The organism is Streptomyces sp. NPDC002232 (assembly GCF_042890295.1).
GTDB lineage: Bacteria > Actinomycetota > Actinomycetes > Streptomycetales > Streptomycetaceae > Streptomyces.
Genome location: NZ_JBIARV010000003.1, coordinates 1 through 55539, shown reverse-complemented (window position 1 = coordinate 55539; position 55539 = coordinate 1). Strand labels below are relative to the sequence as shown.

Here is a 55539-nt window from a genome sequence, read left to right as displayed (position 1 = left end):
GGGTGGCCTGGGTCACAGCGTGGAGCGATGCCCCGGGAGGCACTGGCGGGCCCGCCGGGCGGAGAACCCCGGAGGCCCTGGCCCGGTGACGGGGCAGCAGCGCCGGGCGCCCCCGCCGGTGCGGCCGAACTGGCCGAAGCACGCCGGTGAACTCCCCTGACTGGTGAGTATCGTTCCGCTCGTCCGACAACCGCGACGGGGCGAAGAGGGGGAGCGGTGAGCGGCGTAGTCGTCCATCTGCCGCGGGGGAACGGTGGCGCCGGAGACGGCGAACCGAGCGGTGACGCGGTCACGTTGCGCCTGGGTCCGGGCGAGGTCGCCCGCTTCGGCCGGGGGTCGGCGACGACACCGGTCGAGCTCCGGCTCGCCGACGCCGCGATCTCCCGGCTCGCCGGGGAGATCCGCGCGACCGACGACCACTGGCAGCTGACGAACCACAGCAGCGCTCACACCTACCTGGTGGAGAACCCCGAGGGCGCGGGCGAGTACCTGAGGGTCCCGCCCCGGCGCGTCGGGGCGCCCGTCCCCTTCGAGTTCGCGCGCGTGGTGCTGCCGACGCGCGGCGACCTGACGGTCTCCTTCCAGGTGTTCGCGCCCGACCACGTCTATCTGGACCCGGACGCGAGGGGCGTCCCCTGGGGCAGCCGCACGGTCACCGCGTACTCCCTGGACGAGTCGGCGACGTACTTCCTGGTGCTCGTCGCGCTCTGCGAACCCCGGCTGCGCGACCAGTCCCGGGTGGCGGTCCCCACCACGCCCCAGATCGTCGAGCGGCTCCGGGGCCACCTCCCCGGCGGCGCGCCGACCGCACGGGCGATCAGCTCGCACATCGACTACCTCGCCGAGGAGAAGCTGCGCATCGGCGTCCTGGACGACCGGGAGCCCGGCAGGGGCGAGCGCCGCAACGGCAAGCGGGAGGAGATCGTCGGGCTCGCGCTGCGGTTCGGTCTGGTGCGGGAGGAGCACCTCGCGCTGCTGCCGCCCCTGGCGGGCGGCGGGCGGGAGCGGCAGGGGCCGCGATGACGGCGCCGCGCGAGGGCGCCGACACGACGGGACAGGAGCGCGGGGAGCTGATCCCGCCGGGCCGGCGGGTGGGCGACTGGGTGGTCACCGAGCTGATCGGGACGGGGGGCTGGTCCACGGTGTACGCGGCGCGTCCGGCCCGGGAGGCGCGGCGGGACCGCGTCGGCGGGGCGGCGGGGTCCGGTGGCGTCGCCCTGAAGGTCATGCCGACGGCCGGGCTCGCGCCGCGCCAGGCCCGCAGGATCGTGGAGTCGGCGCGGCGCGAGGTCGCGCTCGGGAGCGGGGCGGGGCATCCCCGGCTGATCGGCCTCCGGGAGTCCTTCGTCCTCGCCGCGCCGGACCTGCCCGCGGTGGACGGCGCGATCGTGCTGGTCATGGAGCGGGCGGCGGGCAGTCTGCGCGAGCTCCTGGACGCCGGGGTGCCGGAAGCCGACCGGGGCCGGCTGATCGCGGGGATCTGCGAGGGTCTTGCCCATCTGCACCGCTCGGGCTGGGTGCACGCGGACCTGAAGCCGGAGAACGTCCTGCTGGGCGCGGACGGTTCGGTGAAGCTCTCGGACTTCGGTCTGGCCACGGAGCTGACCGGGACGCACGGGTACGTGCCTCCGCTGGGCACCCTGGACTACCTTCCGCCCGAGCGCTGGCGGGCGCCGCTCGGGGAGCTCGGGGTGCAGGTCAGACCCAGTGCCGACATCTGGGCGCTGGGGGTGGTCATCCACGAGGTGTTCGCGGCCGGCGCGTCGCCGTTCCCCGGCGCCACGCCGGTGGCGCGGGGAGCGGCCGTGCAGCAGTACGGGGAAGGGCGTGCGCCGCTGCGCCTGGACCCCTCGGTGCCGCCGTTCTGGCGGGCGCTGGCGGCCGACTGTCTGGCCCCGAGCCACGCGGAGCGCGCCCCGCACACGGCCGAGAGCCTCCTCGCCCGCATCGCCGCCGGGGAGGGCCGGTCCGCGCGGGCCCGGCGGCCGGGGAGCCGGGCGCGGGCCGCCGTCCTCGCCGCACTGCTCTGCGGGACCGCCGGCGCCCTGGGTTCGGACACGGTCCGGGCGGGGGCCTCCGACCCGGCGGAGCGGGCCGCCGTCACGGTCTTCAACGCCGAGCGCGGCTGCCAGGACCGGGCGGACCGGGACCCGCAGTGCAGCCTGGGCCTGGCGATCGATCCGCTGCGGCCGTACGCGGTGGGCAACGTCGTCCCGACCCGGGTGTGGCACGGCGACAGCCTCACCGCCGACTGCCGGCTCCCGGACGGACAGCCCGTGATCGACGAGGAGGACCGGACGTCCACCCTCTGGTTCCGCGTCCGCCTCCCGCACGGCTCCCGATACCCCACGGCCTGGCTCCCCGCCGTCCGCACGAAGGACCGCCCCGCGCTCCCCCCGTGCCCGGACCTCCCGGCGCCCGGCTGACCGGGCCGCGCGGGAGGCGGCGTACGCCGGTCACGGGCGCCGTACGCCGGTCACGGTCCCGGACGCGCCGAGCCGACACGGCGGCCGGTCGGCCCCGGGGTGCTAGCCCACCGCCGGCCCCGCGTCGTTCAGCCAGCCCCATTCCGCCCAGCTGGTGAAGCCGGTCTGCCAGCGGTGGTAGACGCCGGCACGGCTGGTGCCGAAGACCTCGATGCGGCCGTCGGCGTTGTTGGCCGCGCCGATCTCGGTGCCGCCGCCGCCGAAGGTCTCCCACCCGGAGTAGGCGGCGTTCGGGCCGGTCTGCCAGGAGTGGCTCGCGGTGGTGGAGTTGATCGCGAAGACCTCCACCCGGCCGTCGACCGAGCGCGCGGTGGTCAGCTCGGCGTCGGTGATGCCGCCGGTGCCCGTCCACGCCGACCAGCTGGTCGGGCCGGTCTGCCAGCGGTGGAAGACCCCGCTCGCGTTGGAGGCGAAGACCTCCAGGCGGCCGTCCTGGTTGTGGCTGACGGCGACGTCGTGCCCGCCGCCGCCGAAGTCCTCCCAGGCGGACCAGCCCCCGCCGACCGCCGTCTGGTAGAGGTGTCCGAAGGTGGCGTCCGACAGGGCGAAGACCTCCAGGCGGCCGTCGGGCGCGGTCTCCAGGGCGAGCCGGGCGTCGGCGGGGCCGCGGCCGGTGCCCTCCCAGTTCGCCCAGCCGCCGCTGGGCGCCGTCTGCCAGCGGTGGAAGACGCCGCTCGGGTTGGAGGCGAACACCTCGATGCGGCCGTCGGCGTTGTTGCCCACGGCCAGCCGGTGGCCGCCGGTGCCGAAGTTCGCCCAGCCGGACCACCCCGCGCTCGGCCCGGTCTGCCACATGTGGTCGAAGGTGCCGGCCGACAGCGCGAACAGTTCGAGCCGGCCGTCGGCGTTGGACGCCACCGCCAGCTGCGCGTCGCGCGGGCCTCCCTCGAACCGCCAGGTGGACCAGGCGCCGTTCACCGCCGTCTGCCAGGCGTGGTAGACCCCGTCGGCTCCGGCGGCGAAGGCCTCCAGACGTCCGTCGGCGGACCGCCCGGACACCACGCGGCCCGAGCCGTACGGGTGCCGGGGGCCGGTGGTCATGCCGGACCAGAGCGCGTGGGCGATGAGGGTCGCGTCGCCCGCCTCCACTCCGTACAGGTAGCGCAGGTCCTCGCGGGGGCGCTGGACGTGCCAGGCCACCTCGCCGATCGCCTCGTCGTTCCAGGAGCCGCCCGGGTACTGCCGTTCGACCTCGTCGAAGAAGGCGTTGGTGGCGTGGACCGGGTCGAGGCGCTGCTCCCGGCTGCCCCACCAGTCCTGCTGCTGGAACAGTCCGAGGCTGGTGTAGTCGACGGCCTGGGCGTAGTTGTTCATGCTGCTCTCCACGATGATCGTGGCGAGCGCGATCGCGGCGGCCCTCGGGTTGAGCCCGCGGTCCTTGACCGCCTGGGTGACCATGCGCGCGCAGGACATCTTGTACGCGTCCAGATAGCCGGCCATCTTCGCGCCCAGCTGCGGGTTGAGCTGGTCGGCGAGGAGGGCGTCGGTGGCCGAGGGGCCGGCCGGGTCGCAGGGGACGGTCGGGATGGCGAACCCCTCCGGGCCCGCGAAGTACCGGGAGACCCCGGCCCGTTCCTTGCCGGGGACCGGTTCGGGGACGGGCCGGGCGACGGCGGCCGGGGCGAGGGTCCCGGCGGCCAGGGCGGCGGCACCGGTCACGACGGCCAGCCGGGTGAGCGCACGGCGTAACGAGCCTCTGGGCATGGTGTCCCTTTCTGTCACGGGTGAGAGGCGGACGCCGTGGTGACGGTAGGGGCGCGGGCGCCGGGGAGGGCATCCGGAACGATCCGGAGTGACATCGGGGCAGGACACGGGGACGGGTCGGGTCAGGGCGTGCCGGGCGTCCCCGTGGGGGCCCGGGGCGCGGGACAGGCGACCGTGCCGGGGCGGACGGAGAGCGAGAGCTTCGGGGTGGTGAGGAGGCCGGGGATCTGGAAGTCCTGTGCGGTGCCGGTGATCCGGTCGAACTTGGCGTAGCGCGCCTGGATGCCGAAGCGGTGCTGCGGGCTGTCGAGCGGGTTGACGACGTACGCGCCGGTGGCGTCCTTGACGGTCTTGACGTCGGCGCCGTTGACGTTGAGGTCGACGACGCCGTCCATGTCGAGGACGCCGGTGGCGGTGCGCAGGTCGAGGACGGTGTTCTTGGTCCTGATCTCCCAGGAGCCCGGGTCGTCGTCGCCGAGGGTGAGGAGCAGGGTGTACGTGGCTCCCGCGATCTGCTGCCGCCGGCTCAGGCAGAGGCCGTTGATGACGCCGTCCGCGAAGCCCATGCGGAGCACGCGCTCGCTGCCGGTGGAGCCGTCGGGCCGTACGACGCCCTGGTCGACGACGGCAGCGCCGTACTGCGTCCCGTACAGGCTGCTGGTGGTGAAGTCGACGGGCCGGTCCTGGACGCGGAGGCCGACGGCGAGCGCGCCGGTCGCCATGGCGGAGCCGAGACCGCCGGCGGCGAGGAGCGCGGGCAGCGCGACGGCGAGGGACCGGAGCCAGTGGGTGCGTCCTTCCTCACGGCCGTTCACGGGGTGGTCACCGTGATGGTCCCGGGGAGGTGGACGGGGTTGTCGGTGGAGTCGAGGGCCGCGTGGTCGTCGACGGTCCGGATCGCGTAGATGTCCCCGGTGAAGTCCTCGGCTCCGGCGGTGAGCGGGATGAGGGAGCCGAAGAAGTCGAGCAGCCCCTGCACGCCGCAGATCTTGACGAGGACGCGGACGCAGACGTTCGTGATGTTCCCCCACATCGTCGTCGTCTCGGCCTTCCCGGCGCTGTCGTAGCCGCCGAGCGAACCCTCGCCGGGGACGTCGATGGTGACGGTGTGTCCGGCCGCGCGCTGGACCACGTTCATGTGCGAGCGGATCTTGAGCTTGGTGAAGGTGTACTGGGTGGTGGTGCGCGTCGAGCCGTCGGAGAGCCGGATGGTGACGTTCTTGTCGACCGTCATGGAGACGGCGACCATGCTGCCGATGGTGACGTGCAGGGGGTCCGGGGAGGGCAGGAAGGGCACGCCCAGCGGCGCGACCGCGGCGGACTCGCCCGAGGCGCTGCTCGGCAGGCCCGACCAGACGGCGGTGCCGAGGGCGAGGACGAGCGCCGTGACCACGGCCAGGGCCCGCCGGCGGGCCGTCACCCCTCCACCGCCCGGCGGCGCGGCCGTTTGACGCCCCAGCCGACCATCATGGAGCCGCCGAGCACGCCGAGCGCCATGCCGAGCAGGAAGCCGCCCAGGTTGGAGACGACGAGCGAGACGACGGCGAGGACGGCGCCGATGAGCCCGAAGGTGTACCGCTGGGCGGGCAGCGCGAGCGGGATGAGGCCGCACAGGATCATCCCGCCGCCGACCAGGTAGCCGGCCACTCCCCCGAATCCGGTGCTCACGATCAGCTGGAGGGAGCTGAGGGAGAACTTGAGCACGGTCCAGCCTCCGGCGACCAGCCACACCGCGCCCCAGAACGGCCGGGTGCGGCGGAAGGCGCGGAACCAGGTGAGCGCGGCCCGCGCCCGGCTCAGCACGTGGTCGCCGTTCCCGCGACGACCTTGATCCTCAGGTCGGGCAGGACGAGCGCCCCGGCCATCTCGGCGTCGTACGCGGTGGCGTTCAGTCCGTGGAGCGTGATGGAGCTGCCGCCCTCGCCGCCCGCGGAGCCGAGTCCGAAGCCGCCGGGCAGGGCGCCGGTCAGCGGCTTCCCGGCGACGGTGACCTGGTCGGCGGACTGTCCGAGCACCGCGTTCTGGAGGGTCGTGGGCCCGTAGGACTGGAGCTCGGTGGCCTGGATGTAGAGGTTGGAGGCGTCGATGTCGGAGGTGAAGGCGGCGGGCGGGGCGGCGGTCACCTTCTGGCCGCCCGTCAGGAGCAGGGAGTACGGGACGCCGGCGATCGTCTGGTGGACGATCCCGCAGAGTCCGGCGAGCCCGGCGCTGGCGAAGCCGACGCGGGCCATCGCGGTGGTGGTGGTCGAGGTGCCGTCGGGGCGTCCGACGGCGGGGGTGTTGACGATGGCGCCGAAGCCGGTGCCCCGGACGCCGTTGGAGGTCAGGGTGAAGGGCTGGCCGGTGACGCTGAAGTTCGCGGCGAGCGCTCCCTGCGCGAGGGCGGTGCCGAGGACGCCGACGGCGAGGGCGGAGGGGACGAGGGCGAGGGCGCCGCGCCCCCATCGGGTGCCGCGACGGGTGCCGTCGGCGGCCTGGGCGAGCATGCGGGTGTTCCAGCCGGCGGCGGCGCGGCCGCCGGCCCGGAGGCCCGCGCGGGCTCCGGAGGTGAGGGCGTTCACGCGGATCCGCTCCCTTCGGGGGTCGGTGCCGTACGGGCGAGGGGGCGGCGGCGCGCGGGCTTCTCCGGCAGCCAGGCGAAGGCCATGGAGCCGCCGAGGACCGAGAGGAACATGCCGGCGAAGAGGCCGCCGAGGTTCGAGAGGGGGAAGGAGGCGACGCCCGCGATGACCGCGATGACGCCGGCCGTGTGGCGCTGCCCGGGCATCAGCAGGATGAGCAGCGCCATCGCCATCAGGAGGACGCCGCCCGCCATGCCCGCGATCCCTCCGACGCCGACCTGGAGGATCTTGCCGAGCGGTGCCATGGGCAGGAAGAAGATGACGAAGCCGCCGAGTCCGGTCCACAGGGCGGCCCAGAACGGCCGGGTGCGGCGCCAGCGGCGGAAGGCGCGGCGGGCGCGGCCCGGGGCGGGTCCTTCGGTCGGCCGGGGCGGCGGGTCGGTGGTCATGGGGGCCTCGCAGCGTGGGGTCGGGGTCGGAGGCCCGGGGCCCCGCGCCGTACGGCGGACACGGGGCCCCGGGGTGGCGCGGGGTGTCAGGCTCCGGGTGGTGCGGGGTCGGGGTCCGGGGTGGTGCGGGGTCGGCCCCGGGGTGGTGCGGGGTGTCAGCCTCCGCAGGTCTTGTCGCCGTGGGCGATCCCGATCGCGAGGTCCGGGAGGGTGAGGGCGCCGGCGATCGTGGCGCCGTTGGCGTCGGCGTGGAGGTTCTTGATGTCGGTCCGGCCGCCGGTGGCGTCGAGGCCGAACTGGCCCGGGGTGCCGTCGTCGATGCCGGTGCTCTTGATCCCGGCGCCGTCGGCGGCGGCGCCGATGACGTTCGGGGTGGTGCCGCTCGCGTTGAGGGTCGCCGTGGCGGCCTTGAGCGCCTGGGCGTCGAGCACGAGCTTGTTCGCCTGGAGTCCGGCACCGGCGACGAGCTGGTCGCTGGTGAGCGGGGTGGCGGCGGCGGGCGAGGAGATGTTGAGCGACCAGGTGCCGAGGCTGCCGATCACCGGGAGGTCGACGGACTGGACGGCGTGGACACAGATGCCGTCGAGGCCCGCCTTGGCGATGCCGACCTCGGCGGCGCCCTTGGCCCCGCCGGCGTCGATGGTGTGCATGACCGCGCCGATGCCCTGCGGTGCGGCGACGGTCTTGGAGCTGAGGGTGAAGGGGACGCTCGTGAGCGAGAGGTTCGCGGCGAGCGCCCCCTGGACCATGGCGGTGGCCATGGCGGCGATGGCGGCCGTCGCGGGTACGGCGAGGAACGCCGATCTCCGCCAGCGGGTGACGCCCCGGGTCTCGTGCTGCATCTGATCTCCAACCGTCGTGCCGCACTGGTCGAATGACATCTTGCGGCTGCCTGTTCGAGAATTGGACAGTCTCTAGAGAAGTGTCAACACTTCTGACAATCCTGAGCATTTTTCGGCTGGACTACGCTGGCCCGATGCCACGGTTCAGGGAGACGGTCCGGACACTGCTGCGCGAGCGCCTCCTCGACGCCGCGTACGAGGCGGTCGCGGACCGCGGCTTCGACAAGCTGCGCATGTCCCACCTGGCCGGCGCGGTCGGCGTCAGCCGGCAGACGCTGTACTCGGAGTTCCCCTCCAAGGAGGCCGTGGGCGAGGCCCTCTTCCAGCGCGAGCTGGAACGCTGCCTGGTCGGCATCCAGCAGGGCCTGGACGCCCACCGGGACGATCTGCGCGCGGCCGTCGAGGCCGCCGTCGGCTTCACCCTCACGCTGGCCGGCCGGAACCCGCTGATCAGGGCCATGCTGACCAGCACCGGCGAGGACGGACTCCTGCCGTACCTCACCACCCGGTCCGCGGCGGCCTTCGGCACGGCGACCGCGATGGCGGACGCGTACGCCACCGAGGCCTGGCCCGCCGTCGATCCGGTGGCCCGCGAGCTGGCCGTGGACGCGGCGGTCCGGCTGACCGCCAGTCACATCGTCCAGGCCGGCGCCTCCCCCGAGGAGTCGGCCCGGCGCATCGCGGACACCGTGATCCGGATCGCCCTGAGCACGGGCCGGGAGCGGATGCCCTAGGGGGTGCCGTCACGCTCCCCTCGTCGACAGGAGCACGGTCCCGGGTCAGGGGCCCGGCCCCGGGTACTCCTCCAGCACCGGCCGGTTGCCGATGCCGGGCGCCGCCGAGACGGGGAAGGCGAGGGCGCCCGCCCGGCCCTCGATCCGGTCGAGCCTGCCCCAGCCGTACGCCCGCGAGTCGTCCGACAGGTCGGGGTTGTCGCCCAGGTAGAAGAACGCGCCCTCGGGCACGGTCCGCAGCTCGGAGCGGGCCGACCGGGTGCCGTCCGCTCCGCAGCAGGCGCTCGTGCGGTGCGCCTGCGTCTCCCACTGGGTCGCCACCACCCGGCGCACGGGCCCCCGGCCCCCCTCCTGGAGGAGGACCTGGAAGGGCTCGTCCGGCGTGGACACGATCGCCACCCGGTCGCCGGGCAGGGCGATCACCCGCTTCACCAGGAGGGCGTCCCTCCCGGTGGCCCGCAGCAGCACCACGTCGAAGCGGCGCGCCCCGCCCGCCGAGCCCGGGGAGACCAGGATCCGGTCGCCCTGGTGCAGGGTCGGCGACATGCTGGTGCCGTCGACCCGGACGCCGAGGGCCGTGACGGCGACCCCGGCCAGGAGACAGAGCAGGACTCCGGCGGCGAGGACGGCGCCGGCCGCCCGGCGCGCGGTCACCGGCGCCCCGTGCGTTCCGGCGGCCGGGAGCCTCCGGAACGGTCGATTTCGGTCATGGCGGGACGGTAGGCCGGGGGGCGGACGGCGGCTGTGACCGTACCGCTCAGGGTTGTTGACCGCGCGTCTGATAAGACCGGGGGGTCTCGCCCGTCCAGCGCCGGAAGGCCCGGTGGAAGGCGCTCGGCTCGGAGAAGCCCAGCTGCCGGGAGAGCCGCTCGATGGACACCCGGCCGCCCCTCAGCTCGGCGATGGCGTGGTCGCGCCGCACCTGGTCGCGCACCCGCTGGTACGTCGCGCCCTCGGCGGCCAGTTGGCGCCGCAGGGTCTGCGGGCTGACGGACAGCAGGCCGGCGAGGTGCTCGGGCGTCGGCACCGGCCCGCCGGGCAGCGCCCGCCCGATCAGGTGCCGCACCCGGCCGGTCACCGTACTGCCGTAGTCGGCGCGGACCAGCACGTCGGCCGGGGCGCGCCGGAGGAAGGCCTTGAGCGCCGCCGCGTCCCGGAGGACCGGCTCGTCCAGGTCCGCCCGGTCGAAGACGGCGGCGGTCCGCTCCGCGCCGAAGACGCAGGGCACGCCGAAGAGCAGGGCGTACTCGCGGGCGTGCCGGGGCTCGGGGTGGACGAACTCGACCCGCCGCAGGCCGATCCGGCGCCGGACGAGCCAGCCGGCGAAGCGGTGCGCCACGAGCACGGTGGACTCGGCTCCGAAGTGGAGGGGGTCGTCGTACCCGGAGACGTCGAACTCCATCCGCGCCTCGTCGGGTCCGCAGATGCCGCCCGCGCCGGGTTCGAGGAGCCGGAAGCGAGGTCCCGCCGGGAAGAGGGCGTAGAAGGTCTGGGCGCGCCGGAGCGCCTCGCGGAGGTCGCGGCTGCCGTGGACCACGACGTGGGCCATCATCGCGAAGGTCCCGACCTTGCTGGGCGCGCCGCCGAAGCCGATGAGCTCGTCGTCGAGCGTGGCCCACAGCGTTCTGACGAGCTGTCCGAACTGGTTGGCGGGGACTCTGGCCGGGGGCGCGTCCAGGAGGGCGGAGGGCAGTCCGGCGCGGGCCAGGAGCGGCCCCGCGGCGAATCCGCGCCGCTCGGCGCCGAGCAGGACGGCCCGGAGGTGATGGGTGCTGACCGACGAGTTCACCGAAGCTAGACACTTTCCTTGAAGGATGTCCAGATCCAGACACTCTACTCAGAACTGTAAGGCGGCCGAAGTGCGCATCCTGTGAACGGGACACAGCTCACAGACGTACCGTCGGGGGCCGGCACACCCGTGTCCGGGCACAGCGAGGGAAGTGGGGCAGTACATGAGCGGAGTGGCACGCCGGACGGTGGTCGCGGCGGCGGGAGGCGCGGGCCTCGCGGCGGCGCTCGCCGCCTGCGGGAGCGGCGCGGACGGCAAGAACGCGGCCCCGGAGGCGGGCGTTCTCGCCCGGACCGGCGACATCCCGGTGGGCGGCGGGAAGATCCTCGCCGACCGGGGACTGGTGATCACTCAGCCCAAGGCCGGCGAGTTCAAGGCCTTCTCGTCGAAGTGCACCCATCAGGGCTGCGCCGTGAGCAGCATCGCGGACGGCGTCATCGTCTGCCCCTGCCACCAGAGCCAGTTCGACATCTCGGACGGCAGCGTGAAGTCCGGTCCGGCGCCCGCGCCGCTGCCGCCGGAGCCGATCCAGGTGGTCGGCGAGGAGATCAGCCCCGGCTGACGGCGGCGCCGGGGCCCCGGGGGGCCTTCCAGCACCCCAGCACCTCGTCCGTGGTGGTGATCGTGGCGACGAGCGCGAGGGTGTTCCGGATCATCGCGGGGGTGTAGTCGGCCGGCACCCCCGCGATGGCGTCCGAGGGCACCACGACCGTGTAGCCGAGGTTCACCGCGTCGAACACCGCGTTGGGCACGGCGACGTTGGCGGAGACCCCGGTGACGATCAGCGTGCGGCAGCCGAGGTTGCGCAGGAGCGCGTCGACGTCGGTGCCCGCGAGCGGCGAGAGCCCGTGCAGCCGCCGGACGATCAGGTCCTCGTCGGCCACCTCGATCGGTTCGGCGATCCGGACGGCCGCGCTGCCGCTGTGCTGCTGCACGGGCAGTCGGGCGGCGGCCGCGAAGAGCCGGGCGTTGCTGCTGGCGCCCCGGCCGTCGGGGCGCCGCTCGGCGACGGCGTGGATCACCTGGACGTCCGCCGCGTGCGCGGCGGCGACGAGCCGGGCGACGTTGCCGAGGGCGCCGGACGCCCGTGCGACGGCGGCCAGTTCGGGCAGGGCGCTGTCGGGGCCGACGACACCCCGCTGGCATTCGACGGTGAGCAGGACGACTCCGCCGTCCGGGCGGATCCGCTCCCCGAGCCGTTCTCTCGGACTCTGACCCATGGTCTCCCCTTGCACGCGCGCGGATGGCCCCCCATGCTTCCTGACGTCTCATCAGAAATCCAGAAGGGTGCGGACGATGACCGTCGCACAGCGCCGTGGACGCCGGATCATGATGACCCCGGCCGAGCTCGACTCCTACCTCGCCGAGCAGCGCACCTGCCGGGTCGCGACCGTCTCCGCCGACGGCCGGCCGCACGTGAGCGCGCTCTGGTTCGTCTGGGACGGCTCCTCGCTGTGGCTGTACTCGCTGACGCGCAGCCGCCGCTGGGCGGAGCTGCGGGCGGACCCGAGGATCGCGGTGGTGGTGGACGACGGGGAGGAGTACGGGGAGCTGCGCGGTGTGGAGCTGTCCGGGACGGCGGTCTTCGTGGGCGAGGCGCCGAGGACCGGGGAGCCGTGCCCCGAGCTCGACGTGCCGGAACAGCTCTTCACCGCGAAGAACTTCGGCCTGGACACCATGCCGCACGACGGCCGGCACGCCTGGCTCCGGCTGACTCCGGACGCCATCGCCTCCTGGGACTTCCGCAAGCTCGCGGACCTCTGACCCAGGAGCTAGGAGCTACGGGCCGAGTCAGCCGAGGTGACCTGGAGGGGCTCCATCACCCCGGCCCGCCCCCGCCGCCTCAGCTCCCCCGGGACTCCGCCGCCGTCCGCAGCGCCGCGACGACGGCCCGTACGGAGGGGCGGCGGCCCGCGTCGGCGCGCCAGGTGGCGTAGATGTGACGCCGGACCTTCTGCCGGACGGGGACGAACACGACCCCGTCCGGCAGAGGGCGCCCCAGCCTGGGCGTGACGCACACACCGAGTCCGGCCGCGACCAGGGCCAGTTGGGTGTGGTGCTCCCCCGCGAGGTGCCCGATGCGCGGCTCGATGCCCTGCGAGCGCAGCGTGAACATCAGCCAGTCGTGGCAGAACTCGCCCTCGGGCCAGGAGACCCACTCCTCGTCGGCGAAGTCCTCCAGGTCCGCCGCCTCCCGGCCGGCCAGCGGGTGCCCGGCGGGCAGGGCCACGTCGGCGGAGTCGTCGAGGAGGTGGGCGCGCTCCAGGCCGCCGGGGACGGGCGCCCGCTTGTTGCTCCAGTCCAGGACGATCGCGAGGTCGGCGTCCCCGCGCAGGACCGCCCGCACGCCCGACTCCGGCTCCAGCTCCGTCGTACGGACGCGGAGCTCGGGATGACCGGCGCGCAGGGCGGCGAGCGCGGCCGGGAAGAGTCCGCGCGCCGCCGTCGGGAAGCCGGCGAGCCGCACCTCGCCCACCACCCGGCCCTGCTGGGCCTCGATGTCGGCCTGGGCCATCTGGACCTGGGAGAGGATCCGGGCGGCGTGCTCGGCGAGCAGCATCCCGGCGTCGGTGAGCCGCACGCCCCGGCCGTTCTTGGCGACCAGCTGCTGCCCCACCTCGCGCTCCAGCTTGGACAGCTGCTGGGAGACGGCCGAGGTGGTGACGTGCAGGCCGTCGGCCGCGCCGCTGACCGAACCGTGCCGGGCGAGGGCATCGAGGGTGCGCAGACGCTCCAGGTTCAACATGTAAGCGATACTAAGGGGAGGGGTCGAGGAATTCTCGCTTGTTCTACGACATCGCTCGCCTCACTCTGAGTGCATGAGCCCCGCAGCACCCTCCTCCTCGTCCCCCGCCTCCGCCTCCCGCCTGCTCGACTGGCGCGTACGGTTCGGCGTCCTCGCCCTGATCTGGGGCTTCAGCTTCCTGTTCATCAAGGTCGGCACGGAGGGCTTCGCCCCCTTCCAGGTCACCTTCGGGCGGCTCCTGTTCGGTACGGCGGTGCTGGCCGTCGCGATCGTCGTGAAGCGCGACCGGCTGCCGCGCGGGGCCCGCGTCTGGGGCCACCTGACGGTCGCCGCCCTGCTGCTCAACGCGCTGCCGTTCTCCCTCTTCGCGTACGCGGAGCTGACCATCCCCTCCACTCTGGCGGGCATCTGCAACGCCACGACGCCGCTCTGGGGCATGCTGCTCTCGCTGGTGGCGCTCTCCGAGGACCGCCCGACCCGGGTGCGCGCGGCCGGTCTGGGCATCGGCTTCATCGGCGTACTCACCGTGCTCGGCGCCTGGCAGGGCTTCTCCGGCCTCGACGTGACGGGCACGGCCCTGGCGCTGCTGGCCTCCTTCAGCTACGCGGTCGGCTGGATCTACGTCCGTCGGACCCTCAGCGGAACCGGCGCCTCGAACCTCTCGCTGGCCGGCTCCCAGGTGGGGCTCGCGACGCTGCAACTGGCCGTGGTCACGCCCCTGTTCACCTCCGTGCCGGAGTCGGTCGAACTGGTCCCGCTGCTCGCCGTGGTCGCCCTCGGCGCACTCGGTACGGGGTACGCGATGCTGCTCCAGTACGGCGTCGTCGCGGAGGTCGGACCGACGACGGCCGCCATGGTCACGTACTTCATCCCGGTGATCGCCACGGCGGCGGGCGTCGCCCTGCTCGACGAGCGGCTCACCTGGAACACCCCGGTGGGCGCGCTCGTGGTCCTGGCGGGCGCGGCCCTCACCCAGACCCGCACGTCCCGCCGCACGACCCTCCCGGCGAAGCCCGCGCGGACCGCCGTCACGGAACCGGGGGCCGCCTCCGACGGCACGACCGCGCCCGCCGACGTCCCCGGAACCGACGGCACGACCGCACCCGCCCCCGTCCCCGTCCCCGTCCCCGGAATCGACGGCATGCCCGCACCCGTCCCCGCGCACGCCGCCGCCTCCCCGGCTCCGGCCGCCCGCGACTGAGGCGGCGGACGCGCGGGCAGCCGCCGGGCGGCACTCCCGCCCCACAACCCGGACGGGCCTACCCGTAGCTCCGTGCCGGCGCCGGCCCCGCCGCCCCGGCCACCGCGTCGGCCAGTGCCTCGACGTCCGCGGCGGCGAGGCCGGAGACGGTGATCCGGACGGCCGGCCCCGTGTCCGTCCGGAAGCGGGCGCCCGGCGCGACCGCCCAGCCGCCGGCGAGGAGCCGGGCCACGGCGCCGGTCTCGTCCGCCACCGGCACCCAGACGTTCATCCCGCTGCGCCCGTGGGCCTCGACGCCCCGCCGGGCCAGGGCCCGCACGAGCCCGTCGCGCCGCTTCCCGTACGCGCGCGCGACGGCACCCGGGTCCACCGCGCCGGTCGCCCAGAGGTGGGCGACGGCCTGCTGGAGCAGGCGGCTGACCCAGCCGGGGCCGAGCCGCTGCCGGCCGAGCACCCGGTCGACGGTCTCGGCGTCCCCGGTGAACGCGGCGATCCGCAGGTCCGGCCCGTACGCCTTGGCGACCGAACGGACGAGGACCCAGTGGTCGGTGAGGCCGGCGAGCGGATGGAGGGGCTGCGCGACAATGCCGTGCCCGTGGTCGTCCTCGACGAGCAGGACGCCGGGGTGCGCCGCGAGGACCCGGCGCAGCGCGCGGGCCCGTTCCTCGGTGACGCAGGCACCGGTCGGGTTCTGCGCCCGGTCGGTGACGATCACGGCGCGCGCGCCGTCCTGGCGGATCGCGCGCTCGACCGCCTCCGGCAGCGGCCCCTCGTCGTCGACGGCGACCGGCACCGGGCGCAGCCCCAGCGCGGGGACGAGGTCGAGGAGGCTGCCCCAGCCCGGGTCCTCGACGGCGACGGCGTCGCCGGGCCGGAGGCGGACGGCGAGCACCCGCTCGATGGCGTCGAGGGAGCCCGAGGCGGCGCCGACGGGCCCGGCGGGCACCCCGTCCGCGTCGAAGGCGGCGCGCGCGAGGCGGCCGAACTCCTCGTCGACGGGGGCCTCTCCGTACATGCCGGGCCGTTCGGCGTACCGCCGGGCGACCTCCGCGAAGGCCTCGCCGAGGGAGGGCAGCAGGGCGGGGTCGGGGTTGCCGTTGCTCACGTCGCGGACCCCGGCGGGAGCCTCCACCCGGATCGAGCCGCGCGCGGTCGTGGCGGGCCGCGGCCGCACGCGGCTGCCGCGCCGGCCGTCCGTCTCGATCACCCCGCGTTCGCGCAGGGTGCGGTAGGCGGCGGCGACGGTGTTGGGGTTAACCCCGAGGGTGCCCGCCAACTCCCTCATGGGCGGCAGCAGTTGTCCGGGCTGGAGCGCTCCGGCACCCACCCCTCGCTCGACGCTGGCGGCGATGTCCGATGCGCGACGGCCTTCGATCCGATACTCTCCTAGCACAAACATGATTATGCACTAGTGCAATGGAGTACGCAATGAGCGCCGCCGCCGACACGAGCACCGCGACCGAGACGTCCGCGCCGGGCGAGGCCTACACGCCGACCGACCGGACCGTGCCCACGCGCTCCCGGGAGCGTGCCTCGTACGACAGGGAGCTCGTCCACTCGATACTCGACGAGGCCTACGTCTGCCACCTCGGCTTCGTCCGCGACGGCGCGCCGGTCGTCCTCCCCACCCTCTTCGGCCGGGTCGGCGAGCGCCTCTACGTCCACGGCTCCACCGGCTCCCGGCCGCTGCGCGCGGCCGGCGACGGCGAGAAGGCCCCGGGCCTGCCGGTCTGCCTGACCGTGACGCACGTCGACGGCCTGGTGCTCGCCCGCTCCGCCTTCCACCACTCGCTCAACTACCGCTCGGTCGTGGTCCACGGCACCGCGCACCAGGTCACCGACCCCGAGGAGCTCCGGACGGCCCTGGACGCGCTCGTCGACCACGTCGTCCCCGGCCGCTCGGCCGACTCGCGCCCCGGGAACGCCAAGGAGCTCGCCGCCACCGCCGTGATCCGGCTCGACCTGGACGAGGTCTCGGCGAAGGTGCGCACCGGCGGGCCCAACGACGACGCCGAGGACCTCGCCCTCCCCCACTGGGCCGGTGTGGTCCCCGTACGGGTCGAGCACGGCACGCCGGTCCCGGCCGACGACCTCGACGCGTCGGTCGCCGTGCCCGGCTACCTCGCCTCGCTCTGATCCGGGAAGGGCGGACCGACCATGCTGATCCACCCCTGGGACGCGGCGCACGACGAGGGCGAGTGGCGCGACTGGCTCGCCCGGCACGACTTCGGCCAGCTCGCCGTCAACGGCACGGACGGCGAACCGCCGTGGGTGCAGCCGACGCACTTCCGGTACGACCCCGAGCCCGGCCCGTACGGCCGGGTCCTGACCCACCTCGCCCGGCCGAACCCGCTCTGGCGCGCCCTGGAGGCGCACCCGGTGGTGCTCCTGAGCGTGGTCGACGACCACGTCTACGTTCCGGGGCACTGGACGGCCCCCGAGGGTGCCCCGCCGGAGCACGGCACCCCGACCTCGTACTACACGGCCGTGCAGCTGCGCTGTGCCGCGCGGGTGGTCGACGAACCGGCGGAGAAGGCGGCCCTGCTCAACCGTCAGGTCGCGCACTTCCAGCCGGAGGGCGGCACCGCGCCCGTGGCCCCGGACGAGGCTCCGTTCGGCAGGATGCTGTCGGGGATCAGGGTGCTGAGCCTGGAGGTGACCGAGGTGCGCGCGAAGTTCAAGTACGCGGGCAACAAGCCCCGGGAGGTCCAGGAGCGGGTCTCGGAGCGCCTCGCCGAGCGGGCCGGCCCCGGCGACCTGAGCGCCCGGGCCCACCAGGTCCGCCGCCGCGCGACCGACTGACGGACCCGCCGAAGGGGATCCACCGGGGATCCCGCCCGGCCTGATCGACAAGACATCCCCTACTGCGTCCCGTCACAGTCCAGGCGTCGCGGGGCAGACGGGAGTGTGACGACACCCCCTAGACCGCCACGGGCTCCCGCCTGCGCGCCGCCGCGGCTGTCCGCGCCTCCGCCAGGGCGAGGCCCGTCACGGCGACGAGGAGCAGCAGCGTGCCGAGGACGATCGCGGCGGTGAGCCGCTCGCCGAGGAGCGAGACCGCGATCAGGGCCGCGCTGACCGGCTCCAGAAGCATGATCACGGAGACGGTGGCGGCCCGGACGACGGCCGCGCCGGCGAAGTACAGCGCGTAGGCGAGCGCGGTCGGCACCGCCGCCACGTACACGAGGAGCAGCACGACGCTCACCGGCGCGTCCGTGTGCGGGACAAGCCCCTCGGCGAGCGCGGCGGGCAGCAGCCCGGCCGCTCCGATCGCGAAGGCCCAGGTGGTCGTCGCCAGCGCGTCCGACCCGCCGCCGTCCCGGCCGAGCCATCGGGTGAGGAGGGTGATCGCCGCGTATCCGGCCGCCGAGACGACCGCGAGGACGACGCCGAGCGGCCGGACCTCGGCCGTCCCGCCGCCCAGCACGAGGACGAAGAGGCCGGCGAGGGCGCCGGCGACGGCGGTGACGCCGCCGCGCCCGAGGCGCTCGCCCATGGTGAGCCGGGCGCCGATCGCGATGAGGACGGGTCCGGCGCCCAGGGTGACGACGGTGCCGACCGCGAGGCCGGTGGCCTCGACGGCGGCGAAGTAGGCGCTCTGGAAGACGGTGAGGCCGATGCCGGTACCGAGGATGCGGGCCGTCCGCCGCCCCCGCGACTCGCGCTCGGTGCGGGACGTGGTGCCGGACATGGCCCGACGCGGCCGCAGTGCCAGCGCCCCGAGCAGCAGGACGAGGCCGCCGACGCAGCGCCAGAAGGAGAGGGCGAGCGGGCCCAGGTCGCTGACGCGGAAGATCAGCGAGGCGGCGGCGCCGGCCGTGCCCCAGGCGATGCCGGCGACGATCAGATAGAGGAGGCTCCGCCCGACGGACAGGGCGGGACCCGAGGAGTTCGACACGTGGGTGCTCCGTGGAAGACAGCGGGGATGGGTGGTCGCTGGGCTCCGCGCGGGGGCAGCGACGAACCGCTCGGGGGCGGGGAGCCGCCCGGCCGAGCCCGGTCTTCGTCGAGGAGGGTCCTCCGCGCGCTAGGCGGCGGGAGGCGGAAGCACCGTCGTAGGCATGAGCGGCACCCTAGGATGCGGTCCGGCCGGAGGACAACTCCGCGTCCCGCTCCGTGGCACCCGCCGCGACGACCGCCGCCGCGGAGCCGGCGACCGGCGCCGCCGGGGGCGCCTTGGGCGTCGAGGACTGGGCGATGAAGGCCCCGACGAGGACCACCGCGCCGCCGATGATCTGCGCCGCCCCGAGGTGCTCGCCGAGCAGGACCCAGGCCAGGACGGTGGCGATGACCGCCTCCAGGCAGGCGACGACCCCCGCCACCTGCGGGGAGAGCTTGCGCACCGAGATGACTCCGGTGACGTACGCGAGGACGGTGGCGATCAGCACGATCCAGCCGAGCAGCAGCCAGGCGGGCACGCTGGTCCCGTTCATGTCGGCGCGCCCGCCGAGGACGCCCCACTCCATGCCCCAGGGCCGGGACACGACGGTGAGGACGAGGGCGCCGATGAGCAGTCCGTACGCGATGACGCCCACCGGGTCCGCCCGCTCGGCCTCCTCGGCGCCCTGGTCGGACAGGACGAAGTAGCCGACCTGGCAGCAGGCGGCGGCCAGCGCGAGGAGCAGGCCGAGGACGTCGAAGCTCAGTCCGGACCAGACCTGGACGACGCAGGCGAGGCCGCCGGCGGCGAGGACGACGCCGAGGGCGGCGGCGCGGGTGACGGGCCGGCGCTGCACGAAGCGGACCCAGCCGAGGACGAGGGCGGGGGCGAGGTACTCGATGAGCAGGGCCACGCCGACGGGGATGCGGGAGAGCGAGGCGAAGTAGAAGGCCTGGACGCCCGCGACGGCGAGCAGGCCGAAGCCCACGAGGAGGGCCGGTTTGCGGCGCGGGAGGTCCCGGTGGCGCCAGGCCACGGGCAGCAGGACGAGCGCGGCACCGGCGACCCGGAGCCACACGACGTGGAGCGGGTCGAGTCCCGCCTCGATGAGCGGCTTGGCCGCCACTCCTGAACCACCGAATGCGAAGGCCGAGGCCAGGGCGAGTCCCAGGCCGGCGCTTCTCCCCTGAGACGCGTGCATCGGGCCATCATGACAGGACGCCGTCAGGGGCGTAACCCCCGTTACACCTGTTGAGACGGCTCCTCGTCCCGGGCGGCCGGAAGGGCGTCCGCGCGGGCGCCCAGCACGGCCGGCTCGACCCCCGCCCGGCGGAGGACCTCGACGGCCCGGCTCTCGGGATCGGCGGCGAGGGCGGCGAGCAGATCGAGTCCGCGGGCCTGTGTCTCGCCCCGGTCGGCGGCCCGCCGGAAGGCGCCCTCCAGCGCCGCGGCCGCGGCCGGCGACCAGGGGGAGGTGCGGGGACCCAGGGGCTCGGTCGCGCGCGCGGCGGGGAGCAGGCTCCGGGTCGCGGACTCCTCGTCCGACCGCTGCCAGCGCAGGCCGTAGCCGATGGACCGCTGGACGAGGTAGCCGAGGACGCGGGCGAGCTGGTGGCCGCCCTCGAAGGCGGCGCCGACCTCGGGGTCGGACTCGACGAGCGCGTGCAGGAGGTGGGCGGTGTCGATCTGACGGTCGCCGTCCCTGAGGGCCCTGCGGCGCGCGCCCGACGCGACCGCCGCGAGCGAGGGCGTCAGGAGGTGCGCGCGCTCCGGGCGCGGGGCGGCGGACGACGGGAGCGGCTGGGGCCGCGGGACGGGATGGTGCACCCTCCCACCTCATCAGGCCCAGGCCGCCGGGACATCACCGGGGAGAAGCATGTCCGCGTCCCACCGGAGTTGGGCACGCGCGCGCGGCTCCTCCTCCTTACGGATGAGATCGCGCGCGTCGCCCCCGAGAGGCGCGCGCCGCCTTGCCCCGCGCCCCCGACGCAACCACGGACCCCCCTCCGCTCGTCCTCCGGTCGTGTTCTGGATGGTGGCCCTGCCCTCGCGCGACGGGCGGCAGTACGTGTACCGGGTGTACGCGCCCCGGGAGGCGCTGCCGGCCGATCTGTTCTGGGCGGCCTTCCACTGCCACGAGGAGGACGGGGCCCCGCGGGCCTCGGACAGCTTCGACTCGGCCGAGATCTGGTGGATCGGCGACGGCACGGGACCGGCGACCGCAGAACTGACGGTTCATCAGTATTGAATGTTCACGGCCGCGCCGCTACGTTCCGCGACACCGGAACCCAGTTGGCACGCGTGAAGGGGTGGTCGCATGGCCGAAGTCAGCGCGGAGGCACGGATCGAGGCGCCGGCCGGAAAGGTCTGGGCGCAGCTCACGGACTTCTCGTCGTACGGCGAGTGGAACGCCACCCACACGAACTTCCCGAACGGCGGCCCCGAACCGCTGGAGGCGGGCGCCACCTTCACGGAGAACATGAAGCTGATGGGTTTCCCCGCCGAGGTGCTCTGGACGGTGGAGGAGCTGGAGCCCGAGCGCGCCTTCGCCGTCCGGGGCAAGGGGCCGATGGGGGTCGTCGTCACCACGCGCTACTCGCTGGCGGCGGACGGCGAGGCCACGACGGTACGGATCGACGGGGAGTTCACCGGTGCGGCGGTCTCCCTGATGGCGGGCAAGCTCAGGGACTCGGCGACGGCGGCGCTGACCGAGTCCCTGCGCAAGCTCTCGGGCCTGGTGGCCTGACCGTACCCGGGGAGAGACGGCCGGGGCCCCGCGACGATCGTCGCGGGGCCCCGGCCTTCGTGCGCCTCAGTGCTCGTCGGCGAGGATGAGGTAGAGCTTCTTGCGGGCCTCGTTGATCACGGAGACCGCCTTCTGCCGCTGCTCGGGGCTGCCGGTCTTCCAGACCTGCCCGAACGCCTCCATCAGACCGAAGCCGGCCTGCCGGATCTCGTTCACGGCCTCCCAGTCGACCCCGCGCCCGGCCTCCTCCCACGGAGCGTCGGGGCCTTCCTCGGCCTCGGCGCGCCCGGATTCGGTGAGCGTGAACAGCTTCTTGCCGCCCTCGCTCGCGCTGGTGATCAGCCCCTCGTCCTCCAGCATCTGGAGGGTCGGGTAGACCGAGCCGGGACTGGGCTTCCACGCCCCGTCGCTGCGCTCGCCGATCTCCCGGATCATCTCGTAGCCGTGCATCGGGCGGTCCTTCAGGAGCGCCAGGATCGAGGCGCGCACGTCACCGCGCCGCGCCCTGCCCCGGCCGCCACCGCGGCCACGGCCACCGAAGCCGCCGCCGAACGGCCCGCCGCCGTACCCGGGCCCGAAGGGCCCGAACGCAGCACGCCGCCCCTCGAAGTCCCCCCGAGGCCCGGGGCCGCAGCCTCCACGGCCGTGCCCGTGTCCGTGCTCGTGTCCATGTGAACGCATCGCAACGCTCCTTTCATCGGGATTCCATCGTCGAACTGTCGCGATGCCTCAACGATATATCGGAACTGTTCGTCGAGCAAGAGACCGACAAGAAATCCCTCCTGTCCTGTCTCACTCAATCGAGTCGTCTTCTCAAGGAACCGAGCCGTTCGGGCTTCTGTCTCAGCGAACCTAGTCGCGCCACTGAAGACGCTGGGGGTGCTGGATGGCTGTAGCAGCTGGGGGGGGATCACGCGGGGCCGTGCATCGAGTTGTCGTACGTGGACGCGGTGCATGGGCGTCGTCGGCGTCCGCTGCGGGACTGTGTGACGGGCCGGTTCGAGGATGTCGATCCGGTACGTACGTTTCGCTGGTCGCGCGGTGAGCGTCACTTCCCCGGCTGGTACTGGGCGGCGACGACCGGGCGACACGTCGGCTTCGAGTCGTGGCTGGAACGGGACCGACTGCTGCTGATGGACTTCGATCCGAGCGTGGTGGGGATCGGCTCGCAGCCGTTCTGGCTGCACTGGAATGACGGTGAGCGGGAGCGTCGGCACGCCCCGGACTACTTCGTGCGCCGCGCGGACGGCTCGGCGGTGCTCGTCGATGTTCGTGCGGACGATCGGATCGAGCCGAAGGACGCCGAGGCGTTCGAGGTGACGCGTCTGCTCTGCGCCCAGGCCGGATGGAGATTCGAGCGGCTGGGGACACCGGACGCGGTGCTGCTCGCGAATGTCCGGTGGCTGTCGCGCTACCGGCATCCACGGTGTCTGCACCACCCGGCGGCTGCCCGGCTCCGAGAGGTCTTCGCAGCCCCGGGACCTCTCATGGCGGGGGCGGACGCCGCCGGGGATCGGCTGCTCACGCTGCCGGTGCTGTTCCACCTCCTCTGGACCCAGGATCTGACCTCCGAGGCAATGACGGTCGAGTTGCTGGGTCCGCGCACGCTCGTCCACTTGGCCAACGGAGCCGGCCGGTGACCGGCAAGAGGCGAGTGCCGCAGACCTCCCGCATCGCGGAGTTTCCCGAGGCCGCCGCTGAACAGGCCCGCTGGTGGGAGAGACACATCCTGGAGGTCTTGCACGGCCTGCCGCCAGATGCTCCAGAAGAGACCAAGCCGCGGCCGGAGTTTGATCCGGAACAACACTCGCTTGCCCAGCGCGAGCGGGCCAAGGCTGCGGAGCTGACGGCAGCCGGGCACCAGGTGTCGGCCAGCGGAATCAAGCAGCGGCGCCAGCGGTACCAGCGCGATGGACTGGTCGGGCTGGCGGACCGCCGGTCGGCCAAGCAGATGCAGGACTTCGGCCAGGTCGAGCCCGCCGTGGTGGAGGCCATGCGACAGGCGATTGCCGAGACCGCCGAAGCATCGTCGAGGACGATCGGCTTCACCATCTGGCGAACCAAACAGATCCTGTCCGACCAGGAGGAAACCACTGGCATTGAACTGCCGTCTCGGGCCACGCTCTACCGGCTGTTCGACAAGCTCGCCAGGGGCACCCACGCCACCGGGTCGGCCCGAACTCGCCGCTCGATCGGTGCACGGCCGTCTGGGCCGTTTGGCGAAGTCCCGGCGAGTGCGCCCGGCGAGCTGATGCAGATCGATTCCACGCCGATGGACGTGCTGGTGAGACTGGATGACGGTGTTGCCGAGAAGGTCGAACTGACGGGCATGGTCGACATCGCCACCAGGTCGATCACCGCAGCAGTGCTGCGGCCCTCCACGAAGGCCGCGGACGCCTCCGCGCTGCTGGCTCGCAGTGTTACCCCTGAGGCGATGCGTCCTGGCTGGGCGGATGCCTTGCGGATGTCCCGGTCAGCGTTGCCGCACCGGCGGCTGCTGAGCATCGACAAGCGACTGGAACACGCGGCCGCCCGCCCGGTGGTCGTGCCGGAGACGATCGTCTGCGACCACGGCAGCGTGTTCATCTCGCACGCCTTCCGCGCGTCCTGCCGCTACTTGGGCATCAACCTGCAGCCGGCGCACAAGGCGACGCCGACCGACAAGGGCACGATCGAGAAGACCCTGGGCTCCGTGGCCACGTTGTTCGCCCAGTTCGTCGCGGGATACACCGGATCGACGACAGACCGCCGCGGCCAAGGGCTGGAAGAAGGACCGCTGTGGTCGCTGCCCGAACTTCAGAGCCTGCTCGACGAATGGATCGTTGCCGTCTGGCAGACCAGGCCCCACGACTCTCTACGCGACCCGGACGCACCGGCACGGGCGTTCTCGCCGAACGAGAAGTACGCCACGCTGCTCGAGTCCTGCGGATACGTGCCAGTGCCGCTCAGCGGGGAGGACTACGTCGAGCTGCTGCCCGAGCGCTGGCAGGCGATCAACGCCTACGGGATCCGCATCAAGCACCGCACCTACGACAGCCCCGAGTTGAACCCGCTGCGCCGCCAGCGCTCCGGGGTGACGGCGAAGAAGGGCCTGTGGGAGGTCCACTACGACCCCTACGACGTCTCCCGGATCTGGGTACGCGACTCCCGCGCGGATCGGTGGATCACCGTGTTCTGGAAGCATCTGCACCGCGCCGGAGTCCCCTTCGGTGAGCTGGCCTGGGACCACGCTCGCGCCCAGGTCCCTGGCGGTACCGAGGAACGGCCCTGCTGCGGCGGGCCCACGACGGTCCCGCTGCGGAACAGGGCCGGCCGACCAAGCGCTCGAAGCGCGACCGCCGCGTCGCCGCTCGCACCCGGGGCCACCACGACCGTCCGCCCGGTCCCCGATCCGCCCGCCACCGCGCCCGAACACAACGCCGAGTCGGACACCGACCTCGCCGACGTCATCCCGCTAGGCCTGTTCGACCCGCTCGCCAACCCCTGGAGGCGACCATGACCCGCTCCTGCCCAGCGGCCGGGCCCACGACAGTGCAGGAGGCCGACGCCGAGGCGAACCGGCAGCTGACCACTCTGGCCGGGTGGCGGAAGTTCATCGACGGCCCGCCTCCGCCCCCGGCCCGACTGTCCCCGGATGAACTGCGGCATCTGTCACCGACCGAGCGGGACCTTTACGACGAGGATCGCCTCGATCATCACGCCCGGATGCTCACGGTCTCCGCGTCGTTCGTCGAAAAGACCCGGATCTGCGGCCGTCGCCTGGTCCTGCTTAACCGGCACGCGATCAGCGCCCGGCGCGGTCTGATGGTCTCGGGACAACCGGGCACGGGCAAGACCAGCGCCATCGCCCAACTCGGCCGCGCCCACGAACTCCTCGACCGGGCCCGTCACCCGAAGGTCGGCGACCGCATCCCGGTCCTCTACATCACCGTTCCGCCCGCTGCGACCGCCCGCATGGTCGCGGCGGAGTTCGCCCGGTTCCTGGGACTTCCGGTCCGTCCCCGGTCGAACATGACCGACATCATCGAGGCCGTGGTGGGTGTCTGCACCGATACCCGCACGGGTCTCGTGCTCGTCGACGAGATCCACAACATTTCCCAGAGGACCCAGGCCGGCGCCGAGGTCTCCGACACCTTGAAGTACTTCTCTGAGCGCATCCCCGCCACCTTCGTCTATGCGGGCATCGACCTGGAGACCAGTGAACTGCTGGTCGGCACGCGAGGCGCTCAGATCGCGGGCCGCTTCACGCTGGTCCCTACCGGCACGTTCCCCTACGGCGACGAATGGAAAGGGCTGATCGCGACCATGGAAGACACTCTGATCCTGCACGACCATCCACCACGCAGCCTAGTCAGACTGGACCGCTACCTACACAACCGCACCGACGGGATGATCGGAGCCCTGTCCCACGCCATCCGGGGCGCCGCGATCGACGCGATCCTCAACGGCACCGAACGCGTCACCAAGGAAGGCATCAATGCCATCCCCCTGGATCACGCCGCAGAATCCGTTCGTCCCGATCGAAAGCCGACCAGGCAGCGATGATCGATATCCCTCCTCCCTGCCTGCCGATCTACGTTCGCCCGGGCGACGACGACACCGTCGACTCCTACATCCGGCGCCTGGCGCACGCCAACCACCTCCCACCCGCTGATCTACGCTCCCACCTTTGCGCGGCGGGCTCCGTCGGCCCTCCCCCCATCGAGAAACTGGCCGCGGTCACGGGACGTCCCCTTACTGACCTGCAACGAGCACTGATCGACACGCGGTGCGGCTACTGTTTCCAGCCCCTTCGCTCGCGGAGGGCCAAGGGCCGACCCGCACGATGGTGTTCCGACCGCTGCCGTGTGATCGCCCGCCGCAAGCGCGTCCCGCTCTCGCGCCAAGGAGCCCGTCGGCACACCGTCCACAGCGCGCCCTGCGCCCACTGCGGCACCGTCGTCGATCGCAACCGTCCTTTTCGCTGGTGCTCCGAGCCTTGCAGGCAAGCCTCCTACGAAGCCCGGTGGGCTAGGGGGCAATGCGGACACTGCGGGCAGGATCTGCAGCAGAAGACAAGCTCCTCACGCGGGCGTCGATGCCAGCCGGTGTGGTGTCCCCGTCTTTGCCGCGCCGCGGCCCACCGTGAACGCCTCAGAGCCCTCCCCAGCCTCCGCCGTCTGCGGGAACGCGACGAGTAGTGCCGCCGAGACTGCCGCTTCCGCGCACCATCCCCCTCTTTCACAACGAGACCCTGGACTCCTTCCTCCACAGGCTCGCCGCCGCCAACCACCTTCCGGCCGACCAGTTGCTGCCCCTCTTGAAGATCCGCCGCACTAAGAAGACCCCGGCCAACATGCTCCTTGAACCTCTCGCCGCCGCAGCCGGCGTCCGCCAACGCGCCCTGGAACTGGCCCTGCCCGAATTCCTCGACACCGACGCCGTGGCCACCGACAAGCCTGGCGCCATCGGCCGTCCGCGCTCAGCCCTGCACACCGCCATCCAGCGTCCCGCCTGCCGCCGTTGCACCCACGCCGCAGGCATCACCATGACCGTCACCTGCTGGACCACTCATGACCGCAACGTCTGCCTCCGCCACCGCCTCTGGATCGGCGACGGCATCGCCAACGCCGACGAGCAAGTCGATGTCAGCAGGCTCCCCGACACACTGCGAGCTCAGAGACACCACCGAAACCTGGTGGCCCGCCACGGCCGCCGCTGGGTTCGCAGCGCTTACCTGAATGCACATAAGATCTACTTCAACTGGCTACAACAGTCCGCCGACCCGTTCGATCTGCGCGACACTGCACGTCGCATCCTCACCGACGGCACCGGGAATCCCCCCTCCCCCGACCTGACGCTCACGATGGTCTTCCATCCTCAAGTCGTGGCACTCTCGGGACTACTCGCAGGCCGGGAATGGGAACACCGCGCGGTTTCTACCGGCCATGTCTCCTGGCTTGTCGAGCAAATCACAGTCCGCGGCATCCTCCTCGGCTACGTCCCCCAGGACCGCAAGGACCCACTGGTCCAATGGGTCGAGCGGCATTTCTCCACCCACAAGTTCGTCGCCTTCCATCCAAGCCGGATGATCTACGACGCGTTCTTCCCTCGCGAAACAATCCCTCCACCGCATCAGCCTGGGGACGCAGACCCCGAAAGACGATGGAACCCCTTCCCTCCTTACTCGAGCTGTTGAGACTGCTGTCCACTCGCAGTGACCTTGTAGGCGAATCCGCCCACAAGGTCACTCGCAATCCTTCGATCGGCCGGGATCGCAGGGCACGGTCCCACTAGATCCAGACAATGGCGGATCAAATACCACTCGCTTCCTTGAACGCGGCGTTCCGCGCACGTTGTGCAGGAGTACTGCTGAAACCATCCATGGCTCTGCGCAGCTTCCGTGCCGTTGCGGGCAGGGGACGCAGAGCGTGGCCGAGCGACGTGGCGAGCTGGGGCTCGGCCTCGCAAAGTACGGGAGTAAGACTCGTGACGATGTCATCGGGCACCGACTCCTGGTGATGCTCGATGAGCGCGCCGATAAACGCAGCTGCTCGGGTGGCACTGCTTTGATCTTCGGTCATGAACGGCAAGACATGCTTCCAGAGAGCAGCCGGGTCGCTGGACGCAGCGATCGCGGAGGCGGCAAGCAAAGGCGTCCAATCCGGCTGCTCCAGACGGTTGTTTAGGTACCACATGACCGCGTTGTCGAATTCTGGAGCCTCCTGGATCAGAGCAAGTACGTCGCTAATCTGGTCGCCGGCCTTCACGAGCGCGGTGGTCAGAAGGTCTGCGTCTGCCTGATCAGCGCGGTGAGCCAGCGCTGGGCAACGGGTTCGGGCGAAGGCCAGCAGACTACCTTGCTGGTCTGCGGTGGAGTGGTTCCACAGTGCGTCCGCGTACTGCCAGGGTTCGGTGTCGTCGGTTTCCAGCAGATGCTGGATCAGGTGGTCGCGCAGTACGGGGATGCTTTGCAGTTCGGGGCGCTCGGCTGCCGCCACGGAGAGGCTACGGGTGGGGGACGAGAGAGTCGGCCAGTGTGAGGCGAACCAGTTCAGCCAGTTCACGTCGACCACGGGTGTGGTGATGTAGTGGGCGGCGAAGTCCAGTGCGATGGCCGGGGTGCCGGAGTTCATGAGTTGCTGGACCTGCTGGATGACAAAGGCGAGTTGACCTTCTCGCGCAGTTGGGTTCCGCAGAAGAACTCGAAGGCTGGGCAGTACTTCTTGCGCGTGAGCGGGGTTGTTGGGAGCGAGAGAACCCGTGAGGCGCTGGATCAAAGTGGTCGTCATGTCGATGCCAGGGCGGGTTGTCAACAGCATCGGCAAGGTAGAGCGCGCGAACCGGCCAGCCGGTGTGGAGGCCTCCATCTCGCCCGTGAGAGCTGCGGTGACGGTAGTAATAGCGCGATGGGTGGCTTCGGCATCGGAGTTCTCACTCCGCCGGAGGTAGCCGATCAGAATGTCTCGCAGGCCCGTACCGGTGTCGTCGCCGAGATCTCGATGGTCGGCCAACTGTGCGGCCATCGTGGTGGCGCAGGAGGCAGCCTGTTCCTCGTGGAGCTGTTCGAGAATCGCACCGGCTGCGACAGTGAGATCGGGATGGACAGAGGACGCGACCGCGGCGGCGCCGGCGATGGCCTGTTCCGCGACCGGCTCATCCGGAAGCTGTTGAGCCGGGGGCAGCCAACGAGTCAGCAACTCCATCATGATGAGCATGCTGTCCGCGTCATCGTCGTCCTGCAGGGCCTGGGCGACGGCCTGAATGATCTGTGTTGCCAGGAGCGTGGTTTCGCCATCCTCAACACCGTCTCCCCACTCAGCTGAAGGATCGGGGGCCAGACAGAGGATTCCCACCGCCTCACGGCGCACCGCAGCGCTGGAGGACAGGGTTTCCAGCAGGGCTGGCAATACCGTACCGTCCCAGACTCGGTTGTCATCACGGATGGTGATCAGCAAGCCCACCTGGCGTACAGCGGCAGCGTCGTCATGCCGTGCCGCCATGTTGAGTAGGGCGGCAAGCGCCGTGGGCGGCCAAGAGGCGGTGTCCGGCCGTTGGCTCTGATTCTCCCAGTAGGACAGCTCGTGCCCATCGCCGTCACCGGCGAGAGAGTTGAAGTAGTTGTCGAGAGATGGCGCGAGAAACGCGGCGTCCTCGCCGGCAGGCAAGGACAGGAGGGCCAGCGCCCAGGTCCGAGCTTCTCCCTGGTCCTCGGGGACTGGCAGCAGGGCCTGTCGCACTCTCGGAAGGTGTGCCGGGATGGTCAGGTCAAGCAGAGGTATGAGCAGGTGGCTGGGAACAGGGAGGGTGAGGCGTTCATACTGCCGAACGATGCAGTCCGTCAGTGCGTGCACGGCGTGCTCCTCGCCCTCGGACAGATCGACGGACAGCAGACCCGAGACTTGGCCAAGGGCCTCAAGGACGGCTGTGACTGCGTTGTCGAGGTCCTGTCCTGGACGGGCGGCCTCAAGCGATGCCGTAGCAGCCTCCACGATTCGCGTCCGGTGTTCGCCTTCGGCCAGACGCGCCGCGAGAGCTGCTCCGTTCCGCTGAACCAGGTCGTTTTCGATCTCCATAGCCATCTGGCTGCCGAGCAGGCGACTGGCCCGGGAGGACCCCAGGGTGATCAGCGGGCCAATCTGGGCCGGTCGCTGTGTGCGGGCCCGGGCAGCGGTGGCGTTGAGGAATGCCAGACCTGGGTACTTTTCCTGGTCCAGGCGGCCGGGTGAGCCAGGTGCCCGGTAATCCGCGACCAGGGGATCCGCATGAGCTTCCGGCGAACCGAGGAGAGCTTCGTCGAGAAGGTGAAGCAATCGATTTTCGTCCTGAATAGCGTCGTACAGGTCGCGGAAGTCATGCCGCAACACAGTGAGGCGAGCCAGTTCGATGGGAAACCCGGTAACTTCGCCGGGTGCGATACGCGCCGGACGGGTCCCGACAGGCTGTTCACGACGCCGAGCGAGTTGGTAGTCGCTGAAGAAGGAATTGAGCAGCCGGATGACATGGCGGGGATCACGCACTCGGCGGTGGATGAGGACTTCCAGCAGCCTCCGGGTCTGCGTGGGCCCGCCAACTTCCGCTACGACGGGATGGTACGGAGCGGCGCCCATGAGCAGCTCTTCAGCGTAGTCCCGCAGGTCCGCGTCATAGTGTGCGGGCAAAACCAGGCGAATAGTGAACAGCTTGTTCAGGTATTCCTGAGCAGCATCCTCGGTCGCCTTGCGCACTGCGTCGTCAGCTCCTCGCAGAGACTGTCCGGACTCTGGATCGGAAGATGAGCTCCCGGCAGTGCTGGGGCTGTTGGCTGTGGTGGGACGATGAGCCAGACCAGGACGGACCCCGACGATCGCTTCACGCACGATGTCCTCGTCACAGGAGAGGACGAACACCGGCTGATGCCGATGCTGGGTTCCCGTCAACAAGAAGCTGCGCACGGTGGCGAGCGCGTCAAGAACATCCGATGCGGCCAGCCGATCGATGTCGTCCACCGCGATCACCAACCGCCGCTTGATACAACGCAGGAGTCTCACAAAAGCCTGCTCGAGCTCGTCGGTCGACTCAGGCCGCGGGCTGCTCACAGTGATCTCGTAGGCCTTCAATGACTGCAGGGCTCCCTCCCGGCCCGCCGCAAGGACAGCCGCGATCGCGGCGGCGCTGACCAGGACGCCTGTCAGCGAAGAGGCTCCCTTCGGCGCGAACCATGTCAAGGCCGAGACGTGGTGCCCCGAACCCAGGAGATGTACCACCGCGACCGCACCAACGCCCAACAGCCACAGGACCACGAGCATCGCGAGTACCCAGCCCAGGCCAGCACCGGCTGCGCGCAGATACCGCAGCCACGAGGGCTTCCCCGGAGCATCGGCTTGGCGAGTTGCCCGCGGGAGCGTGCGCTGCCTGCTCCCTTCGAGGCAGGACCGCTCGCGGGCGTAGGTGTCGTCGTCGATCAACTTCTTTTGATGCGCCGCCTCAAGCAAGGCGTACATCAACGCGCGTGCCCGGGCGACGCCACTGTGGTGCTCCGCGCTTACGTGGAGAACCGCCCAGTCGGAGTTAACGGCCAGTTCCGTCGTCAGCAGTCGCACCACGGAGGACTTGCCGCTGCCGAACGGCCCGATCAGCCCCACCGCCAGAGAACCGGTCGTTTCCTTGACCGTACGCGCCAGTTGCTGTGCCACAGAACGGTGATCGAACAGATCTTGGTCGCTTTTACCAATTGCGATGTCCTCGATCGCCCAAGGTCGTTGAGGCGCCACTTGTCACTTCCGTTCCACGGTTCACACGTGCCCAGATCGTATGGGCTGGCACTGACATCAGCACCTGTCCGTGTGCGCGGCAGCCCCGTGATCGCTCGGCGCCCGGCGGGGGATACGGTCCGGACACCGTCCTCTACACGCGATGCGGCAGGCTTGAGACTCGCGGTCTGTCTCAACGAACCGAGTCCACGCGTCTCACCCAATCCAGTCCACGCAGGTCAGCAGCACGCGAGCGACTAACTTCGGTGAGACAGGACACCTCCGCGCCCTCCCCCGCACCGCCCCACCTCCTGCGCCGGGGCCGTCAGGCGTGGTGCAGAGTGGGCGTCATGCTGGTCGATCATGAGGAGCACGAGGTGGTCGTCACGGCCGTCGCGCCGGTGGGGGCCATGGTCCGTACGGCGGCCGGGGACGAGGGTTTCGTCGACCGGGCCAAGCACCCTTCGTGGTGGTCGCCGGCTCCCCGCGCGGCCGTCGGCGACCGGATGCGCGCCGTGGTCCTGGACGCCTCACGGACCCCGGCGCGGCTCAGCGCCCTGGCGGACGACGTGCGGATCGCCCGGAGCCTGCGCCACACCACGCCCCTGACGCGCCTGTGCCCGCCGCCGGGCGACGCCGCGTCCGTGGAGTGGGGGCCGGTGGAGGAGTCCCTCGGCCTGACGCTGCCGGCCGACTACCGGCGCCTCGTCGAGACGTACGGCGGCGGACTCTTCGCCGACACGGTCTGGCTGCTGTCCCCGGGCTGCCCGGACCCGCTGTACGACCTGGTCGGACAGTGCGCGGAACGCGCGGAGGACCTCGCCGACCTTTGGGACGCCGGCGAGGAGAGGCCGGACGGACTCCGGGACGGGGACCGGCTGGTGCCCTGGGCGTACGTGGAGGGCTCCGGGCACGTCCTGTACTGGCTGGTCCGCCCCGGCACCGAGCCGGAGGAGTGGCCGGTCCTCCTCAACGAGGGGCGCGGCCCCCTGTGGGAGTTCCATCCTCCGCTGTGCAGCCGGTTCCTCCTCGACGTGGTGGCCGGCACGACGACGTCGTACTACTTCACCGACCTGGACGAGCTCGTCACCCCCGCCGAGCGCACCCGCTTCCTCCCGCTCGCGCGGATCACCGGTCCGTGAGGGCGGACACCGGGCGGTGACGACGCATCACAGACCCACGACGACGGATCACCTGCTCGTGGCGGTGGATCGCAGGCTGGTGGCGGTGGATCACCGGCCGGTGGCGGTGGATCACCGGCCGGTGGCGGCGGTCGGCGCCGTCCGCCGGACGTCCCTGACGAACACCATGCCGTCGCAGTCCGCGAGATGGGCCGGGTCGAAGGGGGCGTAGCCGAACCACGGGGACTCCCGTCGCGGGGGCCGCTCGTCGCCCAGGGCGGAGGAGAGCCGCCGGGCGTCGACGAGGCTGCTCTCCTCCGCGAGCGCGTACAGCAGCCCTTCGACGCTGTCCGGCGCGGGCTCGTCCACGCCCTGGTGCCGGATCGTGCCCAGGGCCGTCGCCACGAAGGCGTAGTCCGCGCCGAGTTCGGCGCTCACCAGGGCTCCGGCGCCCCACCACTCCAGCAGCCGTCCGCCCATCCGCATCGAGCTCCGCCGCCGCTGGAGGTGGCCGTTGTGGGCGTACACCAGCGTCGGGCCTCGCTCGGCGAGCGCGAGCAGGTTCCGGGACATCATCAGGTCCCGGACGGCCACCAGCCGGGACAGGCGGGCGGGCGAGGGGTCGGCCATCCCGTGGTGGTAGCGCAGCAGGCCCAGCGCGGTGCGCGCGTACAGCCGGGCCCGGTCCCACTCCTCCGGCGAGCTCACCGCGACCAGGTGCGGCCGCTGCGCGTCGAGCAGCGCCGCCAGGTCGTCGGCGATCAGGCGCAGCCGGTCCGCCTCCGCCGACCGCCCGACGGAACGAGCCGGATCCATCATGGCGGCGGGCTCCGTCCACCGCTCGTCGGCGCCGAGCAGCTCGGCGAGCGTGCCGGAGGCGCAGGGGAGCAGGTCCGCGTCCACCCGGTCCGCGAGGTACCCGTGCAGCGAGGTGAGTGCCCGCCGGGGGCTCTCGGCTCCGGTGATCTCCAGCGGCCCGTCGAACCCCGCGAAGCGGAGCCGGTCGGCCGAGGGGCGGCCTTCGTTGAACGCGCGCATCCAGCGCACGAGTTCACGGTTGGCGGCCGAGGCGCCCCAGCCGTGGCTGAGGCCGTGCTCCATGGCGTCGTCGAGGGAGCCCGTGCCCGAGGTGACGTGGTCGTCGACCGTCAGGCCCCTCAGGCAGTCGGTCTCCAGCGCGATCGTCCGGTAGCCCTCGCGCTCCACCAGCTCCCGGAAGAGCGCGTTGCGGACGTCGAGCAGCGCGTCCTCCCCGTGGGTGGGCTCGCCCAGGGCGAGGAGCCCGGGTCTGGCCGGAAGCATCCCCATGAGGGCGGCGGCGGCGACGGCATGCGTGGTGTGCTTGATGTCGGTCGGCATGCCTTCCACGCTATCGTTGAAGATTCGGTGGAGACTTTTGCTCGGATCATCCCCGCTACCATGGGCCTCATGAGGAAGAAGCCTCAAAGCACGGATCGGCTCAGGCCCGTCGACCTGGCCCGCGCCCACGGTCTGTCGACCCAGGCGGTCAGGAACTACGAGGAGGCCGGCATCCTCCCCGCCGCCGCCCGCACGCCCCACGGCTACCGCACCTACACCCCCCTCCACGCCGGAGCCCTGCGCGCGTTCCTCGCCCTGCTGCCCGGCCACGGCCACCCGACGGCGACGGCGATCATGCGGGCGGTGAACCAGGACGCGCCCGACGAGGCCTTCCGTCTGATCGACGAGAGCCACGCCCAGCTCCTGGAGGACCGGAGGACCCTCCGCGACGTGGAGGGCGCCCTGCGCGACCTGGCCCCGGATCCTGCGGCGCCGTCCGAGCCCGCCGGCACGTTCATCGGGCCGCTGGCGCGACGGCTCGGCATCCGCCCCGCGACCCTGCGCGCGTGGGAGGAGGCCGGTCTGGTCCGCCCGGGGCGCGACCCCCGGACCGGATACCGCGTGTACGACGAGGCCGCCGTACGGGACGCCCGGCTGGCCCACCAGCTCAGACGCGGCGGCCACCCACTGGAGCGCATCGCCCCGCTGATCGCCCACGTCCACGCGGCGGGCGGCCTCGCGCCGCTGGAGGCCGCGCTGACCGAGTGGCGCGACCGCCTGTCGGCCCGCGGCCGCGCGCTCCTGTCCGGCGCGGCGGAACTGGACCGCCACCTCCGCGAGCGGGGCTGACCCGGATCCGTCCGGCATGATCGGTGCCATGCCGACGCTTCCCCTGCTGCTCAAGGCCCGCCGCCTGTGGGAGGAACTGGCCCACGCAGCAGGGTCGTTCCCGGCCACCGGCGTGACCGTCACCGTGTCCCCGGACTCGGCATTGAGCCCGCCCGGCTGGATCGGTGTGGTCGCCCTCGGTGGATCGGCTCTCGTGACCGTCCCGTCGCGCGCCGCCGCCACCGCCGTCCGCGCCGCCCTCGCCGGCCTGCCCGTGGAGTCCCTGGTGGACGAGGCGTCCCTGCGCGACGTGCTGCCGGTGGCCGGGGTGCTGGGCCCGGCGGCCCTGGCGTACGCGTCCGCCGGCGGCTTCCGCCCGGCCCCCGGACCGTGGACGGTGGAACGGCTGCCCGGCGACCACCCGGCGCTGCGCGCCCTGGAGGAGGCCTCCGGTCGGGAGGACACCGAGGAAGCCGCCCTGGACGACATCACCTCCCCCGCGTTCGTGATCCGCGAGCAGGGCCGGGTGGTGGCCGCCGCGGGACACCGGGCCTGGCCCCGCCGCACCGCCCACCTCAGCGTGCTGACGGCCCCCGAGGCACGCGGCCGGGGACTGGCACGTACGGCGGCGTCCGCGGCGGTGGCCGACGCCCTCGCCGCCGGCCTCCTCCCACAATGGCGGGCGCGGCCCCCGGCCTCCCGGCGGGTCGCCGCCGCTCTGGGCTTCGAGGAGCTGGGCACCCAGTTCTCGCTGGAGCCGGCCTGATCCCCGGCCCACCCCGGTGACCTGGGAGAATCCCGCCATGCCCGCCGCCATCGCACCGCACTTCGCGCAGTTCACCACTCCCGGGGCCGTGCCCGCCGGGCTCGTGCCGCTCCTCGCCGAGTGCTGGACCGAGGTCAGCGACGCGGGCGGGGCCGCCGGGTTCCCGTTCGCGCCGGTCGACCCGGCCGAGGTCGCCGCCGCCGTCGACCGGATCGTCGCGGGGCTCGACCCGGCGCGCAGCCGCCTCGTCACCGCCACCGTCGACGGCGCCCTCGCGGGCTGGCTGTGCCTCCGCCGCGACACCCATCCGCTGGTCGCGCACTGGGGCACCCTGCACCACGTCCAGACCCGCCTGGGGATGCGGGGGCGGGGCATCGGCGCCGGTCTGGTGCGCCGGGCCCACGTGATCGCCCGCGACGAGATGGAGCTGGAGCAGCTGCGCCTCGCGGCACGCGGCGGCACCGGCCTGGAGGAGTTCTACGGCCGGCTCGGCTGGCGGGAGATCGGCCGCTGGCCCGGAGCCCTGCGCCTGGCCGCCGGTGACGACCGCGACGAGATCCTCATGGTCCTGACACCTCTGTGACCCCGCCTCCCCCACCGCGGCGGGCCCGCACCGCGCGCACGACCCGGGTGGCCCCGTACCCCAGCAGCCACGGCAGCACCGTGATGCCGAGGACGTAGACGAGGAGGTAGCCGACGAGGTCGTCGGTGCGCGGCGACTGCCCCCGGGGCAGGAGCATCGCCGTCGCGGAGACCCCCACCGGCACCAGCGGGAGCAGCACCGTCCACACCCACGGCCACGGGCCGGGCCGCCGGGCGCACCACACCCCGGTGGCGCCCATGAGGAAGGGCCCGAAGGGCACCCACAGCAGCACCGGGTAGAAGAGCAGCAGCCACCCGTCGTCCCCGTACCCGAACATCATCGAAGAGCCCCCCTCGCCCTCTCGGCCGTCAGGGACGACGCGCGGAGGAAGGGGTCCAGTTCTCCGCGATTGGCCTTGGTCCGAGGATTTCCGCCCCCGGTACGGTCGGCGGCATGCGCATCCGAATCGTCGACGCCTTCACCGACCGGCCCTTCTCCGGCAACCCGGCCGGAGTCCTGCTCCTCGACTCGTTCCCCGACGACGCCTGGCTCCAGCAGGTCGCCGCCGAGGTCAACCTGTCGGAGACCGCCTTCGCCCATCCACTGCCCGCCGGAGGGGAGGCCGACTGGGCGCTGCGCTGGTTCACCCCGACCACCGAGGTCGACATGTGCGGCCACGCCACCCTGGCCACGGCGCACGTCCTGCACACGACCGGCACCGCGAGCGGCACGGTCCGCTTCGCCGCCCGCTGCGGCGTCCTGATCACCACTGCCGAGGCCGACGGCACGATCACGATGGACTTCCCGACCTCGTCCCTCACTCCGGTGCCCGTCCCCGCGGGTCTGGAGAAGGCGCTCGGCGCCGAGGTCGTCGCCGTCCACGACACCGCCGAGCACATCGGCGACCTCCTCGTCGAGCTGCGCGACGAGGCCGCCGTCCGCTCCCTCACCCCGGACTTCGCCGCTCTCAAGGTGCTCTCCTCGCGCGGCGTCATCGCGACCGCCGCCGCCGAACGCCCCGACGCGGGATACGCGTTCGCGTCGCGGGGCTTCTTCCCCGCGGTCGGGATCGACGAGGACCCGGTGACCGGCAGCGCCCACACCGCGCTCGCCCCGTACTGGTCGGCCCGGCTCGGCCGCGAGGAGCTCACCGGCTTCCAGGGCGGCGCCCGCACGGGCCTCGTCCGGACCCGTCTGCGGGGCGAGCGCACCCTGCTGAACGGCCACGCCGTCACCGTCATCGAGGGCGACCTGCACGTGTGACCGTACGCGAGGGGGCGTACGGCTCCGGGCCGTACGCCCCCCCGCGTCGCCGACCCGGCCGCCGCGTCACACCGTGGGCAGCCAGCCCACCTTCCCGGCAAGCAGTCCGTACCCGACGAAGGCGACGATGTCGAGCAGCGCGTGCGCCGCGACCAGCGGGCCGACCCGCCCCCAGCGGCGGTAGAGCAGCACGAAGACCACGCCCATCACCAGGTTGCCGAGGAAGCCGCCGATCCCCTGGTACAGGTGGTACGAGCCGCGCAGCACCGAGCTGGCGGCCAGCGCCGCCATCGGCGACCAGCCCAACTGGCCGAGCCTGCGCAGCAGGTAGCCGACGACGACCACCTCCTCCAGGACGGCGTTCTGCAGCGCCGAGAGGATCAGCACCGGGTACTTCCACCACACCTCGGGGAGCGATTCGGGCACCACGGTGAGGTTGAACCCGGACGCCCGCGCCGCCAGGTAGAACGCCAGGCCCGCGCTCCCGATCCCCGCGGCGACGAGGGTCCCCCGCCCGAGGTCGGACCACGGGCGGGTCCGGTCGAAGCCGATGGCCCGCAGTCCCCGGACCCCCGGGCCCTCCCGCGTCAGCAGATGGGCGACGAGCACGACCGGGACCAGCGCGGTGGCGATGCCGAAGAGCTGCCAGGACAGGTCGAGCCACGGCCGCCCGGGGGCGTAGGAGCCGTTGAGCGTCGCGGCCTGCTGCTTCAGGGAGCCCGGTCTGGTCAGCGAGCCGATGAAGCTGATGAGCGCCGACACCCCGCTCGCCCCGAGCGAGAGCGCGAGCACGATGAGCGTCTCGGAGCGCAGCACCCCGCGCGGCAGGCCGTCGGGGGGCGGGGCGAGGTCCCTCAGTCGTTGCTCCGACACCACACCTGTCTCCACTTCCCCTCGCGGGCTCATGCCGTTCCGGCGGCCCCGGCCGCCCGGGACCACCCTGACATGATCACCCATGGAGGGGGCGGGGAGGAGGTCAGCCGATCCCCACCGGCCAGCTGTGCACCGGCTCGCCCGTGAGCATGAGCGTCCGGTAGCGGCGGGTGGTCGCCGCGAGGGCCGCCTCCCGGTCGAGGCCCGACTCCACGGCCCGGTGGTAGGTGTCGGCCTGCCAGGAGGCGCCGTTCACCCGCCGCAGACAGCGCTGCTCGATCACGCCCAGGTAGAAGTCCCGGTCGGCCGGCTCGATGTGCCAGGCGTCGAGCCCCGCGGCGGCCAGCGGCAGCAGTTCGTCGAGGACGAGGCGGACCGCCGGGAGGGTCGCGATGCCGCCGGCGCGGCCCGAGCGGGGCCAGCGCAGCTCCGCTTCGATGCCGTGGCGGCAGGCGGTGTCGAAGTTGGCCTCGGCGTCCTGGAAGGCCATCCGCTTCCACACCGGCCGGGGGTCGTCGGCGAGCGAGCGGACGAGCCCGTAGTAGAAGGCCGCGTTGGCGATCACGTCGGTGACGGTCGGCCCGGCCGGCAGCACCCGGTTCTCGACGCGCAGGTGCGGGACGCCGTCGACCCAGCCGTACACCGGCCTGTTCCAGCGGTAGACGGTGCCGTTGTGCAGGACCAGCTCCTGGAGTCGCGGCACCCCGCCCCGGTCCAGGACGAGCAGCGGGTCCTCCTCGTCGCAGAGCGGCAGCAGGGCGGGGAAGTAGCGGACGTTCTCCTCGAAGAGGTCGTACACCGAGTCCACCCAGCGCTCGCCGAACCAGGTGCGCGGCCGGACCCCCTGGGACTGGAGCTCGGGCGGGCGGGTGTCGGTGGCCTGCTGGAAGAGCGGCGGCCGGGACTCCCGCCACAGTTCGCGGCCGAAGACGAAGGGCGCGTTGGCGCCGAGCGCGATCTGCACGCCGGACACGGCCTGCGCCGCGTTCCACACGGCGGCGAACCGGGCCGGCGTGACCTGGAGGTGCAGCTGCACCGAGGTGCAGGCGGCCTCGGGGACGATCGACTCGGAGGTGCACAGCAGGTGTTCGACGCCGTGGATGTCGAGGGTGAAGTCCTCACCGCGGGCGGCGAGTATCTGGTCGTTGAGGAGGGTGTAGCGGTCGTTGTCCGAGAGGTTCTCGGGGACCAGGTCGTGCTGGCCGAGCGTGGGGAGTATGCCGATCATGACGACACCGGCGTCGAGTTCCGAGGCCTTGCGGTCGGCATATCCGATGCCAGTTCCGATCTCTTCCGCGAGCCGGTCGAATACACGGCCGTCGAGCTGGTGGGGCGCGATGTTCACTTCGAGGTTGAACATTCCGAGTTCTGTCTGGAAATCGGGGCTGGCGATCTTTTCGAGAACCGGGCCGTTGAGCATCCGGGGCAGCCCGTCGGCACCGGCGAGATTGAGTTCGATCTCCACGCCCATGAGATTGCGCGGCCGGTCGAACCTCTTCTCCGCCAGCAGCCGCGCCAGCCCCGCGAGACACTGCTGGAGCTTTCTCCGGTACTGCTGCCGGTCGGACGGGCCGAACCCGTCGGCCGCGACCTTCTCCCCCATCGAAGCGTCCCTCCCAGAGTGGGCGGCCGCCCGGGCGGCCGCGCGTCACGGACGATGATGCCCAGCCCGCTGATCGACAACGCCTGCGGAACCGGCCTCTCGGAGGATAGGCTGGACGGAGTGCTCCATGGGCACATTCCGAAGGCAAGGAACGAGCGACATATACCAATGTCGTATTGTCCCGGGAGGCGGGGTTCACATTCAGCCGTCCGCCTTCGCGAGGAATACGCAGGTGGGAGTGGCAGAGCCTCGGAGATTCCGCTTCAACTCCCGTCGATTACGGCCTGATGACGTCTTGTCAGGAATATCGGCGAGGTCTAGCGGAAACACTGTGTGAACACGTGTCGTATAAACTCCGCGGACGAGGCAGAGTGTTGGCGCCCGGCCATGGCCCCATGTCCCCCTCTGGCCCCGCCGCCGACAGCGCCGTCGTACCTGCCCACGCGTCACCGTGTCTCCTGAGCGAGAGGCGACCCACCATGCTCCGACCCTCCCCGGCCCCTGCGCCGGCCCTCCGCAGTGTCCTCGCGGCCCTCGGCTCACCGACCGCCGTCCGCGAGCCGCGAACTCCCGCGCTGCGGGCCGCACAAGGACCGCTGAGCCCCGAACACCCTCTGCCCGTGCACGTCCTCGGCGTCACCGGAGCACCGGGGCTCGTGCCCCGCACCCGGCTCGCCGGCTGGCGCTTCCTGATCCGGAACGGGGACCGGGCGATCGCCGCCGCGGACACCATGCTCACCCCGGACGGCTGGGCCTTCTCGCACTTCTTCGAGGGGCCGTACGTCTCCGCCACCGAGCAGGCCCTGCTCCAGGCGGAGGCCCTGCCCGTCACGTACCGGCCGAGGCTGCTGTCCGTACCGGAGCTCTACATGCTGACGCTCTGGCTCCAGGCCGACTCCGAGGCGGACGGCACGACCGTCGCACCGGCCGCGGCCGATCTGATGGTGCCCCTGGCCCCCGCACCCCCGGGGATCGCGGCCCACCGCCCGTACCAGGTCGCCGATCTCCTGCCGGTGCTCAGTACGCGACTCGCGCCGCCGCCCCTCCTGGGCTCGCCGGCGCCCGCCTGATCCGGCTCACCCGCGTCGCCCCGCCCCGTGACCCGCTCGGGTCACGGGGCGCACTTCTGTCCGGGCCGCGCGCCCGAGCGCGCCTCCCGCACGCCCCTCCCGTACGGACTAGCCCACTGGGACCACTACGAACCACCCGAAGAGAGGGTGCAGTTGACCTGAACCGCCCCTGCGGGTGATGCGTCTACACAGGAAAGGACGGTCTGCCGCGAAATACCTGCGGAAGACCGTCCGTGGGGCAAGACTGGGACAGGAACCGAACCGACCGACGGGGGCGGCCATGAGCGCGCAGAGCCGCAGGACATCCACCACGACGCAGCGAGAGAACCCACCCATGTGCCAGCACCAGCCTGCCTGTCCGACCGCCGACTCCGCCGACCGGGAGGCGGCCCGACTCCTGGCACACCATCCGGAACAGGGCTGGAGCCTGCTGTGCAACGGCGTCCTGCTCTTCGAGGACACCGGTGAGCTGCTGCCGGACGGGCAGATCATCGCCCCGCACCGGCCGCTGACGGCCGGACGGGTGACGACCGCCGCCTGAGGGCGCGCGGCCGGACGCCGTACGAGGAGAGAACAGCCGAGGGCCGGCCCGGAGGAGATCCTCCGCACCGGCCCTCGACGCGTGCTCAGTTGTCGTACTCGTCCAGCGGCGGGCAGGAGCAGACCAGGTTCCGGTCGCCGAAGGCACCGTCGATGCGGCGCACCGGCGGCCAGTACTTGTCGGCGGCCGAGACACCGGCCGGGAAGACCGCCTCGTCGCGCGTGTACGGGTGGTTCCACTCGCCGCCCAGCGCCGCCGCGGTGTGCGGGGCGTTGTGCAGCGGGTTGTCGTCGGCGGGCCACTGGCCCGAGGCGACCTTCTCGATCTCGGCCCGGATCGCGATCATGGTGTCGCAGAAGCGGTCGAGCTCGGTCAGGTCCTCGGACTCGGTCGGCTCGATCATCAGCGTGCCGGCGACCGGGAAGGACATCGTCGGCGCGTGGAAGCCGTAGTCGATGAGGCGCTTCGCGATGTCGTCGACGCTGACGCCGGTGGCCTTGGCCAGCGGACGGATGTCGACGATGCACTCGTGCGCGACCAGCCCGTTCGGACCGGTGTAGAGCACGGGGAAGTGCGGCTCCAGGCGCTTGGCGATGTAGTTCGCCGCGAGGACGGCGACCTGGGTGGCGCGCGTGAGGCCCTCGCCGCCCATGAGGCGCACGTAGGACCAGGAGATCGGCAGGATGCCGGCGGAGCCCCAGGGGGCCGCCGAGATCGGGCCGACGCCCGTCTCCGGGCCCGCGGTGGGCTGGAGCGGGTGGTTCGGCAGGAACGGCGCGAGGTGCGCGCGGACGCCGACCGGACCGACGCCGGGGCCGCCGCCGCCGTGCGGGATGCAGAAGGTCTTGTGCAGGTTCAGGTGCGACACGTCGCCGCCGAAGTGGCCCGGCTTGGCCAGACCGACCAGCGCGTTGAGGTTGGCACCGTCGACGTACACCTGACCGCCGGCCTCGTGGACCTCGGCGCAGATGTCGGCGACGTGCTCCTCGAAGACGCCGTGCGTGGACGGGTAGGTGATCATCAGCACGGACAGCTCGTCCCGGTACTGCTCGATCTTGGCGCGCAGGTCGGTGACGTCGACCTCGCCGTCCTCGGCCGTCTTGACCACGACGACCTTCATGCCGGCCATCACCGCGGACGCGGCGTTGGTGCCGTGAGCGGAGGACGGGATGAGGCACACGGTGCGCCGGAGATCGCCGTTGGCACGGTGGTAGGCGCGGACCGCGAGCAGACCCGCGAGCTCGCCCTGCGAGCCGGCGTTCGGCTGGATCGACACCTTGTCGTAGCCGGTGACCTCGGCGAGGCGGTCCTCCAGCTCGGTGATGAGCGTGACGTAGCCCTGCGCCTGGTCGATCGGGGCGAACGGGTGCATCTGGCCGAACTCGGGCCAGGTCACCGGCTCCATCTCGGTGGTCGCGTTCAGCTTCATGGTGCAGGAGCCGAGCGGGATCATGCCCCGGTCCAGCGCGTAGTCGCGGTCCGCGAGCTTGCGCAGGTAGCGCAGCATCGAGGTCTCGGAGCGGTGCGCGTGGAAGACCGGGTGGGTCAGGTACGCGTCGGAGCGCAGCAGCGAGGCCGGGATCGCGTCCTCGGTGGCGGCGTCGAGGGCCTCGATGTCGCCCTCGACCCCGAAGGCGCCCCAGACCGCGGCGAGCTGCGCGCGGCCGGTGGTCTCGTCGCAGGAGACCGAGACGAGGTCGGCGTCGACGCGGTGGAGGTTGACGCCGGCCGCGCGGGCGGCGGCGACGACCTCGTCGGCCTTGCCGGGCACGCGGACGGTGACGGTGTCGAAGTAGGAGCCGTGCACGACCTCGACGCCGCCGGCGGTGAGGCCCGCGGCGAGGACGGCGGCGTAGCGGTGGGTCCGCTCCGCGATCTGCCGCAGGCCGTCCGGACCGTGGTAGACGGCGTACATGCCGGCCATCACGGCGAGCAGCACCTGCGCGGTGCAGATGTTGCTGGTGGCCTTCTCGCGGCGGATGTGCTGCTCGCGGGTCTGCAGGGCCAGGCGGTAGGCGCGGTTGCCGTCGGCGTCGACGGAGACGCCCACGAGGCGGCCGGGCAGGGAGCGGGCGTGCTTGTCCTGGACGGCCATGTAGCCGGCGTGCGGACCGCCGAAGCCCATGGGGACGCCGAAGCGCTGCGTCGTGCCGACGGCGATGTCCGCGCCCAGCTCGCCGGGCGAGGTGAGCAGGGTGAGCGCGAGCAGGTCGGCGGCGACGGTGACGATCGCGCCGAGCTCGTGCGCGGCGTCGATCAGCGGCTTGATGTCGCGGACGGCGCCGGAGGCACCCGGGTACTGGAGCAGCACGCCGAAGACGCCGCGCTCGGCGATCTCGGCCGGGATGCCGGCGCTCAGGTCGGCGACGACGACCTCGACACCGGTCGGCTCGGCGCGGGTCTCGATGACGGCGACGGTCTGCGGCAGGGCGTCGGCGTCGACGAGGAAGACGCCCTTCTTGACCTTGCCGACGCGGCGCGAGAGCGCCATGGCCTCGGCGGCGGCGGTGCCCTCGTCGAGGAGGGAGGCGCCGGAGGTGGGCAGACCGGTGAGGTCGGCCACCATCGTCTGGAAGTTGAGGAGGGCCTCCAGGCGGCCCTGCGAGATCTCCGGCTGGTACGGCGTGTAGGCCGTGTACCAGGAGGGGTTCTCCATGACGTTGCGGAGGATGACCGGCGGCGTGAAGGTGCCGTAGTAGCCGAGGCCGATCATCGGGGCGAGGACCTGGTTGCGGTCGGCGAGCGTGCGCAGCTCGGCGAGGACCTCGGCCTCGGTGCGCGCGGCCGGCAGACCCAGGGCCTCGGCGTTCTTGATCACGTCCGGCACCGCGGCGGCCGTGAGCTCGTCCAGCGAGCCGTAACCGACCTGGGCGAGCATCTTGGCCCGGGCCTCGGCGTCGGGCCCGATGTGCCGCTGCTCGAACGGGATGCCCTGTTCGAGCTCGGAGAGCGGAGTGCGGTTGGCGGTCATGTACGGAGGCCTCCTGGTCGTCACGACCTGCGAGGGGCACCACGGCGCGGGTACCCGGACGGCCTCCCCCTCTGTCATCTCAACCTGAGAGTTTCACCGGCACGCCTCGCGGCACGCCGGCTTTCACCGTCGGTGAGAGCGAGATGCCGTCGGACATCCGCTCTGCTTTCCAGAGTGACCTCGTCCGCGCGGTACAGGGGCCTGAGAGATTCCGGGGAGGATTTGCTCCTTCGGCGCCCACCGGAAGAATTCTCCGGGGGACTCTCCCGCACAGGGTCGACAGCCACAACCAGCCTACCAGCGAGGTTGCGGCTCCCATCGCTCAAGTGGCCGACATCCCAGTTGTGCACTTTCGTAGGGGTGTAGAGCAGTTGCGACCAGTTGGAGGGACCGTGCAGACCGACATCGATCCGCGCAGCCTGATCGGCCGCAAGGCGTTCGACCGAAGCGGGCACAAGATCGGAACCGTGGACGAGGTGTACCTGGACGACGCGACCGGCATCCCGGAATGGGCCGCGGTCCGCACCGGGCTGTTCAGCCGGGACGCCTTCGTCCCCCTGGAGCCGAGCTCCCTGCTCGACGACGGACTCCACATCCCGTACGAAAGGGCCCTGATCAAGGACGCCCCGGACTTCGGCGTGGGCCGTCATCTCTCCCCCGAGCAGGAGCTCCAGCTCTACCGGCACTACAGCCTGGCGCTGCCGCCCGCGCCCACGGACGCCCCGGACAAGGACTTCGGCCGCCTGGCCGGCCAGGACGGCGCCTGACCGCGCGGCCCGGTGACGGACCCCACCCGCGCGGCGACGCGGGTGGCTCCGTCACGCCGCCGCGTCCCCCCGCACCAGCGGCAGCGGCTCGGACGGATGGAGCTCCGGGTCGTCCACGGCGAAGGTCCGCACCCGCCCCGGCCCGGACCACGGCTCCTCGAACCGCACCGTGACCCGCCCGACCCCGCTCCCCTGGACCCACCCCGCCCCGTGCGCGTCGTGCCGCACGTCGTGGCCGGGCGCCCAGACCCGCTCGGCGCCCTCCGCCACGGCGGTCGGCGCCTCCTCCGCCTCGTCGGCGCCCTCGGGCGCCGCCTCCTCCGCCGGCCGCTCCGCCGCCTCCGCCTGGGCGAACAGGTCCTCCTGCGTGTAGTCGGCGAGACCGCTCACCCCGACGCCGAGCAGCCGCACGCCCCCCGTCGTGTCCACCGCCTCCAGGAGCCGCCCCGCGGCCTCCCGGACCACGCCCGGGTCGTCCGTCGGCCCGCGCAGCGTCTCGGACCGGGTGAGCGTGGAGAAGTCGTAGCGCCGCACCTTCAGGACGATGGTCCGCCCGGAGTGCCCGGACGCGCGCAGCCGCCCCACACACCGCTCCGCGAGCCGCTCGACCTCGGACCGGATCCGCACCCGGTCGTGCAGGTCCACGTCGAAGGTGTCCTCGACCGACACCGACTTCGCGTCCCGCTCGGCCACCACGGGCCGGTCGTCGTGCCCCTGGGCCATCCGGTGCAGCGACGTCCCGTGCGCCCGCCCCAGGAGCCGTACGAGCTCGTCCTCGCCCGCCTCTGCGAGGTCGGCGACGGTGACCATCCCGGCGCGTCTCAGATGCTCCCCCGTGGCCGGCCCGACCCCGGGCAGGATCCGCACCGACCGGGGCCCGAGCAGCTCCCGCTCGGTGCCGGGCTCGATGAGGACGAGACCGTCCGGCTTCGCCTCCTCGGAAGCGATCTTCGCGATCATCTTGGACCCGGCCAGCCCGACGGAACCGGTGAGCCCGGTGGTCGCGAGGATGTCGACCCGCAGCCGCTCCCCCGCCGCCCGCGCGCCCGCGCTGTCGTCGGCGACACCGCCGGCCTCCAGGTCGACGAAGGCCTCGTCGAGGCTCAGCGGCTCCACGAGCGGGGACAGCCGCCGGAGCAGCTCCATGACCTGGTCGCTGATCGAGCGGTAGAAGGCGAAGCGCGGCACGAGATAGGCCGCGTTCGGCGCGAGCCGCCGCGCCTGGCCCATGGGCATGGCCGAATGCACCCCGAAGCGGCGGGCCTCGTAGGAGGCGGTGGCGACCACGCCGCGCGGCCCGAGGCCGCCGACGACCACCGGCTTGCCGCGCAGGCTGGGCTTCGACGCCTGCTCGGCGGCGGCGAAGAAGGCATCCATGTCGAGATGCAGGATCGTGGGCGCGGCTCTCACAGGTCCGATGCTGCCCTACGCCACTGACAACGCCCCCGCGGAACGCCAGGGAACCCCCGCCGGGACCTCGGAAGGCCCCTCAGGCCCCTGGAGGAGCCGGGAGGCTCCCGGGGGAAGACCGGCCCGTCGGCAGTCGCCCTCAGACGGCCCTGTCGCGCCGTCGCCGCGCCAGCTCGTCACCCGGGTTGTGACCCACGAGCGTCTCGCCGGTGTCGACGCGCTCCCCGTGGAGCTGCGACAGCGCCGCCTCGACGTCCCGCCACACCACCCCGACGGCGATGCCGAAGACGCCCTGCCCGCCCTGGAGGAGGTCGACGACCTCGTCGGGCGAGGAGCACTCGTACACCGTGGCCCCGTCGCTCATCAGCGTCATCCGCTCCAGGTCGCGAAAGCCCCGGGCGCGCAGGTGCTGCACCGCGGCCCGGATGTTCTGGAGGGCCACCCCGGTGTCGAGGAAACGCTTGACGATCTTCAGTACGACGACGTCGCGGAAGCTGTACAGCCGCTGCGTCCCCGACCCGTACGCGGGCCGCACGCTCGGCTCCACGAGCCCGGTGCGCGCCCAGTAGTCCAACTGGCGATAGGTGATCCCGGCGGCCGCGCAGGCCGTCGGCCCGCGATAGCCGATCGCCTCGTCGGCGATCCCGCCGTCGGCACCGGTGTCCGTCCCGAAGTCGCCCACCCTGCCGTGAAGCGGATACGGACCGCTCTCCCCGGACAAGCGCCCGAGCGAGCTCCCTGCCGTACCGTCCGCGCTGCTCATCACGCCGACCCTCCGTCCTTGACCTGCCCACACGAAGGTAGGCAGTCACTTGGGGCGCGTCAACGATCGCCACACTCGGCACGCCGAGTGATAATCACCCTGAGAGTGGTTTCGCGTGTCTCCCTGCGGGGAAAGGCTACTCGAATGCCCTCGTGGCACCCCACGGACGGCCTCCGGCCGAGCCGCTCCGTCTCACTGGCTGTTGGTCCCGAAGTCCTCCGGTGAGATCTGGTCGAGGAACTCGCGGAACTTCTCCACCTCGTCCTCCTGCTCGTCCGGAATCGCGATGCCGGCGTCGTCCAGCACGCCGTCGCTGCCGTAGATCGGCGTCCCGGTCCGAAGGGCCAGGGCTATCGCGTCCGACGGGCGCGCGCTGACCTCCACGCCGCTGGCGAAGACCAGCTCGGCGTAGAAGACCCCGTCACGCAGATCCGTGATGCGGACCTCGGTGAGCTCCTGCCCGACGGCCTCCAGCACGTCCTTGAACAGGTCGTGCGTCAGCGGCCGCGGAGGGGCCATCCCCTGCTGGGCGAAGGCGATCGCGGTCGCCTCACCCGGTCCGATCCAGATGGGGAGGTACCGATCGCCTCCCACTTCACGCAGGAGCACGATCGGCTGGTTGGAGGGCATTTCCACCCGGACACCCACAACGTCGAGCTCGTTCACACAGCAACCCTAGGACGTGCCCGACCGGTTTGGATAGTCGGGCCCCCCCTCGACGCCCTGCCCGAGCCCTCCCCGGGCCCCCTCCCGGGAGCCCCAGGATCACGGCAGGCGAAGCCCGAGAGCGGTCTGCACCAGGGCCGCGTGCAACCGCACCGACTGAGCGGCGAGCTCCTTTGCGGTGGCCTCCGCATGGGCCCTGGTCTGCGGATTGCGGTGCCGGCGCAGCGGCGCGACCACCTGCTCGATCAGTCCGGCCTCCCGGTCGGCGGCCGCCTTCACGGACCGCAGGTGCCGGGGCTCCAGACCGAATCTCCCCAGATCCGCCACGAGCCTCGCGACGGTGACGGTCTCGGCGTCGTATCCGCCGCCCTCCGCCTCGGAGATCAGGCCGTACGCCTCCCATGCGGCGAGCTCGGCCTCGGTCACGTCGGCGGCGGCGATCAGCTCGGCGCGCCCGAGCCGGGCGACGGTCGGCGCCTCCGGCTCCGCCTCGTCCTCGTCCCAGGCGCCCTCGACCAGGTCGCGCCGACGCCCGGGCGCCGGGAGCTTGATCGGCTCCCCCCGCTCCAGGGCGTCGAGATGCTCGCGGATGACCTTCAGCGGAAGATAGTGGTCCCGCTGCATCCGCAGGATGCGGGCGAGCCGCTCCACGTCCTGCGGGCTGAACTTCCGGTACCCGGAGGCCGTACGACGGGGCTCGACCAGCCCCTCGGCCTCCAGGAACCGGATCTTGGAGATCGTCACTTCGGGAAATTCGTCGCGCAGCTGGTTCAGCACCGTGCCGATGCTCACCAGCCGGTCGCCCGAGGCGGTGCCGGAGCCGGCACCGCCCGTCGGTGTTCGCAGCATGGACCTTCCCTGAAGGGGCTTTCCCCGAGGCGTCACACGCCTCGCTGGCTCGAGTAGAAGACCAGCCGGTACTTGCCGATCTGCACCTCGTCGCCGTTGGACAGGACGACCGACTCGATCGGCTCGCGGTTGACGTAGGTGCCGTTGAGGCTGCCGACGTCGGCCACGGTGAAGCTGCCGTCCGGCGCCCGCCGGAACTCGACATGCCGCCGGGAGACGGTGAAGTCGTCCAGGAAGATGTCGCTCTGCGGGTGACGGCCGGCCGTCGTCAGCTCACCGTCGAGCAGGAACCGGCTGCCCGAGTTCGGACCCCGGCGCACCACGAGGAGCGCGGAGCCCAACGGCAGCGCCTCCACGGCGGCGAGTGCCTCGGGCGACAGCGACGGAAGGGCGTTCTGGCCGGTGACCTCGGCGTCATACGCCTCGAGCCCCGAGATGGAGATCGTCGACGTCGTCTCCGACGCCCGCTCGGGAGCGACCCCGCCCCGCAGCGGCGTACCGCAGTGGGAGCAGAAGCGACTGTCGGCCGTGTTGCGGTGACCGCACCTCGTGCACACCGGCATGGACGCATCCTCCTGCCGCGGCTGCCCCGCGGAGGTCTGTGTCGCGTACGGGTCGGGCGTAAACCCTCCACCCGTACTTGAGGTTGATGGTTCTCCGAAACCTATGCGGGCGGCCCCGGCGGGGTCAACAGAAGACGCGCCCTGCGTGCCCGGAATGTCACCCCCCCGACCGTCGACCTCGTCACGGAAGAGCGGGCGCTCGCCGCCCTGCTCCTCGCTCTGGGCGTGGCGCGGCGCGGCGTGCTTGGCGTTGCCGCCGTCCTCGCGTCCGCTCTTGCCGAACAACTTCGCAAACAACTTCACGGGCGATTCCCCTTGACCGAAACAGACCCGCCCGTGGGGCAGGACGAACCGAGATCCTTCACACCTGCCGACCCGGACACCTTCACAACGTCCGTATCCTCCGGACAGTTTCCACCACGCACCACCGTTGTGGTGCGCCGACCCCCCGCAACGTCGTGCCCTTGTCGCGGGACCCCCCTCGTCCCCCGCTCACTGGGAGGACGACTGAGCGTAGTCAGGCCGCTTCGCGGGTCGCAAGGCATCGACGACGATCTTCGCCGACCGCTCCACCGTGGCCGTGGCCTGCTCCTTCTCCAGGGTCTGCACGACACCGCCGGGGATGTTGAGCGCGGGCTCGAGATCCTCCGGCTTGCCGATGACCTTGAAGACGTACGGAGCGGCCACCTTCGTTCCATCGATCCGCATCTCATCACCGCTCCCGGTGAAATAACTGTCCGCGACCACCCGGACACCGTTGACCTGGATCGCCTCGGCCCCCGCTGCGCGCAGCTCCTGGATGGCGTCGAGCAGCATGTCGGACTCGACCGCCCCGGTCGGATCACCGACGGTGAGGGTGATGCCCGGTCCCTCGGCGGCGACGCTGCCCGCCAGGATGCCGAGCTGCCGCTCCTTCTCCTGGGTCTGCTTGCGCGCCTCCTCGGCCTGGTCCGAGCTGGACTCCAGCTCGGTGCGCTGCTTCTCCAGCCGGGTCTTCTCGTCCTCCAGGCGCTGCGTGCGGTCGTCGAGTTCGTCGAGGATCCGCACGAGGTCCTCCTGGCGGGCGCCGCGCAGCGCGCTGTTCTCGCTCGTCGAGGAGACCTGGATGGCCAGGCCCAGACCGAGGACGAACAGCAGCAGGGCGACGACGAGTTGGGCCCGGGTCACCCGGGGCGGCCACAGGGCGGAGGCGAGCCTGCGCCGCCCGCTCGGCCCGGTGGAGGCCGGCGCTCCGGCCGCGACGGGCGCCGCGGGCACCTCGGGCATCCGTACGTCCTCGGCCGGTACCTCGGGCGGTAGCGCCTCGGGCGGGACGCGCCTCTCGGGACCGGGCCTTCCCGACTCGGGCCGCCCGGCGTTCCCGGCGGCCCCGGTGCTCTCGGGCCGGCCGGCGTTCTCGGGGTGGTTCTCGGGGTTCTCGCTCATCGGCCTCACGCCCGGAACACGTGCCGCCGGATGGCGGCCGCGTTGGAGAAGATACGGATGCCGAGCACGACGACGACACCGGTCGACAGCTGCGCGCCGACGCCCAGCTTGTCGCCGAGGAAGACGATCAGCGCGGCCACGACCACGTTCGAGAGGAACGAGACGACGAAGACCTTGTCGACGAAGATCCCGTCGAGCATGGCCCGCAGACCGCCGAAGACCGCGTCGAGGGCGGCGACCACGGCGATCGGGAGATAGGGCTCGACCACCGCCGGAACCTCGGGTCGGACCAACAGTCCGACCACGACTCCGACGATCAGGCCCAGTACGGCGATCACGATGTGCCCTTCCCTGTGTCGGCCGTGGCCGGGCCTGAGGGCGTCGCCGCCCCGACCCCCCTCGGCTCTGCGGTACGTACGGTCAGGCTCGGCGCGGCCGGCAGGCGCACATCGCCCTCGGCCGAGATCCGGCTCCTGATCCCGAAGTTCTCCACCAGCGCGTGCAGGTACTGCCCGTCGGCGCTGTCCTGGAACGCGGTGCTCAGCCGCTGCCCGTCCCCGATCGCGAGGACGGTGTACGGCGGCACCAGCGGCCTGTTGTCGACGAGTACGGCGTCACCGGCCGCCCGGATCGCGGACAGCGACGTCAGCCGCTGCCCGTTGATGGCGACGGCCTCGGCACCCGACTCCCACAGCCCGTTGACCACGCGTTGCAGGTCCCGGTCCCGGACCCTGCCGGTGTCGGTGAAGCCGGCGCTCTCCCTCGGCCCGCCGCCCCCGGGGTCGGTGCCCTTGGCGTCGTCGACGACGAGCTTCACCCCGGGGCCGTGCACGGGCGTCGCGCCCGAGAGCAGGGCCACCAGCTCGGTCTGGTCACCGCCGTGCTGCTGCAGGGCCTGCCGCTGGCGCGCTCCGACCTCGTCCCGGATCCGCTCGACGTCCTGCTCCAGCTGATCGGCGGAGGACGTCTCCTTCTCGATCCGGTCGATCAGGTCCTGGCGCTCCTTGGCGACGACCGGTGCGGAGATCCGCGCCTCGGCGGCGCCGACGGTCACCACGACGGCGGCCAGCAGGAGCCCCGCCGCGACACCGAGCTTGGCCCGCAGACTGCGGGGCAGTCCGCCGCCCTCGGCCGCGCGCCGGGCGGTCGCCTCGGCGTAGCCGTCGTCGAGCGCGTGGTCGATCACGTTGTTCAGCAGCGACATCGACGCGTCCGGACGCGGCGGCGGTGATCCGGTGCTCCGAACGGGGGGCTGCTGCGACATGCCGCACATCGTCGCACGTCGCACGGCCTACCGCCGAATGGCCCCTCCCGGCGGCCGGGAGGCACCCTTCGGGCACCTCCCGGCCGGGAACGGTCCGTACCGTCAGCGACCTGCGCTCTCGACCACCTCGGCCCACTCGTCGAGCAGGACCTGGGCGGAGGCGTCGTCGGGGCCCTCCGCCCACAGATGGGTGACGGCCTCGGCGGGGTCGGGCAGCACCATCACCCAGCGCCCGTCGGCCTCCACGACCCGTACTCCGTCGGTGGTGTCCACGGACCGGCTGCCCGCGGCCTCCACCACCCGGCGCATCACGAGCCCCTTCACGGCCCACGGGGTGGCGATGTCCCTCTTCAGGACGTGCGCCCGCGGGATCCGGGCGTCGATCTGGCTCAGTGTGAGCTGCGTCCGCGCCACCAGCCCGATCAGCCGCACGAACGCCGCGGCGCCGTCGAAGACGCTGCTGAACTCGGGCACGATGAACCCGCCGCGCCCGTCGCCGCCGAAGATCGTGGACTCCTCCCGTCCGACCCGCGTGAGGTCGTCGGGCGAGGTCGTCGTCCACTCCACCTGGGTGCCGTGGTAGGCGGCCACCTGCTCGGCGATACGGGTCGTGGTCACCGGAAGCGCCACCCGCCCGGACCGCCGCTCGGCGGCGACCAGGTCCAGCATCACCAGGAGCGCCCGGTCGTCCTCGATGATCCGGCCCCGCTCGTCCACGAGCGAAAGGCGTTCGCCGACGGGGTCGAACCGCACTCCGAACGCGGCCCGCGCGGAGGCCACGATCTCTCCGAGCCGCACGAGACCGGCTCGCCGACTCTCGGCCGACTCGGTGGGCCGGGACTCGTCGAGACCGGGGTTGATGGTCAGCGAGTCGACCTGGAGCCGCCCGAGCAGGCTGGGCAGGACGAGCCCGGCACTGCCGTTGGAGGCGTCCACGACGACCTTCAGCCCGGCTTCCGCGATCCCGGTGGTGTCGACGTTCCGCAGCAGGGAGCCGGTGTACGAGTCGAAGACGCTCGCCGGGAACGACAGGTCGCCGATCTCACCGGGGAAGGCCCGCCGGTACTCCTGGCGCGCGAACACCCGGTCCAGCTTCCGCTGTCCGCCCTGCGAGAGGTCCGCTCCCCGTTCGTCGAAGAACATGATGTCGACGGAGTCGGGCACACCGGGCGAGGTCCGCACCATGATGCCGCCGGCGCTGCCCCGCGCGGTCTGCTGTCTCGCCACCGGCAGCGGTACGTTCTCCAGGTCCCGTACGTCGATGGCGCTGGCCTGCAAGGCTGAGATCACGGCCCGTTTCAGCGCCCGGGCGCCACGGGAGTGGTCGCGCGCGGTGGTGACGGTCGACCCCTTCTTGAGGGTCGTCGCGTACGCGCCGGCGAGCCGGACGGCCAGTTCGGGGGTGATCTCCACGTTCAGGATGCCGGAGACCCCGCGGGCCCCGAAGAGATGGGCCTGTCCCCGGGACTCCCAGATGACGGAGGTGTTGACGAAGGCGCCGGCCTCGATCGTCTTGAAGGGGTAGACCCGCACGTTGCCCTGGACGATGGACTCTTCGCCGATGAGGCACTCGTCCCCGATGACGGCGCCGTCCTCGATCCGGGCGGCCCGCATGATGTCGGTGTTCTTCCCGATCACGCAGCCGCGCAGATTGCTCTGCTGCCCGACGTACACGTTGTCGTGGACGACCGCCTTGTGCAGGAAGGCGCCGCTCTTCACGACCACGTTCGACCCGATGACGCTGTGCTCACGGATCTCGGCGCCCGCCTCGACCTTGGCGTAGTCGCCGATGTACAGCGGTCCGCGGAGCTCGGCGTCGGGGTGCACCTCGGCGCCTTCCGAGACCCACACCCCGGGCGAGATCTCGAATCCGTCGATGTCGACCTGGACCTTGCCCTCCAGGACGTCCGCCTGGGCCTTCACATAGCTCTCGTGGGTACCCACGTCCTCCCAGTAGCCCTCGGCGACATAGCCGTAGATCGGCTTGCCCTCCTTCATCAGCTGCGGGAAGACGTCACCCGACCAGTCAACTGAGGTGTCTGCCTGGACGTAGTCGAAGACCTCGGGCTCCATCACGTAGATGCCCGTGTTCACGGTGTCCGAGAAGACCTGGCCCCAGGTGGGTTTCTCCAGGAACCGCTCGACCTTGCCCTCTTCGTCGACGATTGTGATGCCGAATTCCAGCGGATTGGGCACCCGGGTCAGACAGACCGTGACGAGGGCGCCCTTCTCCTTGTGGAAGGCGATGAGATCGGAGAGGTCGAAATCTGTGAGCGCGTCCCCCGAGATGACGAGGAAGGCGTCGTCCTTCAACGCTTCCTCGGCGTTCTTCACGCTGCCCGCTGTACCGAGTGGCTTTTCCTCGTTGGCATACGTGAGCTCCATGCCGAGCTCTTCTCCGTCGCCGAAGTAGTTCCTGACGAGGGAGGCGAGAAACTGCACGGTGACCACGGTCTCGTTGAGACCGTGCCTCTTGAGCAGTCGTAGGACATGCTCCATGATCGGCCGGTTCACCACCGGCAGTAGAGGCTTGGGCATGCTCGAGGTCATGGGGCGAAGGCGGGTTCCCTCGCCGCCGGCCATCACAACGGCCTTCATGTCGGAAGCGTCCTCCTTGAAGAGACGACGGTCCTGCCGACTTCACCTGTCCGCTCAGAGGCCCTGGGGACGTCCTCGTTGTTGCCGGCGACGCTGCTCGACACAGGACAGACGGGCTCAATCGGCCACGGTATCCGCCTTCACGAGTCGACGGACCTGGACCACGTACAGGATCCCTGCCCACCAATACAGAGTTGTACCCCATCCGGCGAAGGCCCACCCGAAAACTTCAGCGAGTGACGAAAGCCAGCCCGTTCCGTCACTGAGAAGCAGCAACGGGAAGGCGTACATCAAGTTGAATGTCGCAGCTTTCCCGAGGAAGTTCACCTGCGGCGGCGGGTAACCGTGCCGGCGGAGGATTCCCACCATCACGAGCAGCATGGCCTCGCGCGCCAGAAGCGCGGCCGTCAGCCAGAGGGGAAGGATCTCCCGCCAGGTGAGCCCCACGAGAGTCGACAGGATGTACAAGCGGTCGGCGGCGGGATCGAGCAGCCGGCCGAGGTTGCTGATCTGGTTCCAGCGCCGCGCGAGTTTTCCGTCGAGGTAGTCGCTGACGCCGCTGAGCATCAGCACGAGCAGGGCCCAGCCATCGCTGTTGGGGCCGCCGAACACGGGTCGGAGAATCAGCCACAGGAAGAGCGGCACGCCCACGAGGCGAGCCATGCTCAGAATGTTGGGGATGGTGAGGACCCGGTCGGTCTGAACGCGAGTCTCCTGGACCTCCACCCGGGGGCCTCCTGCTGGGAACGTACGGACGATGCCCCCTGACCTTACCCGCAGCCACGACACCACCGCGCACAGGGGGCGCGGGCCGGCCCCAGAACGCAAAAATGCCTCAACCCCCGGACAAGGTCCAGGGGTTGAGGCTAAGAATTGTTCGGCGGTGTCCTACTCTCCCACAGGGTCCCCCCTGCAGTACCATCGGCGCTGAAAGGCTTAGCTTCCGGGTTCGGAATGTAACCGGGCG

General features: G+C 71.9%; 54 protein-coding genes, 1 rRNA gene and 1 riboswitch. Of the genes, 22 read left to right on the top strand and 33 right to left on the bottom strand.

The window, feature by feature from the left end:
* Window positions 1-216 precede the first annotated feature (216 nt).
* Window positions 217-1023, top strand: a complete 807-nt coding sequence (locus tag ACFYXU_RS12830; RefSeq protein WP_329850212.1) for a serine/threonine protein kinase — start codon at window positions 217-219, stop codon at window positions 1021-1023.
* Window positions 1020-2426, top strand: coding sequence for a serine/threonine-protein kinase (locus ACFYXU_RS12825; RefSeq protein WP_389457653.1), 1407 nt, complete (start codon window positions 1020-1022; stop codon window positions 2424-2426). Before ACFYXU_RS12830 ends, ACFYXU_RS12825 begins: the two co-directional genes overlap by 4 nt.
* 102 nt (window positions 2427-2528) lie before the next feature.
* Here ACFYXU_RS12825 and ACFYXU_RS12820 read toward each other — a convergent pair whose 3' ends face one another.
* From ACFYXU_RS12820 to ACFYXU_RS12790, 7 genes are all read right to left on the bottom strand, one after another.
* Window positions 2529-4190: a peptidase M23 gene (locus tag ACFYXU_RS12820; RefSeq protein ID WP_389457651.1), complete on the bottom strand. Its 1662-nt coding sequence runs from the start codon at window positions 4188-4190 to the stop codon at window positions 2529-2531.
* Window positions 4191-4312: 122 nt separating this feature from the next.
* Window positions 4313-5005 carry a DUF6230 family protein gene (locus tag ACFYXU_RS12815; protein WP_329850207.1) on the bottom strand — a complete coding sequence of 231 codons (693 nt, stop codon included), beginning with the start codon at window positions 5003-5005 and terminating at the stop codon, window positions 4313-4315.
* A complete protein-coding gene (locus ACFYXU_RS12810; protein WP_376515645.1) occupies window positions 5002-5610 on the bottom strand; it encodes a hypothetical protein in 609 nt (202 codons plus the stop codon). Before ACFYXU_RS12810 ends, ACFYXU_RS12815 begins: the two co-directional genes overlap by 4 nt.
* The gene (locus tag ACFYXU_RS12805) at window positions 5607-5993 is read right to left on the bottom strand and encodes a DUF6114 domain-containing protein (protein WP_361406506.1); all 387 of its coding nucleotides are present in this window, start codon (window positions 5991-5993) and stop codon (window positions 5607-5609) included. The genes ACFYXU_RS12810 and ACFYXU_RS12805 overlap by 4 nt, the downstream gene beginning before the upstream one ends.
* Window positions 5987-6751 (bottom strand): DUF6230 family protein, encoded by a 765-nt coding sequence (locus ACFYXU_RS12800; RefSeq protein WP_361406503.1) that lies wholly within the window; start codon window positions 6749-6751, stop codon window positions 5987-5989. Before ACFYXU_RS12800 ends, ACFYXU_RS12805 begins: the two co-directional genes overlap by 7 nt.
* Window positions 6748-7200, bottom strand: a complete 453-nt coding sequence (locus ACFYXU_RS12795) for a DUF6114 domain-containing protein (protein ID WP_376515643.1) — start codon at window positions 7198-7200, stop codon at window positions 6748-6750. The genes ACFYXU_RS12800 and ACFYXU_RS12795 overlap by 4 nt, the downstream gene beginning before the upstream one ends.
* Before the next feature lie 155 nt (window positions 7201-7355).
* Complete coding sequence (locus ACFYXU_RS12790) at window positions 7356-8042, bottom strand: cholesterol esterase (RefSeq protein ID WP_376515640.1); 687 nt, start codon at window positions 8040-8042, stop codon at window positions 7356-7358.
* 134 nt (window positions 8043-8176) lie between these two features.
* Here ACFYXU_RS12790 and ACFYXU_RS12785 point away from each other — a divergent pair, with 134 nt between their 5' ends.
* Window positions 8177-8776 (top strand): TetR family transcriptional regulator, encoded by a 600-nt coding sequence (locus ACFYXU_RS12785; protein ID WP_389408927.1) that lies wholly within the window; start codon window positions 8177-8179, stop codon window positions 8774-8776.
* A 45-nt stretch (window positions 8777-8821) separates the two neighbouring features.
* Here the strand turns inward: ACFYXU_RS12785 and lepB are convergent, their stop codons facing one another.
* Window positions 8822-9430 (bottom strand): signal peptidase I, encoded by a 609-nt coding sequence (lepB, locus tag ACFYXU_RS12780; RefSeq protein WP_376515635.1) that lies wholly within the window; start codon window positions 9428-9430, stop codon window positions 8822-8824.
* A 103-nt stretch (window positions 9431-9533) separates the two neighbouring features.
* Entirely contained in the window at window positions 9534-10565 is a 1032-nt protein-coding gene (locus ACFYXU_RS12775) for an AraC family transcriptional regulator (RefSeq protein ID WP_389457648.1), read from the bottom strand.
* Window positions 10566-10728: 163 nt separating this feature from the next.
* Here ACFYXU_RS12775 and ACFYXU_RS12770 point away from each other — a divergent pair, with 163 nt between their 5' ends.
* Window positions 10729-11127, top strand: coding sequence for a Rieske (2Fe-2S) protein (locus ACFYXU_RS12770; protein WP_376515632.1), 399 nt, complete (start codon window positions 10729-10731; stop codon window positions 11125-11127).
* Here ACFYXU_RS12770 and ACFYXU_RS12765 read toward each other — a convergent pair.
* Window positions 11114-11785, bottom strand: coding sequence for a cysteine hydrolase (locus ACFYXU_RS12765; protein WP_376515629.1), 672 nt, complete (start codon window positions 11783-11785; stop codon window positions 11114-11116). The two genes, ACFYXU_RS12770 and ACFYXU_RS12765, sit on opposite strands and share 14 nt — an antisense overlap.
* 76 nt (window positions 11786-11861) lie before the next feature.
* Here ACFYXU_RS12765 and ACFYXU_RS12760 point away from each other — a divergent pair, with 76 nt between their 5' ends.
* Entirely contained in the window at window positions 11862-12329 is a 468-nt protein-coding gene (locus tag ACFYXU_RS12760; RefSeq protein ID WP_376515627.1) for a pyridoxamine 5'-phosphate oxidase family protein, read from the top strand.
* 79 nt (window positions 12330-12408) lie between these two features.
* Here the strand turns inward: ACFYXU_RS12760 and ACFYXU_RS12755 are convergent, their stop codons facing one another.
* Window positions 12409-13311: a LysR substrate-binding domain-containing protein gene (locus tag ACFYXU_RS12755; RefSeq protein WP_329850072.1), complete on the bottom strand. Its 903-nt coding sequence runs from the start codon at window positions 13309-13311 to the stop codon at window positions 12409-12411.
* Between the two features lie 73 nt (window positions 13312-13384).
* Between ACFYXU_RS12755 and ACFYXU_RS12750 the strand changes: the two genes are divergently transcribed.
* On the top strand, window positions 13385-14512 hold the full coding sequence (locus ACFYXU_RS12750; RefSeq protein ID WP_376515625.1) for a DMT family transporter: 1128 nt from the start codon (window positions 13385-13387) through the stop codon (window positions 14510-14512).
* Between the two features lie 58 nt (window positions 14513-14570).
* Here ACFYXU_RS12750 and ACFYXU_RS12745 read toward each other — a convergent pair whose 3' ends face one another.
* The gene (locus tag ACFYXU_RS12745) at window positions 14571-15905 is read right to left on the bottom strand and encodes an aminotransferase class I/II-fold pyridoxal phosphate-dependent enzyme (RefSeq protein ID WP_389457646.1); all 1335 of its coding nucleotides are present in this window, start codon (window positions 15903-15905) and stop codon (window positions 14571-14573) included.
* Between the two features lie 35 nt (window positions 15906-15940).
* On the opposite strand from ACFYXU_RS12745, the gene ACFYXU_RS12740 reads away from it, so the two are divergent.
* Together ACFYXU_RS12740 and ACFYXU_RS12735 are read left to right on the top strand one after the other, a co-directional pair.
* Window positions 15941-16648 carry a pyridoxamine 5'-phosphate oxidase family protein gene (locus ACFYXU_RS12740; protein ID WP_389457644.1) on the top strand — a complete coding sequence of 236 codons (708 nt, stop codon included), beginning with the start codon at window positions 15941-15943 and terminating at the stop codon, window positions 16646-16648.
* A 21-nt stretch (window positions 16649-16669) separates the two neighbouring features.
* Window positions 16670-17314: an FMN-binding negative transcriptional regulator gene (locus ACFYXU_RS12735; RefSeq protein WP_376515620.1), complete on the top strand. Its 645-nt coding sequence runs from the start codon at window positions 16670-16672 to the stop codon at window positions 17312-17314.
* A gap of 118 nt (window positions 17315-17432) precedes the next feature.
* Here the strand turns inward: ACFYXU_RS12735 and ACFYXU_RS12730 are convergent, their stop codons facing one another.
* The 3 genes from ACFYXU_RS12730 to ACFYXU_RS12720 all read right to left on the bottom strand — a co-directional run bounded on the left by ACFYXU_RS12730 (window position 17433) and on the right by ACFYXU_RS12720 (window position 20219).
* Window positions 17433-18410, bottom strand: a complete 978-nt coding sequence (locus ACFYXU_RS12730) for a DMT family transporter (RefSeq protein WP_376515617.1) — start codon at window positions 18408-18410, stop codon at window positions 17433-17435.
* Window positions 18411-18585: 175 nt separating this feature from the next.
* A complete protein-coding gene (locus ACFYXU_RS12725; RefSeq protein ID WP_329850062.1) occupies window positions 18586-19593 on the bottom strand; it encodes a DMT family transporter in 1008 nt (335 codons plus the stop codon).
* 41 nt (window positions 19594-19634) lie between these two features.
* Window positions 19635-20219, bottom strand: a complete 585-nt coding sequence (locus ACFYXU_RS12720) for a Clp protease N-terminal domain-containing protein (RefSeq protein WP_376515615.1) — start codon at window positions 20217-20219, stop codon at window positions 19635-19637.
* Between the two features lie 196 nt (window positions 20220-20415).
* On the opposite strand from ACFYXU_RS12720, the gene ACFYXU_RS12715 reads away from it, so the two are divergent.
* Together ACFYXU_RS12715 and ACFYXU_RS12710 are read left to right on the top strand one after the other, a co-directional pair.
* Window positions 20416-20640, top strand: a complete 225-nt coding sequence (locus tag ACFYXU_RS12715; RefSeq protein ID WP_389408922.1) for a hypothetical protein — start codon at window positions 20416-20418, stop codon at window positions 20638-20640.
* 69 nt (window positions 20641-20709) lie between these two features.
* Window positions 20710-21138: an SRPBCC family protein gene (locus ACFYXU_RS12710; protein ID WP_389408921.1), complete on the top strand. Its 429-nt coding sequence runs from the start codon at window positions 20710-20712 to the stop codon at window positions 21136-21138.
* A 66-nt stretch (window positions 21139-21204) separates the two neighbouring features.
* Here the strand turns inward: ACFYXU_RS12710 and ACFYXU_RS12705 are convergent, their stop codons facing one another.
* Complete coding sequence (locus tag ACFYXU_RS12705; RefSeq protein WP_329850057.1) at window positions 21205-21819, bottom strand: PadR family transcriptional regulator; 615 nt, start codon at window positions 21817-21819, stop codon at window positions 21205-21207.
* Window positions 21820-22079: 260 nt separating this feature from the next.
* Here ACFYXU_RS12705 and ACFYXU_RS12700 point away from each other — a divergent pair, with 260 nt between their 5' ends.
* The 4 genes from ACFYXU_RS12700 to ACFYXU_RS12685 all read left to right on the top strand — a co-directional run bounded on the left by ACFYXU_RS12700 (window position 22080) and on the right by ACFYXU_RS12685 (window position 27316).
* Entirely contained in the window at window positions 22080-22778 is a 699-nt protein-coding gene (locus ACFYXU_RS12700; RefSeq protein WP_389457641.1) for a TnsA-like heteromeric transposase endonuclease subunit, read from the top strand.
* Window positions 22775-24637 carry a Mu transposase C-terminal domain-containing protein gene (locus ACFYXU_RS12695; protein ID WP_389457639.1) on the top strand — a complete coding sequence of 621 codons (1863 nt, stop codon included), beginning with the start codon at window positions 22775-22777 and terminating at the stop codon, window positions 24635-24637. Before ACFYXU_RS12700 ends, ACFYXU_RS12695 begins: the two co-directional genes overlap by 4 nt.
* The gene (locus tag ACFYXU_RS12690; RefSeq protein ID WP_389457637.1) at window positions 24634-25683 is read left to right on the top strand and encodes a TniB family NTP-binding protein; all 1050 of its coding nucleotides are present in this window, start codon (window positions 24634-24636) and stop codon (window positions 25681-25683) included. Before ACFYXU_RS12695 ends, ACFYXU_RS12690 begins: the two co-directional genes overlap by 4 nt.
* A gap of 634 nt (window positions 25684-26317) precedes the next feature.
* Window positions 26318-27316: a TniQ family protein gene (locus tag ACFYXU_RS12685; RefSeq protein ID WP_389457635.1), complete on the top strand. Its 999-nt coding sequence runs from the start codon at window positions 26318-26320 to the stop codon at window positions 27314-27316.
* Window positions 27317-27431: 115 nt separating this feature from the next.
* On the opposite strand, the gene ACFYXU_RS12680 is transcribed toward ACFYXU_RS12685, so the two are convergent.
* Window positions 27432-31292 carry a P-loop NTPase fold protein gene (locus ACFYXU_RS12680; RefSeq protein ID WP_389457633.1) on the bottom strand — a complete coding sequence of 1287 codons (3861 nt, stop codon included), beginning with the start codon at window positions 31290-31292 and terminating at the stop codon, window positions 27432-27434.
* 407 nt (window positions 31293-31699) lie between these two features.
* Here ACFYXU_RS12680 and ACFYXU_RS12675 point away from each other — a divergent pair, with 407 nt between their 5' ends.
* Window positions 31700-32491 carry a hypothetical protein gene (locus ACFYXU_RS12675; RefSeq protein ID WP_389457631.1) on the top strand — a complete coding sequence of 264 codons (792 nt, stop codon included), beginning with the start codon at window positions 31700-31702 and terminating at the stop codon, window positions 32489-32491.
* 111 nt (window positions 32492-32602) lie between these two features.
* Here the strand turns inward: ACFYXU_RS12675 and ACFYXU_RS12670 are convergent, their stop codons facing one another.
* Window positions 32603-33829 (bottom strand): erythromycin esterase family protein, encoded by a 1227-nt coding sequence (locus ACFYXU_RS12670; RefSeq protein ID WP_389457629.1) that lies wholly within the window; start codon window positions 33827-33829, stop codon window positions 32603-32605.
* Window positions 33830-33898: 69 nt separating this feature from the next.
* Here ACFYXU_RS12670 and ACFYXU_RS12665 point away from each other — a divergent pair, with 69 nt between their 5' ends.
* Genes ACFYXU_RS12665 through ACFYXU_RS12655 form a run of 3 tightly spaced genes read left to right on the top strand, consistent with a single transcriptional unit; the run spans window position 33899 to window position 35946 of the window.
* Window positions 33899-34618 (top strand): TioE family transcriptional regulator, encoded by a 720-nt coding sequence (locus tag ACFYXU_RS12665; protein ID WP_389457627.1) that lies wholly within the window; start codon window positions 33899-33901, stop codon window positions 34616-34618.
* A 28-nt stretch (window positions 34619-34646) separates the two neighbouring features.
* Entirely contained in the window at window positions 34647-35363 is a 717-nt protein-coding gene (locus tag ACFYXU_RS12660; RefSeq protein WP_389457625.1) for a GNAT family N-acetyltransferase, read from the top strand.
* A gap of 37 nt (window positions 35364-35400) precedes the next feature.
* On the top strand, window positions 35401-35946 hold the full coding sequence (locus tag ACFYXU_RS12655; RefSeq protein WP_384571656.1) for a GNAT family N-acetyltransferase: 546 nt from the start codon (window positions 35401-35403) through the stop codon (window positions 35944-35946).
* Here the strand turns inward: ACFYXU_RS12655 and ACFYXU_RS12650 are convergent.
* Window positions 35924-36286 carry a hypothetical protein gene (locus tag ACFYXU_RS12650; protein WP_389457622.1) on the bottom strand — a complete coding sequence of 121 codons (363 nt, stop codon included), beginning with the start codon at window positions 36284-36286 and terminating at the stop codon, window positions 35924-35926. The two genes, ACFYXU_RS12655 and ACFYXU_RS12650, sit on opposite strands and share 23 nt — an antisense overlap.
* A 113-nt stretch (window positions 36287-36399) precedes the next feature.
* On the opposite strand from ACFYXU_RS12650, the gene ACFYXU_RS12645 reads away from it, so the two are divergent.
* Window positions 36400-37209 carry a PhzF family phenazine biosynthesis protein gene (locus ACFYXU_RS12645; protein ID WP_389457620.1) on the top strand — a complete coding sequence of 270 codons (810 nt, stop codon included), beginning with the start codon at window positions 36400-36402 and terminating at the stop codon, window positions 37207-37209.
* A 66-nt stretch (window positions 37210-37275) separates the two neighbouring features.
* Here the strand turns inward: ACFYXU_RS12645 and ACFYXU_RS12640 are convergent, their stop codons facing one another.
* Both ACFYXU_RS12640 and ACFYXU_RS12635 read right to left on the bottom strand, forming a co-directional pair.
* Window positions 37276-38115 carry a CPBP family intramembrane glutamic endopeptidase gene (locus ACFYXU_RS12640; RefSeq protein WP_389457618.1) on the bottom strand — a complete coding sequence of 280 codons (840 nt, stop codon included), beginning with the start codon at window positions 38113-38115 and terminating at the stop codon, window positions 37276-37278.
* A 70-nt stretch (window positions 38116-38185) separates the two neighbouring features.
* A complete protein-coding gene (locus tag ACFYXU_RS12635) occupies window positions 38186-39685 on the bottom strand; it encodes a glutamate--cysteine ligase (RefSeq protein ID WP_376516317.1) in 1500 nt (499 codons plus the stop codon).
* Window positions 39686-40164: 479 nt separating this feature from the next.
* Between ACFYXU_RS12635 and ACFYXU_RS12630 the strand changes: the two genes are divergently transcribed.
* Together ACFYXU_RS12630 and ACFYXU_RS12625 are read left to right on the top strand one after the other, a co-directional pair.
* Window positions 40165-40755 (top strand): hypothetical protein, encoded by a 591-nt coding sequence (locus ACFYXU_RS12630; protein ID WP_376516315.1) that lies wholly within the window; start codon window positions 40165-40167, stop codon window positions 40753-40755.
* Between the two features lie 334 nt (window positions 40756-41089).
* Window positions 41090-41296, top strand: coding sequence for a DUF5999 family protein (locus ACFYXU_RS12625; RefSeq protein ID WP_361406387.1), 207 nt, complete (start codon window positions 41090-41092; stop codon window positions 41294-41296).
* Window positions 41297-41381: 85 nt separating this feature from the next.
* Here the strand turns inward: ACFYXU_RS12625 and gcvP are convergent, their stop codons facing one another.
* The gene (gcvP, locus tag ACFYXU_RS12620; protein WP_389457615.1) at window positions 41382-44267 is read right to left on the bottom strand and encodes an aminomethyl-transferring glycine dehydrogenase; all 2886 of its coding nucleotides are present in this window, start codon (window positions 44265-44267) and stop codon (window positions 41382-41384) included.
* 179 nt (window positions 44268-44446) lie between these two features.
* Window positions 44447-44546, bottom strand: a riboswitch (glycine riboswitch).
* A gap of 113 nt (window positions 44547-44659) precedes the next feature.
* Here gcvP and ACFYXU_RS12615 point away from each other — a divergent pair.
* On the top strand, window positions 44660-45034 hold the full coding sequence (locus ACFYXU_RS12615; protein WP_329850042.1) for a PRC-barrel domain-containing protein: 375 nt from the start codon (window positions 44660-44662) through the stop codon (window positions 45032-45034).
* Window positions 45035-45085: 51 nt separating this feature from the next.
* Here the strand turns inward: ACFYXU_RS12615 and ACFYXU_RS12610 are convergent, their stop codons facing one another.
* The 11 genes from ACFYXU_RS12610 to rrf all read right to left on the bottom strand — a co-directional run.
* Window positions 45086-46444 carry a DNA polymerase IV gene (locus ACFYXU_RS12610; RefSeq protein WP_376516310.1) on the bottom strand — a complete coding sequence of 453 codons (1359 nt, stop codon included), beginning with the start codon at window positions 46442-46444 and terminating at the stop codon, window positions 45086-45088.
* Between the two features lie 139 nt (window positions 46445-46583).
* The gene (locus tag ACFYXU_RS12605; protein WP_376516308.1) at window positions 46584-47207 is read right to left on the bottom strand and encodes a MerR family transcriptional regulator; all 624 of its coding nucleotides are present in this window, start codon (window positions 47205-47207) and stop codon (window positions 46584-46586) included.
* Between the two features lie 192 nt (window positions 47208-47399).
* Complete coding sequence (locus tag ACFYXU_RS12600; protein WP_015032172.1) at window positions 47400-47873, bottom strand: bifunctional nuclease family protein; 474 nt, start codon at window positions 47871-47873, stop codon at window positions 47400-47402.
* Between the two features lie 99 nt (window positions 47874-47972).
* Entirely contained in the window at window positions 47973-48722 is a 750-nt protein-coding gene (locus ACFYXU_RS12595; RefSeq protein ID WP_384571672.1) for a MerR family transcriptional regulator, read from the bottom strand.
* 32 nt (window positions 48723-48754) lie between these two features.
* Window positions 48755-49696 (bottom strand): FHA domain-containing protein, encoded by a 942-nt coding sequence (locus ACFYXU_RS12590; protein ID WP_376516336.1) that lies wholly within the window; start codon window positions 49694-49696, stop codon window positions 48755-48757.
* Window positions 49697-49777: 81 nt separating this feature from the next.
* Window positions 49778-50710, bottom strand: a complete 933-nt coding sequence (locus tag ACFYXU_RS12585; RefSeq protein WP_376516304.1) for a DUF881 domain-containing protein — start codon at window positions 50708-50710, stop codon at window positions 49778-49780.
* Between the two features lie 5 nt (window positions 50711-50715).
* Window positions 50716-51048 carry a small basic family protein gene (locus ACFYXU_RS12580; protein WP_015032176.1) on the bottom strand — a complete coding sequence of 111 codons (333 nt, stop codon included), beginning with the start codon at window positions 51046-51048 and terminating at the stop codon, window positions 50716-50718.
* The gene (locus ACFYXU_RS12575) at window positions 51045-51974 is read right to left on the bottom strand and encodes a DUF881 domain-containing protein (RefSeq protein ID WP_361406400.1); all 930 of its coding nucleotides are present in this window, start codon (window positions 51972-51974) and stop codon (window positions 51045-51047) included. The genes ACFYXU_RS12580 and ACFYXU_RS12575 overlap by 4 nt, the downstream gene beginning before the upstream one ends.
* Window positions 51975-52076: 102 nt before the next feature.
* On the bottom strand, window positions 52077-54572 hold the full coding sequence (locus tag ACFYXU_RS12570) for a sugar phosphate nucleotidyltransferase (RefSeq protein ID WP_376516301.1): 2496 nt from the start codon (window positions 54570-54572) through the stop codon (window positions 52077-52079).
* A 117-nt stretch (window positions 54573-54689) separates the two neighbouring features.
* On the bottom strand, window positions 54690-55298 hold the full coding sequence (locus ACFYXU_RS12565) for a CDP-alcohol phosphatidyltransferase family protein (RefSeq protein WP_329850020.1): 609 nt from the start codon (window positions 55296-55298) through the stop codon (window positions 54690-54692).
* Between the two features lie 149 nt (window positions 55299-55447).
* A 5S ribosomal RNA gene (gene rrf / locus ACFYXU_RS12560) occupies window positions 55448-55539 on the bottom strand; the annotation flags it as partial.

What these genes read in the sequence shown, in the direction of transcription:
- ACFYXU_RS12825 (WP_389457653.1), top strand. Translation starts at nt 1,020, where the DNA reads ATGACGGCGCCGCGCGAGGGCGCCGACACGACGGGACAGGAGCGCGGG.
- ACFYXU_RS12820 (WP_389457651.1), bottom strand. Translation starts at nt 4,190, where the DNA reads ATGCCCAGAGGCTCGTTACGCCGTGCGCTCACCCGGCTGGCCGTCGTG.
- ACFYXU_RS12795 (WP_376515643.1), bottom strand. Translation starts at nt 7,200, where the DNA reads ATGACCACCGACCCGCCGCCCCGGCCGACCGAAGGACCCGCCCCGGGC.
- ACFYXU_RS12790 (WP_376515640.1), bottom strand. Translation starts at nt 8,042, where the DNA reads ATGCAGCACGAGACCCGGGGCGTCACCCGCTGGCGGAGATCGGCGTTC.
- ACFYXU_RS12785 (WP_389408927.1), top strand. Translation starts at nt 8,177, where the DNA reads ATGCCACGGTTCAGGGAGACGGTCCGGACACTGCTGCGCGAGCGCCTC.
- ACFYXU_RS12770 (WP_376515632.1), top strand. Translation starts at nt 10,729, where the DNA reads ATGAGCGGAGTGGCACGCCGGACGGTGGTCGCGGCGGCGGGAGGCGCG.
- ACFYXU_RS12765 (WP_376515629.1), bottom strand. Translation starts at nt 11,785, where the DNA reads ATGGGTCAGAGTCCGAGAGAACGGCTCGGGGAGCGGATCCGCCCGGAC.
- ACFYXU_RS12760 (WP_376515627.1), top strand. Translation starts at nt 11,862, where the DNA reads ATGACCGTCGCACAGCGCCGTGGACGCCGGATCATGATGACCCCGGCC.
- ACFYXU_RS12755 (WP_329850072.1), bottom strand. Translation starts at nt 13,311, where the DNA reads ATGTTGAACCTGGAGCGTCTGCGCACCCTCGATGCCCTCGCCCGGCAC.
- ACFYXU_RS12750 (WP_376515625.1), top strand. Translation starts at nt 13,385, where the DNA reads ATGAGCCCCGCAGCACCCTCCTCCTCGTCCCCCGCCTCCGCCTCCCGC.
- ACFYXU_RS12740 (WP_389457644.1), top strand. Translation starts at nt 15,941, where the DNA reads ATGAGCGCCGCCGCCGACACGAGCACCGCGACCGAGACGTCCGCGCCG.
- ACFYXU_RS12735 (WP_376515620.1), top strand. Translation starts at nt 16,670, where the DNA reads ATGCTGATCCACCCCTGGGACGCGGCGCACGACGAGGGCGAGTGGCGC.
- ACFYXU_RS12725 (WP_329850062.1), bottom strand. Translation starts at nt 19,593, where the DNA reads ATGCACGCGTCTCAGGGGAGAAGCGCCGGCCTGGGACTCGCCCTGGCC.
- ACFYXU_RS12710 (WP_389408921.1), top strand. Translation starts at nt 20,710, where the DNA reads ATGGCCGAAGTCAGCGCGGAGGCACGGATCGAGGCGCCGGCCGGAAAG.
- ACFYXU_RS12705 (WP_329850057.1), bottom strand. Translation starts at nt 21,819, where the DNA reads ATGCGTTCACATGGACACGAGCACGGACACGGGCACGGCCGTGGAGGC.
- ACFYXU_RS12690 (WP_389457637.1), top strand. Translation starts at nt 24,634, where the DNA reads ATGACCCGCTCCTGCCCAGCGGCCGGGCCCACGACAGTGCAGGAGGCC.
- ACFYXU_RS12675 (WP_389457631.1), top strand. Translation starts at nt 31,700, where the DNA reads ATGCTGGTCGATCATGAGGAGCACGAGGTGGTCGTCACGGCCGTCGCG.
- ACFYXU_RS12670 (WP_389457629.1), bottom strand. Translation starts at nt 33,829, where the DNA reads ATGCCGACCGACATCAAGCACACCACGCATGCCGTCGCCGCCGCCGCC.
- ACFYXU_RS12665 (WP_389457627.1), top strand. Translation starts at nt 33,899, where the DNA reads ATGAGGAAGAAGCCTCAAAGCACGGATCGGCTCAGGCCCGTCGACCTG.
- ACFYXU_RS12660 (WP_389457625.1), top strand. Translation starts at nt 34,647, where the DNA reads ATGCCGACGCTTCCCCTGCTGCTCAAGGCCCGCCGCCTGTGGGAGGAA.
- ACFYXU_RS12655 (WP_384571656.1), top strand. Translation starts at nt 35,401, where the DNA reads ATGCCCGCCGCCATCGCACCGCACTTCGCGCAGTTCACCACTCCCGGG.
- ACFYXU_RS12650 (WP_389457622.1), bottom strand. Translation starts at nt 36,286, where the DNA reads ATGATGTTCGGGTACGGGGACGACGGGTGGCTGCTGCTCTTCTACCCG.
- ACFYXU_RS12645 (WP_389457620.1), top strand. Translation starts at nt 36,400, where the DNA reads ATGCGCATCCGAATCGTCGACGCCTTCACCGACCGGCCCTTCTCCGGC.
- ACFYXU_RS12640 (WP_389457618.1), bottom strand. Translation starts at nt 38,115, where the DNA reads ATGAGCCCGCGAGGGGAAGTGGAGACAGGTGTGGTGTCGGAGCAACGA.
- ACFYXU_RS12635 (WP_376516317.1), bottom strand. Translation starts at nt 39,685, where the DNA reads ATGGGGGAGAAGGTCGCGGCCGACGGGTTCGGCCCGTCCGACCGGCAG.
- ACFYXU_RS12630 (WP_376516315.1), top strand. Translation starts at nt 40,165, where the DNA reads ATGCTCCGACCCTCCCCGGCCCCTGCGCCGGCCCTCCGCAGTGTCCTC.
- ACFYXU_RS12625 (WP_361406387.1), top strand. Translation starts at nt 41,090, where the DNA reads ATGTGCCAGCACCAGCCTGCCTGTCCGACCGCCGACTCCGCCGACCGG.
- gcvP (WP_389457615.1), bottom strand. Translation starts at nt 44,267, where the DNA reads ATGACCGCCAACCGCACTCCGCTCTCCGAGCTCGAACAGGGCATCCCG.
- ACFYXU_RS12605 (WP_376516308.1), bottom strand. Translation starts at nt 47,207, where the DNA reads ATGAGCAGCGCGGACGGTACGGCAGGGAGCTCGCTCGGGCGCTTGTCC.
- ACFYXU_RS12595 (WP_384571672.1), bottom strand. Translation starts at nt 48,722, where the DNA reads ATGCTGCGAACACCGACGGGCGGTGCCGGCTCCGGCACCGCCTCGGGC.
- ACFYXU_RS12585 (WP_376516304.1), bottom strand. Translation starts at nt 50,710, where the DNA reads ATGAGCGAGAACCCCGAGAACCACCCCGAGAACGCCGGCCGGCCCGAG.
- ACFYXU_RS12575 (WP_361406400.1), bottom strand. Translation starts at nt 51,974, where the DNA reads ATGTCGCAGCAGCCCCCCGTTCGGAGCACCGGATCACCGCCGCCGCGT.
- ACFYXU_RS12570 (WP_376516301.1), bottom strand. Translation starts at nt 54,572, where the DNA reads ATGAAGGCCGTTGTGATGGCCGGCGGCGAGGGAACCCGCCTTCGCCCC.